44 protein-coding genes, 8 pseudogenes and 1 riboswitch are annotated in these 57,671 nt (G+C 59.9%); of the genes and pseudogenes, 21 read left to right on the top strand and 31 right to left on the bottom strand.

What is annotated here, in order from left to right:
- The first annotated feature begins 97 nt into the window (after nt 1-97).
- The gene (locus tag SB772_RS29500) at nt 98-244 is read left to right on the top strand and encodes a DUF3096 domain-containing protein (RefSeq protein WP_115101167.1); all 147 of its coding nucleotides are present in this window, start codon (nt 98-100) and stop codon (nt 242-244) included.
- Between the two features lie 56 nt (nt 245-300).
- Here SB772_RS29500 and SB772_RS29495 read toward each other — a convergent pair whose 3' ends face one another.
- From SB772_RS29495 to SB772_RS29455, 9 genes and pseudogenes are all read right to left on the bottom strand, one after another.
- Nucleotides 301-1,752: a YihY/virulence factor BrkB family protein gene (locus SB772_RS29495; protein ID WP_410836690.1), complete on the bottom strand. Its 1,452-nt coding sequence runs from the start codon at nt 1,750-1,752 to the stop codon at nt 301-303.
- 97 nt (nt 1,753-1,849) lie between these two features.
- On the bottom strand, nt 1,850-4,213 hold the full coding sequence (locus SB772_RS29490; protein WP_410836689.1) for an AsmA family protein: 2,364 nt from the start codon (nt 4,211-4,213) through the stop codon (nt 1,850-1,852).
- A 423-nt stretch (nt 4,214-4,636) separates the two neighbouring features.
- Nucleotides 4,637-4,771: an entericidin A/B family lipoprotein gene (locus SB772_RS29485; RefSeq protein WP_115101171.1), complete on the bottom strand. Its 135-nt coding sequence runs from the start codon at nt 4,769-4,771 to the stop codon at nt 4,637-4,639.
- 313 nt (nt 4,772-5,084) lie between these two features.
- Nucleotides 5,085-5,336 (bottom strand): hypothetical protein, encoded by a 252-nt coding sequence (locus tag SB772_RS29480; RefSeq protein ID WP_410836688.1) that lies wholly within the window; start codon nt 5,334-5,336, stop codon nt 5,085-5,087.
- A 31-nt stretch (nt 5,337-5,367) separates the two neighbouring features.
- Nucleotides 5,368-5,550, bottom strand: a complete 183-nt coding sequence (locus SB772_RS29475) for a hypothetical protein (RefSeq protein WP_410836687.1) — start codon at nt 5,548-5,550, stop codon at nt 5,368-5,370.
- Nucleotides 5,551-5,728: 178 nt separating this feature from the next.
- Nucleotides 5,729-5,908, bottom strand: a pseudogene (locus tag SB772_RS29470) (amino acid ABC transporter substrate-binding protein); the annotation flags it as partial.
- A 164-nt stretch (nt 5,909-6,072) separates the two neighbouring features.
- Nucleotides 6,073-7,767: pseudogene (betA, locus tag SB772_RS29465) on the bottom strand (choline dehydrogenase).
- A gap of 40 nt (nt 7,768-7,807) precedes the next feature.
- On the bottom strand, nt 7,808-9,334 hold the full coding sequence (locus SB772_RS29460; protein WP_410836686.1) for a purine-cytosine permease family protein: 1,527 nt from the start codon (nt 9,332-9,334) through the stop codon (nt 7,808-7,810).
- 128 nt (nt 9,335-9,462) lie between these two features.
- Nucleotides 9,463-10,971 carry an aldehyde dehydrogenase family protein gene (locus SB772_RS29455; RefSeq protein WP_410836685.1) on the bottom strand — a complete coding sequence of 503 codons (1,509 nt, stop codon included), beginning with the start codon at nt 10,969-10,971 and terminating at the stop codon, nt 9,463-9,465.
- Nucleotides 10,972-11,255: 284 nt separating this feature from the next.
- Between SB772_RS29455 and SB772_RS29450 the strand changes: the two genes are divergently transcribed.
- The gene (locus SB772_RS29450) at nt 11,256-12,194 is read left to right on the top strand and encodes a LysR family transcriptional regulator (RefSeq protein WP_410836684.1); all 939 of its coding nucleotides are present in this window, start codon (nt 11,256-11,258) and stop codon (nt 12,192-12,194) included.
- Here the strand turns inward: SB772_RS29450 and SB772_RS29445 are convergent.
- Entirely contained in the window at nt 12,191-13,333 is a 1,143-nt protein-coding gene (locus SB772_RS29445; RefSeq protein WP_410836683.1) for a branched-chain amino acid ABC transporter substrate-binding protein, read from the bottom strand. The genes SB772_RS29450 and SB772_RS29445 overlap by 4 nt on opposite strands.
- A gap of 228 nt (nt 13,334-13,561) precedes the next feature.
- On the opposite strand from SB772_RS29445, the gene SB772_RS29440 reads away from it, so the two are divergent.
- The gene (locus tag SB772_RS29440; RefSeq protein WP_410836682.1) at nt 13,562-14,485 is read left to right on the top strand and encodes a LysR family transcriptional regulator; all 924 of its coding nucleotides are present in this window, start codon (nt 13,562-13,564) and stop codon (nt 14,483-14,485) included.
- On the opposite strand, the gene speB is transcribed toward SB772_RS29440, so the two are convergent.
- Complete coding sequence (speB, locus tag SB772_RS29435; RefSeq protein WP_410836681.1) at nt 14,486-15,463, bottom strand: agmatinase; 978 nt, start codon at nt 15,461-15,463, stop codon at nt 14,486-14,488. It lies immediately after the preceding gene.
- Between the two features lie 292 nt (nt 15,464-15,755).
- A riboswitch (glycine riboswitch) is annotated at nt 15,756-15,846 on the top strand.
- A 146-nt stretch (nt 15,847-15,992) separates the two neighbouring features.
- Between speB and SB772_RS29430 the strand changes: the two genes are divergently transcribed.
- Nucleotides 15,993-17,270 carry a D-amino acid dehydrogenase gene (locus tag SB772_RS29430; protein WP_410836680.1) on the top strand — a complete coding sequence of 426 codons (1,278 nt, stop codon included), beginning with the start codon at nt 15,993-15,995 and terminating at the stop codon, nt 17,268-17,270.
- 405 nt (nt 17,271-17,675) lie between these two features.
- Nucleotides 17,676-18,016 (top strand): annotated as a pseudogene (locus SB772_RS29425) (BON domain-containing protein).
- A 416-nt stretch (nt 18,017-18,432) separates the two neighbouring features.
- Here the strand turns inward: SB772_RS29425 and SB772_RS29420 are convergent.
- The 8 genes from SB772_RS29420 to SB772_RS29385 form a co-directional block, all read right to left on the bottom strand.
- Nucleotides 18,433-19,380 (bottom strand): NADP-dependent oxidoreductase, encoded by a 948-nt coding sequence (locus SB772_RS29420; protein ID WP_410836798.1) that lies wholly within the window; start codon nt 19,378-19,380, stop codon nt 18,433-18,435.
- Nucleotides 19,381-19,545: 165 nt separating this feature from the next.
- On the bottom strand, nt 19,546-19,836 hold the full coding sequence (locus SB772_RS29415) for a hypothetical protein (RefSeq protein ID WP_410836797.1): 291 nt from the start codon (nt 19,834-19,836) through the stop codon (nt 19,546-19,548).
- 295 nt (nt 19,837-20,131) lie between these two features.
- Nucleotides 20,132-20,671 (bottom strand): tetratricopeptide repeat protein, encoded by a 540-nt coding sequence (locus SB772_RS29410; protein WP_410836679.1) that lies wholly within the window; start codon nt 20,669-20,671, stop codon nt 20,132-20,134.
- Nucleotides 20,672-21,374: 703 nt separating this feature from the next.
- Nucleotides 21,375-22,304, bottom strand: coding sequence for a DUF2950 domain-containing protein (locus tag SB772_RS29405; protein WP_410836678.1), 930 nt, complete (start codon nt 22,302-22,304; stop codon nt 21,375-21,377).
- Between the two features lie 13 nt (nt 22,305-22,317).
- Nucleotides 22,318-23,688, bottom strand: a complete 1,371-nt coding sequence (locus tag SB772_RS29400) for a DUF3300 domain-containing protein (RefSeq protein WP_410836677.1) — start codon at nt 23,686-23,688, stop codon at nt 22,318-22,320.
- Nucleotides 23,689-23,826: 138 nt separating this feature from the next.
- A complete protein-coding gene (locus SB772_RS29395) occupies nt 23,827-24,006 on the bottom strand; it encodes a hypothetical protein (protein ID WP_410836676.1) in 180 nt (59 codons plus the stop codon).
- Between the two features lie 298 nt (nt 24,007-24,304).
- Entirely contained in the window at nt 24,305-24,853 is a 549-nt protein-coding gene (locus tag SB772_RS29390) for an IS630 family transposase (RefSeq protein WP_410836675.1), read from the bottom strand.
- Nucleotides 24,850-25,311 (bottom strand): helix-turn-helix domain-containing protein, encoded by a 462-nt coding sequence (locus SB772_RS29385; protein ID WP_410836674.1) that lies wholly within the window; start codon nt 25,309-25,311, stop codon nt 24,850-24,852. Before SB772_RS29385 ends, SB772_RS29390 begins: the two co-directional genes overlap by 4 nt.
- Before the next feature lie 451 nt (nt 25,312-25,762).
- On the opposite strand from SB772_RS29385, the gene speC reads away from it, so the two are divergent.
- The 5 genes from speC (at nt 25,763) to arcC (ending at nt 33,942) form a co-directional block, all read left to right on the top strand.
- Complete coding sequence (speC, locus tag SB772_RS29380; RefSeq protein WP_410836673.1) at nt 25,763-28,126, top strand: ornithine decarboxylase; 2,364 nt, start codon at nt 25,763-25,765, stop codon at nt 28,124-28,126.
- A gap of 30 nt (nt 28,127-28,156) precedes the next feature.
- The gene (gene potE / locus SB772_RS29375) at nt 28,157-30,418 is read left to right on the top strand and encodes a putrescine-ornithine antiporter (protein ID WP_410836672.1); all 2,262 of its coding nucleotides are present in this window, start codon (nt 28,157-28,159) and stop codon (nt 30,416-30,418) included.
- Nucleotides 30,419-30,610: 192 nt separating this feature from the next.
- On the top strand, nt 30,611-31,867 hold the full coding sequence (arcA, locus tag SB772_RS29370; protein WP_410836796.1) for an arginine deiminase: 1,257 nt from the start codon (nt 30,611-30,613) through the stop codon (nt 31,865-31,867).
- 37 nt (nt 31,868-31,904) lie between these two features.
- On the top strand, nt 31,905-32,915 hold the full coding sequence (locus tag SB772_RS29365; RefSeq protein WP_410836671.1) for an ornithine carbamoyltransferase: 1,011 nt from the start codon (nt 31,905-31,907) through the stop codon (nt 32,913-32,915).
- Between the two features lie 97 nt (nt 32,916-33,012).
- Nucleotides 33,013-33,942 (top strand): carbamate kinase, encoded by a 930-nt coding sequence (gene arcC / locus SB772_RS29360; RefSeq protein WP_410836670.1) that lies wholly within the window; start codon nt 33,013-33,015, stop codon nt 33,940-33,942.
- Between the two features lie 85 nt (nt 33,943-34,027).
- On the opposite strand, the gene SB772_RS29355 is transcribed toward arcC, so the two are convergent.
- Both SB772_RS29355 and SB772_RS29350 read right to left on the bottom strand, forming a co-directional pair.
- Nucleotides 34,028-34,213, bottom strand: coding sequence for a hypothetical protein (locus tag SB772_RS29355; protein WP_410836669.1), 186 nt, complete (start codon nt 34,211-34,213; stop codon nt 34,028-34,030).
- A 240-nt stretch (nt 34,214-34,453) separates the two neighbouring features.
- Nucleotides 34,454-34,885, bottom strand: a pseudogene (locus tag SB772_RS29350) (recombinase family protein); the annotation flags it as partial.
- Between the two features lie 596 nt (nt 34,886-35,481).
- Between SB772_RS29350 and cax the strand changes: the two are divergent.
- Nucleotides 35,482-36,555, top strand: coding sequence for a calcium/proton exchanger (gene cax / locus SB772_RS29345; protein ID WP_410836668.1), 1,074 nt, complete (start codon nt 35,482-35,484; stop codon nt 36,553-36,555).
- Nucleotides 36,556-36,954: 399 nt separating this feature from the next.
- Entirely contained in the window at nt 36,955-37,224 is a 270-nt protein-coding gene (locus SB772_RS29340) for a hypothetical protein (protein ID WP_410836795.1), read from the top strand.
- A gap of 196 nt (nt 37,225-37,420) precedes the next feature.
- On the opposite strand, the gene SB772_RS29335 is transcribed toward SB772_RS29340, so the two are convergent.
- On the bottom strand, nt 37,421-38,248 hold the full coding sequence (locus SB772_RS29335) for a hypothetical protein (protein ID WP_410836667.1): 828 nt from the start codon (nt 38,246-38,248) through the stop codon (nt 37,421-37,423).
- A gap of 708 nt (nt 38,249-38,956) precedes the next feature.
- Here SB772_RS29335 and SB772_RS29330 point away from each other — a divergent pair.
- The 3 genes from SB772_RS29330 to SB772_RS29320 all read left to right on the top strand — a co-directional run bounded on the left by SB772_RS29330 (nt 38,957) and on the right by SB772_RS29320 (nt 44,353).
- Nucleotides 38,957-41,494, top strand: a complete 2,538-nt coding sequence (locus tag SB772_RS29330; RefSeq protein WP_410836666.1) for a mechanosensitive ion channel family protein — start codon at nt 38,957-38,959, stop codon at nt 41,492-41,494.
- Between the two features lie 21 nt (nt 41,495-41,515).
- The gene (locus SB772_RS29325; RefSeq protein ID WP_410836665.1) at nt 41,516-42,124 is read left to right on the top strand and encodes a hypothetical protein; all 609 of its coding nucleotides are present in this window, start codon (nt 41,516-41,518) and stop codon (nt 42,122-42,124) included.
- A gap of 1,197 nt (nt 42,125-43,321) precedes the next feature.
- Nucleotides 43,322-44,353 carry a substrate-binding protein gene (locus SB772_RS29320; protein WP_410836664.1) on the top strand — a complete coding sequence of 344 codons (1,032 nt, stop codon included), beginning with the start codon at nt 43,322-43,324 and terminating at the stop codon, nt 44,351-44,353.
- A 409-nt stretch (nt 44,354-44,762) separates the two neighbouring features.
- Here the strand turns inward: SB772_RS29320 and SB772_RS29315 are convergent, their stop codons facing one another.
- The 3 genes from SB772_RS29315 to SB772_RS29305 form a co-directional block, all read right to left on the bottom strand.
- Nucleotides 44,763-45,179: a nuclear transport factor 2 family protein gene (locus tag SB772_RS29315; RefSeq protein ID WP_410836663.1), complete on the bottom strand. Its 417-nt coding sequence runs from the start codon at nt 45,177-45,179 to the stop codon at nt 44,763-44,765.
- Between the two features lie 191 nt (nt 45,180-45,370).
- On the bottom strand, nt 45,371-45,970 hold the full coding sequence (locus tag SB772_RS29310; RefSeq protein WP_410836662.1) for an NADPH-dependent F420 reductase: 600 nt from the start codon (nt 45,968-45,970) through the stop codon (nt 45,371-45,373).
- 71 nt (nt 45,971-46,041) lie between these two features.
- Entirely contained in the window at nt 46,042-46,731 is a 690-nt protein-coding gene (locus SB772_RS29305; protein WP_410836661.1) for an SDR family NAD(P)-dependent oxidoreductase, read from the bottom strand.
- On the opposite strand from SB772_RS29305, the pseudogene SB772_RS29300 reads away from it, so the two are divergent.
- From SB772_RS29300 to SB772_RS29280, 5 genes and pseudogenes are all read left to right on the top strand, one after another.
- Nucleotides 46,721-46,882 (top strand): annotated as a pseudogene (locus tag SB772_RS29300) (IS30 family transposase); the annotation flags it as partial. The gene SB772_RS29305 and the pseudogene SB772_RS29300 overlap by 11 nt on opposite strands.
- Before the next feature lie 30 nt (nt 46,883-46,912).
- A pseudogene (locus SB772_RS29295) lies at nt 46,913-47,368 on the top strand (LysR substrate-binding domain-containing protein); the annotation flags it as partial.
- 680 nt (nt 47,369-48,048) lie between these two features.
- Entirely contained in the window at nt 48,049-48,651 is a 603-nt protein-coding gene (gene wrbA, locus SB772_RS29290; RefSeq protein ID WP_410836660.1) for an NAD(P)H:quinone oxidoreductase, read from the top strand.
- A 116-nt stretch (nt 48,652-48,767) separates the two neighbouring features.
- The gene (locus SB772_RS29285) at nt 48,768-49,181 is read left to right on the top strand and encodes a DoxX family protein (protein WP_410836659.1); all 414 of its coding nucleotides are present in this window, start codon (nt 48,768-48,770) and stop codon (nt 49,179-49,181) included.
- Between the two features lie 458 nt (nt 49,182-49,639).
- On the top strand, nt 49,640-50,845 hold the full coding sequence (locus SB772_RS29280) for a porin (RefSeq protein ID WP_410836658.1): 1,206 nt from the start codon (nt 49,640-49,642) through the stop codon (nt 50,843-50,845).
- Nucleotides 50,846-51,461: 616 nt separating this feature from the next.
- Here the strand turns inward: SB772_RS29280 and SB772_RS29275 are convergent.
- From SB772_RS29275 to SB772_RS29260, 4 genes and pseudogenes are all read right to left on the bottom strand, one after another.
- A pseudogene (locus SB772_RS29275) lies at nt 51,462-51,743 on the bottom strand (carbonic anhydrase); the annotation flags it as partial.
- Nucleotides 51,744-51,823: 80 nt separating this feature from the next.
- Nucleotides 51,824-52,051 (bottom strand): hypothetical protein, encoded by a 228-nt coding sequence (locus SB772_RS29270; RefSeq protein ID WP_410836657.1) that lies wholly within the window; start codon nt 52,049-52,051, stop codon nt 51,824-51,826.
- Nucleotides 52,052-52,098: 47 nt separating this feature from the next.
- Nucleotides 52,099-52,650 (bottom strand): annotated as a pseudogene (locus SB772_RS29265) (STAS domain-containing protein); the annotation flags it as partial.
- Entirely contained in the window at nt 52,554-53,414 is an 861-nt protein-coding gene (locus SB772_RS29260) for a methyl-accepting chemotaxis protein (RefSeq protein ID WP_410836656.1), read from the bottom strand. The gene SB772_RS29260 and the pseudogene SB772_RS29265, both read right to left, overlap by 97 nt.
- A gap of 168 nt (nt 53,415-53,582) precedes the next feature.
- On the opposite strand from SB772_RS29260, the gene SB772_RS29255 reads away from it, so the two are divergent.
- Nucleotides 53,583-53,894: a DUF4148 domain-containing protein gene (locus SB772_RS29255; RefSeq protein WP_410836655.1), complete on the top strand. Its 312-nt coding sequence runs from the start codon at nt 53,583-53,585 to the stop codon at nt 53,892-53,894.
- Nucleotides 53,895-54,438: 544 nt separating this feature from the next.
- Here the strand turns inward: SB772_RS29255 and SB772_RS29250 are convergent.
- Entirely contained in the window at nt 54,439-55,632 is a 1,194-nt protein-coding gene (locus SB772_RS29250; protein WP_410836654.1) for a GGDEF domain-containing protein, read from the bottom strand.
- Nucleotides 55,633-56,137: 505 nt separating this feature from the next.
- Complete coding sequence (locus SB772_RS29245; protein ID WP_410836653.1) at nt 56,138-57,106, bottom strand: quinone oxidoreductase family protein; 969 nt, start codon at nt 57,104-57,106, stop codon at nt 56,138-56,140.
- Nucleotides 57,107-57,671: the final 565 nt, after the last annotated feature.

The raw sequence follows: 57,671 nt of genomic DNA, 5'->3' as shown, positions 1-57,671 counted from the left end.
TGTTCGTGCGGATAGGTCCTGAATCTCGGGCTGCAGATTGGCGCGCAGTCGCAGCTGGTTTTGGACTATTGACCGTTTCAAATCTTACGGAGGGGGCATGCACATTCTCACGAGCGCGGGCCCGTTGGTTTCGCTGATCGCCGGCATCCTGATTCTCGTGGTGCCTCGCTTGTTGAACTACATCGTGGCGATCTACCTGATCATCATCGGGCTGCTCGGGCTGTTCGGGGGACATCTCCACTGACCCGAAACCGCCGAGAAAACGGCACGTTGCAGCGTTTTTCAACCCGGCGGCGACCCTCAGGAAGCGCGCCCTTCCGGGCGGCTCCGAACGCCAGCGCGCTCGCTCTCGAAGCGGGCCGAGGCCGCCGCTCGCGAGAATGGGGAAGCATCCGCGGGCAACCGGATTCCCAGGCATTCCTCGATGCGCGACACATATTCCTCCGCATCGCTTCGGGATAGCCAGGGCGCGTTCGCGTCGCTAAAGAAGCAGTCAGGCATACCGTCCAATGCGCCATAGGCAGGCCGTAACAGCATGGACACACTCGCTGTGGCCAACCCGGGCGCGTCGAATTCGATAAGTCTGAACGAGTCGTCCGCGCCAATCGGCTTGTCATAGCTGTTCAGCAGTAGGACCAGGCCGTCCGCTCGCCGATAAACGGTACGCGGCAGCACCTTTTGAAGGACCCGCACGGCGGCCTTCGAACGATGTTTGAGACACAACATCGCACCCCAGGTGACCAGACTCTTGACGTACTGGTCTTCGTATGAGTGGTGAAGCATGACTGATTCCCTCTGGCGGAGCCGGTCGTGCGGCAATTCCGCATCTGGCATACGGTCATGCTCGCGCACCGCGTGGCTGCGGACATGATGGGCCGGCTGGCTTTTCAGGCGACCGACCCCGGCGGCGATTTCGGCGCCAAGCAACAGCACCGCGGCCGAGAAGTACAGCCACATCATGAGCGCCGCGAGTGAGCCGGCTGCACCGAATGCGTTGGCTGTTCCGGCATGAGCAAGATAGAGGGCGAAAAGCTTGCGTCCACCGGAAAACAGCAACGCCGACACGACCGCGCCCGACCATGCGGTCCGCCAGCGCACGGGCGCGTCAGGCAACATTTTGATCAACGCTGCGAAGGCCGCGCTCAACACGGCCAGGCCAAAAACAAGCTGTGCGATCTCGCCGACGACAATCAGCGGCGAGTTGCCGAACAGCTTTGCGCCGATAAAGCTGATGATCGTATCCAATACGAGCGAAACCACCAGCAGGAAGGCGACCCCCATGACGAGGCCGAACGAGATGAGCCGCACCTTAAGCAGTAACGCAATACTGCTTACCGTGCCGAACCGCGCGGCGGCTGGAAACACCACGTTTAACGCGGAATTCAGCGAGGCAAAGGTTGCCGATGCACCGAACGCGAGGAGCGCAGCCGAAACGAGGGCGGCTGGACCCGCCGCACTGGGGTGTCGGGCATGCTCCACGATCGTCTGGACGGCCGCAGCGGCCTCGTTGCCCAGCAGCCCATTGATCTCGCCAAACAACTGGCCGCGCGCCGCGTCGGCGCCGAAAAACCACCCGGCGACAGCCAGCACGATCAGAAGGGTCGGCGCCAGCGAAAAGGCGCAGTAGAACGCAATGCTTGCGGCCATCATGGTGCAGCGGTCCGTGCTGAACCGTTGACCCACGCCAATGGCCAGTGAGAGGAACGAACGTATCGCGGTAACCGGAAGTCGCCGACCATGTATGAGCGCCATCTACGTCTCCGCCACGGAGGATCGCCCTGAACGTCAGGCATCGAACGGCGTTTATCGCCTGTTCGTGCGAAAAGCGCGTCGCGCATCACATACAGGCTCAACGTCCCCGGTACTGCGCCTCGCTGGCTGCCGCCGGACCCGCAGGCGCTGTCTTCCTTGCCGCCTGCGTGCGCGCGGTGCTGCCCGGACTATCCTCTGCCGGACCCGCCGCGTCGGACGCCAGGTAAGCCGGTGCCGCCTTCTCACGCTGCTTTTGCCCCGCCGGTGGTGCATCAGGCGCGGCGCGCATATCGGCGAGCAGTTGCGCACATGGCAGCGGCTTGTTGTTGCTCGGCGCGATCAGCGGAATCAGCGCCGCGAGCGGATTGATCAGCCCGAGCCCCACCACCGCCCCGCCGCGCACGGCCAGCGCGCCGGCATTCACGCCGACGTGCGGGTTCTTGAACGTCCCCTTCACATAAAGCGGCGAGCGCAGCGTCACTACCCTGAGGCCCTTGGTATGCGGATGAATGCCGAGATCCATCTGCTCTGTCTGCAAATCGATGTGACCGTCCGTATCGATCACGGCGTTTTCGGTGTCGAGAGCGAACACGCGCGATTCCAGCACGCCGTTCGTCACCACAAAGTCCGCCGCCGCGCAGTTGATCTTCACATCGCGCTTGCCGAAGAGCTTCTCGTAGACGACGTTCAACACGTTCAGCCCTGCCGCTTCCATGTAGAGACGGCTAATCGTGCCATCGGTGATCAGCGCCTTCACTTCCCCATTCGAGGTCGCCGCCAGCGCCGCGGGAGAATTGCCCGTTGCCGACAACGCCGCGTCGCCATTCACTTCGCCGAGCGCCGACTGCATCGTCTTCACGGTCGGGAAAAGTTGCTTGAGCTTCAGGTGCCGCGCCTGCGTCGCAAAGCGTCCCTTGAGCGGCGCCGTGCTGCCATCGAGGTGAATGTTCGATGCCAGCGTGCCGCCCGCCACGCCGAACTTTAACGGCTCGAACGTCAGCACGCCGTCCGTCATGATCACGTGGGTGTAGAGATTGGTGATCGGCAGAGCCGGGTCCTTGATGATGCGACGGCCGGTGAACTTCACGTCGGCATCGATGGCCTTCCAGCGATCCGTCTTGAATTGCTCGACCGGCACCGCCTTGTTCGACGGCTGCCGGGTTCGCTCGCCGCGCTTCGCCTTGCTCGCGTTGGTGTCGGCGCCGATGATCGGAGCGAGATCGGAAAATTGCAGCAGATTGGACACGAGTTCACCCGACAGCATCGGCCGCGGCTTCTTACCCACGTAAACCGTCGAGCCGTTCAGGTCGCTGCCGCCGACGCGGCCCGTGAAGTTCTCATATTTGAAGACGTTGCCGTTTTCCGTGAACTGCCCGACGAGCCGCCCTTCGGTCGCGTACGGCGGCGTTTCGGGCAATGGCACGCCAGCGATCGGATAGAGATGCGCCATGCTGACGCCCTGCAGCCACAGCTTCAGGTCGAGCGCGGCGAGGTGCGCCGGGGCGGTCACGGTACCGGCCAGCGCGATATGCGTATCGCCGATCTTCACATCAGCCTGCACGGGGAACGGTCGCGTCGTGTCCTGCAGCGCGAGCACGCCTCCCACCTTGCCGCTGCCCGACACAGCCGTCTTCTTGTAGGTGCCCTTGACCGTCCAGCCGAGACCATAAGGCGGCACCGAAGGCTTCGACTGCTGCTGACTGGTCGTGCCGGTATTCGCCGACGTGCTCGCCGGACTCGCCGGCCCGCTGCTCGCGGCCGTGGCAGAGGACGCCGCCGATGCTTCGACCTGCTTGTGGAGCCTGGTCGCGCCGCTCTCGCCGACCACCTGCGCCGACGATTTGTGCGATGCCTGCTCCTGCTGCTTCATGACGTCACCGATCGGCACGGGCTGACCGAGCGTGTCGACGACGACCTGCATATCGGCCTGGGTGATCTGGTCGGCGTACGCAACGTGCCCCGTCTCAAACGCGATGTCGTGCAGTTTGAGATTCCAGGTGGACGGCTCGGTCGGCTGGTTGAACCTGAACGTCCAGTTGTTGCGCTGATCGTTGAGGCGTTCGAGATCGATCGACGGGTTGACCAGATTGATCGTCGGAATCACGATGTCGCGTGCCAGCAGCGGGAGAACCTCAACCTGAAAATCGATCTCGTCGAGGGTGGCGAATTGCGGCTGTCTGGCCCAGTCCGGATTCGCGATCGTGATGTTCTGAGCGGAAAAGCGTGGCCACGGCACCCAGCGCCGCCAGCCGGTCTCGCTCGGCGGACGCTGCCAGCCGACCTTCAGGTCGCCGGTGATGTGAAACTGCCGGCCGATCGCCTGCGTGACCTTGTCGTCGATCCACGGCCGCGCGCGGTTCCAGTCGAAAGTCAGGAAAACGATGACGAGCGCCGCCATCGTTGTCGCCAGCACGGCAACAAACCATGCAGCAATTTTTCCGACTGGAAAGCGCAGCGCCATGACGGCTCCATCATTTTTCCTGTTGCGCTCTTCTAGCAGCACGTAGTATGCCTGGTGGCCGCAAGTGCCCGGCCAGCCGATTTCCTCAGAAGGATAACGGTTCCAACCGTCATGACAGTCACTCGAAGACTCGAGCTCGCAGACAAGGCTCTTCGTTGCTGACGGTATCGGATGTGGGAACCTTCAGGCGGCGGTAAATGCCTATTCGGCACCAACCATCGTTTTTATCTGTCAGTCACGGGTCGTACTTTCCGGCCAGCGAATGCACTTACCGTTCTCGTGACCCAAGCGGTCAGGGCTGCCCGTATCGCGATGCCAAATAGTCGTCTCGGTCCGATGACGACCGAACCGGCGACGAGCGGGAACAAATAGCTGTGCCGGCTTCGGCTCTACTTCGTTGAGGCACTCCCTCGGTCGGCTACCTTACTTCGACTCCTGTGCCTCATTCTTGATCGCCTGGCCACCCTTCGAAATGTCCTGGCCTGCGCCCGCCATCGTGTTGCAGCCGGCGAGAACGGCGGTACCGGCAATCAACATCCATGCAATCAATCGAATCATGACCTTCTCCTTGTTCAAATCAGGATCAGACCAGATTAATTTTAGGCGATTTTGCCGTCGATGCCTTTACCGCTATGGGGAATTGGATATGAATACATCCACGATCTTGTAAGCTTCCGTTTCGCCAGGGTTCGATGTGTTTCGGGCTGCGGTCGGCTGCTCGGTATCTCGCGATTCTGGGCAGGCTGTTTAGCCGACGCCGTCGTCAGATCATCGCCTCGATCACCGTCGGCGCGCGCCGTTTGAGTGCTCCTACAAATGCGGCCTTGAACGTGGATCGCGACTCCGCCGCATCAGTCGCCACTAAGCGACTTTATCCGTGCCCTGTCACGAACTTTTTAGTCGAGTGATAACCGTGTCTTGTTGCATCGGCAACGGCATGGCCGGCCGTCTTCGCGCCGTGGCCGACCTCGTGCGCGGCATCGCGCACGGCACGCCCGCTCTTCTTTCCTGCCGTCTTGACATCGTTCTTGAACTCGTGAGCACCTGTAGCCAGGCTCGCATGCGCCACCGGGCTGAGCACGGCCAGCACGAACAGAATGATCGAAATCCTCGTCTTCTTCATCAACGGAGCCGGTGCCGGTGCCGCAACGAGGTTATCTTCGCCAGCCGTGCCCGTAACCGCCGAAACCGATGCCGACATCGACAGACGGCGCTGCGTAGTACGCTGGCGCATAACCATATCCGTAGACCGGCGCTGGCGCATAGCCGTACGGCGGAGCGACAATGCAGCCTGACAGGCTAGCCGCAAGCGCAACGACACACAAAAGTCTGATCATGTTTTTTCTCCATGCTCAGATTGTAGATGGCGGACATATTCTGATTCGCAACGAAGTGTGTCCGAACGTAACCGGTCGGGCGCAGACATTTGATCAGTTTGCCAATCGGCGATTGCGAGTTCGTCTCGTTGCGATAGTTTGCACTCGCCATGCGAAGCGCTTCTATTGCGTCGGACTACTGATCGAATACGACGATCTGCTCATCGCTCACGCCTGACGCTCTGGGCGACTCTTGTTGCACCTGCCCGGCAATAATGCCTAGCCGGGCATCGTGGCGATTCGCAAGCAAGGCATAGCTATTGAGCGCTTTCGGATTTCCTGCCCGGACCAGAAAACCATCGTCAAAACCCGGCACGCTTTCCAGCGCATCTCTCCGAGCACGAGCAGAATGCCTTTGACGCAACCTGCAGGAAGCTCTATCGCTTCGTCTGTCCCGGCTGAATCGCATCAAACTACCCGCAGATTGCATCATCTCTACTCGATACTGAGAAAGCGCCCTGCGTTCTCAGCGCCGGCAATCAACTACTCGACAAAAAGATTTCGCATCGGCGCATACGTACGTTGCCGCGTCTCCCATCCTTCGGCGAGGCCCACCTCCGCGTCGGACGCGGGCAGCATGGGAACCGCGCGGAGCAGGTCCGACGCACGTTCGGCGAGCATGATCGTCGGTGCGTTCAGATTGCCATTGGGCTCGGTCGGGAATACGGATGAATCGATGACTCGCAAGCCCTCCATGCCACGAACCCGCAACTCGGAATCGACCACAGCCATGTCATCCTCCCCCATGCGGCACGAACCACACGGATGCATTGTGCTTTCCAGGTTCGCCCTGACAAAGGCGTCGATTTGCTCGTCTGTTTGCACGTGCGGCCCAGGCGCCAGTTCGGCATCGCGAAAGCGGTCCATTGCCGGCTGCCCGATGATTTCTCTCGTCAACCGGACGCAGCGTCGAAAGCCCTCGCGGTCCTCTTCGCGATCCAGATAGTTGAAGCGGAGTTCCGGGTACGTATAGGGATCTGCCGACATCGTCCTGACGTATCCCCTGCTCTTAGGCTTGTTCGGTCCGGTCAATACCATGAACCCGTGTCCCTTGAACGGCTTGTCGCCGTCATAGCGCATGGCGGCTGGCAAGAAATGAAATTGAATGTCAGGCCAGCGCAAACCCACCTCGGAGCGGATGAATCCACCGGCCTCAAAGTGGTTGCTGGCCCCCAGACCATCCTTGAACAAGAGCCACCGCAGCCCGATCATGAATTTGCTGAACGGGTCCATTTTCGCGTTGAGGGTGACGGGCTCCTTGCAGGCATACTGAATATAGATTTCCGCATGATCCTGCAGGTTCTCGCCCACGCCGGGCAAATGATGCCTGACCTCGATCCCAGCCCCGCGCAGTACCTCGGCCGGCCCGATTCAGGAGCGCTGCAACAGGTGAGGCGAACCGATCGGGCCGGACGCGATCAACACTTCAGCACGGCATCGCACGACATGCGTGCTTCCGCCCTGATCGTACTCGACCCCAACCGCGCGCTTGCCCTCGAGAATCACGCGGCGTGTCATCGCATTCGTCACTACAGTCAGATTGGGCCGCTTCATCGCGGGGCGCAGGTAAGCATTAGCGGTAGACCAGCGCACACCATCCTTGACCGTCATATGCATTGCGCCAAAGCCTTCCTGCATATGACCGTTGCAGTCTTCTGTCTTGATGTATCCGGCCTCTGCGCCTGCTTCGATCCAGGCGCCGTACAGCGGATTCGCCATGTTGTTGCCGTTGTTTGTGCACAGGGGTCCGGCCGCGCCCCGGTACTCGTCGCCTCCGAACTTGTAGGTCTCCGCGCGCCGGAAATACGGCAGACAGTTGCGATAGCCCCAGCCTCGCGCACCCAGCTCCTCCCATTCGTCGAAGTCGCAAGCGTGGCCGCGAATATAAACGAGGCCGTTGATCGACGACGACCCACCCAGCACCTTGCCGCGCGGGCAGTGCAACTGGCGGCCATTCAGATGCGCTTCTGGGGCGGTCTGATAGCGCCAGTTGTACTTGGATGTATTCATCGGCATCGAAAACGCACTCGGCATCTGGATGATGACGCTGCGATCGCTTCCGCCGTATTCCAGCACCAGAACGCGGACCGCCGGGTCCTCGGTAAGCCGGTTAGCCAATACACATCCGGCCGATCCAGCGCCCACTATGATGTAATCGAATTGCTCGGTAGCCGTGATATTTGCCTGCTTCGTAGACCTTGACGGGGTCGTCTGTGGATCAGTAGCGACCTTTGTCGCCGGTGGTGTATTGCGGTGAGGTCTTCTCGAAAGCGGCGATGACAGACTCTTCGTGCTTCAGATCGAGCGAGCGCGACAATGCGTAATACGCAAGGCCCCAGACGAACAGACCAACCAGCCATGCCAGATCGACGCTGCCCATCGCGCGGGAGAGCGGTCCGACATACACCTCGTTAGTGCCGTCGAGCACGCAGAAGAACGGAATCATCGAGACGAAGCCGATCACGTACGCAATCAGACCGCGCGCGCCCCACTTTCCGTACAGGCTGTTGTCGGGCAGGAAGAAGTGCGGAATGGCATAGCGACCCTTGCGGACGAAAAAGTAATCCGTCAGATTGACCGCGGTCCAGGGCACCAGAAAATACAGCATGACGACGAGGTAAATATTCAGGACGGAGAGACCATTACCCGAGGTATAGATGCTTAGTGCCACACCGAGTTGAAGGATCACCACGAAAAGAATCGCCAGAATGCGAGTCCTGGGAGTCGGCTGGACTTTCCGGAATGAATCAACCGCAGTGATAGTCGTCAATTTGGCGCTATAGATGTTCATCGCGATCACCGGCAGAAACGCCAGAATCGTGACAGCAACCACAACGCTTCCCATACCCGGTGCCAGGTCGCTACCCACCTGATTCAACGCGACCAGTACATCGGTCGCCTGCAGATGGTCTGCCAGCCAGCCGCCAATCGCGATCATCCATGCCCCCGACAGCGATGCACCGAGGAACACGGCCGTAATCAGTTTTCCGCTCGGCGTGTTTTTCGGCAGATAGCGCGAATAGTCGGATACATAGGGTGCGTAGGCGATGTTGTAGCTGGCGGCGGCTGCGAACTGCGCAATGAAAGCGATCCAGCCGAAGCCCAACGGCGGCGTCGGAGCGGCTCCCGGCACGACAGCCGGGAGCGGCACGTCATGCACCCAATGCATCAGAACAGCCAACGTGACGAGTCCGTAAAGCGGCAGCGACAGATACAGCGCCCATTTGAAACTCCGGTGCATCCAGTCGTGGCCGAGAATCGCCAGAACCGAAGCCGGCACCGAGACTGCCAATGCCACTTTGATCGGATCCCAGTTGAACAGTGCTTTGAGACCCTGCATCATCAACACGAGGTTGACGATGTTGAATCCCGCAAACACGAATAGCGTCGCTAACAAGACGACGATGACCCCACGATAGCCGAATTGCGCTCTCGACTGAATCATCTGCGGCAAGCCAAGATGAGGACCTTGCGATCCGTGAAAGGCCATGAACAAGGTGCCGAACATGATGCCCAGCGTGCCGGCTATCGTGGTCCACAGCGCGCTCAGGCCAATGCTGGGACCGACAAAGCCGATGGTCATGGTGAAGAACGTGAAGTTGCCTAAAAACCAGAACGGTCCCTGCCTGGATAGCCGGTCAGTTCTTTCGTTATCCGGAATAAAATCGATTGAATGACCTTCGATGACCCCGTGCTCGAACCCGACTACGGCGTCTTTAACTGTTTTGTCTGTTGCTTGCATCATGCACCCCTGACTGTAATGAGAGGTTGATGGAATAGAGATGGATCCGGCATGCGTGCTGGCCGCGACACCCGCTCGTCACGTGGCACTCGGCTCACGTTTTCCTGGGGCGTCGTCAGCGCATTTGCGCTTCAGTGCAGCGTGATCCAGACCGCCTTGCTCTCCATCAGATGATCAAGTTGTTCGGGGCCGAGGTCCTTGCCGAAGCCGGACGCCTTGAATCCGCCGAATGGCATTGACGGATCGATGGTGCTATGTGCGTTGACATAGACTGTCCCGGCGCGCAATTGCGGGATCAGCCTGTGCACGCGGTTCAGGTCATTGGAGTAGATCGCGGCGGCGAGACCGTACGGCGAGTCATTCGCCAGCGACAACGCGTCGCCGAGGTCGTCAAAGGGAGCGGTCACTAGCACCGGGCCGAAGATTTCTTCGCGGACTATTTTCATGTCGCTGCGGCAATGCGCGAAGATGGTCGGCTCGACGAAATAGCCAGGCCGATCCAGCACATGGCCACCATGCACAACTTCCGCGCCTTCGCGCCGTCCCGCCTCAATATAGGAAGCGACGCGATCCCTCTGAAGCGCGGACACGAGCGGGCTGATGAAGCAATCCCGATCGAGCCCGGGCGCGATCTTCAGCTTGCGCGTGTGTTCGATCAGCGCGCCAATGAACCTGTCGTGAATGCTGCGTTGAATATAAACCCGTGCGCCCGCATCGCAGACCTGTCCGGAATTGAAGAAGATGCCGCTTGCGACTGCCTGGGCCGCCGCGTCGATGTCGGCGTCCTCCAGCACCAGCACTGGAGACTTCCCGCCCAGTTCAAGTGTGAGACGTTTGAAGCCGCCCACTGCCGTGTGTCCGACAGTGCGGCCCACCTCGGTGGAGCCGGTGAACGTGATCTTGTCGATACCTGGATGGGCGGCCATGGCCGCGCCAATTTCGCGCCCGCGCCCGGTTATCACGTTGACGACGCCATCCGGGATCCCGGCCTCCTGCACCAACTCGGCGAAGCGAAGCGTCGACAGCGAGGTAAGTTCTGCGGGCTTGATTACCGTCGTGCAACCGACGGCGAGCGCGGCCGCCACCTTCCACGCCATGGTTTGCAGCGGGAAGTTCCACGGAACGATGACGCCGATCACTCCAATGGGTTCCTTGCGTGTATAGGCCACGTAGTCACCCGGCAGGGAGGGTTCAACCGTGCGGCCGTGGAGCTTTGACGCCCAACCGGCAAAATAGCGGAAGGTGTCGATCGTGCCTTGAACGTCGACGTCACGCGCATTGGCGACGGACTTGCCCACGTCGATCGATTCGATCTCGGCCAATTCCGTTGCGTTCGCCTCGATCAGATCCGCGAGCCGATGAAGTAGGCGCTCGCGCTCAAGCGGCTTGAGCTTTCGCCAGGGCCCACCGTCAAACTGTTTGCGGGCAGCGTCTACCGCGCGATCCAGATCCGTGGTCGTGCCCAGGGGAATGTGTGTGATCACGCCCGTGGTGGACGGCTCGATCACCGCGCAGGATTCCCGGTCGCCTTGCGGCACCCAGGCACCGCCAATAAACATGCTCTGCGGCTTGGTGAGAAAGCGTTGTGTCTCTTCCCGGACGCCAAACTTCTCCAGGTACTTTTGTACGACGGGTTCCATAATTGTCTCCTGACTTATATATAGATTGAGTGCAACCCGGCCTCTCATGGGCCAGTTTCATGCACGTGTGTGCACCCGTTCCTGCAACGCCTGGCGAAGACCTCGCGGGATCGCCGGGAGGGTCAACCGTTCACAAACGACCGGGGGTCTATCGATATAAACGTGGCTTGTGGCAACGCGGCGTTTAGAGAGACTATGGACGACATGTCCGGAGGTAAAAATCACGTGAATCAGATGTTCATATCGGGAATGTCGAAGCAAACTGTGCGACGGGGGCGACAACGGTGATCCAGTTGCAGGACGTGGACCTCAAACTACTAAGGGTGTTCATGACGGTGGTACGGTGCGGCGGTTTTTCCGCCGCCCAGGCGAGCCTGAACGTCAGCCAATCGACGATCAGCGAGCAGATGACGACGCTCGAAACGCGCTTGGGGCTCAAGCTTTGTGAGCGCGGGCGGAGCGGATTTCGCCTCACCGAACACGGTGTGGCGACTTACGAGGCGGCGCAGCGGTTGCAGGTGGCGGTGGAAAGCTTCTGTGTGGATACCGACGCGCTCAAAAAGCACATCTCAGGAAAGCTGTACCTCGGCATCATCGACAACACGGTAACCGACTCGGCTTCGCCGCTGCCGCAGGCACTTCAGACGTTCGTGTCGAGGGGGCACGACGTGCATCTGGATGTCTATGTCGGCACGCCTGCCGAACTGGAGGAGCGTGTGCTGGATGGCCGGCTGCACATCGCTGTTGGGCATTTCCCGCTGCATGTGCCGGGGCTGACCTACACGGATCTCTATTGCGAACCGGACGGCCTATATTGCGGAAAAAGTCACCCGCTCGCCGGCAGCTCGCCAGCCGATATCGCGCTCGAGCCGGCCATCGCGTCCAGCCGTGTTGTAGCGCGAGGCTATCTGCAGCAGCACGACCTGCAAATGCTCAAGGTCAGTAAAGCCGCAGCAACTGTCGACAATATCGAGGCACAGGCGATCCTTATCCTATCGGGCGCGTACATCGGATTTCTGCCGATTCACTATGCTGCCCGATGGGTCGCGCGCGGCGAGATGCATCGGATATGCCCGGACCAGTTCGGCTCGCAGTGGCCGTTTTGCGCGATCATACGGCGGACCGCGGTACCGCCAACCATCCTGCAGGTTTTCATGATCGACCTGATGGAAAGCTACCGCAGGGTCGCCCAAACGGCGCGCATGGACGGCGTGAGCCCCTAAGGTTGTACCGACGCGAGGGGCGTCGGCTCGCCGTTTCGATAGGTATAGATGGTGATGGGTGAATCCGTGAGATCGCGATTCTTGTCGAACCGGTAGTGGCCGGACACACCCCGAGAATCGATTTTCGCCAGCACAGCGCGGTATTGGGCCGGTTCGATCGAATTGGCCTTGGTCATCGCTTGTGCGACGATGTTCACGCCATCGTACAAGGCAGCGCTGTAGGTCAGCGGATCGGTATGAAAGCGTTGCTTGTAATCCGCCTTGAACTGGCGCCCCTCCGGTGTTTGATCGAGAACGGGGCCGCCTTGCGGGCAATACACGCGCGTGTCGACCGCGTCGCCGCCAAGTTTAGCCAGTTCGGCATTGCACATGGCGTCGCCGCCCAGCAGGTAGCCATTCATCGCGAGGCGCTTCATCTGCTTGCGCAGCGCGCCAGCCTGGGCGTAGTAACCGCCGTAGAAAATCCCTTCCGCCTGGGTGCCCTTGACACGCGTGAGGATCGAGTCGAAGTTGGTCGCTTTGTCGGTCGTATATTCCCGATCCACAATCTCGATACCGTTGGCTTTGGCTGCGTTAATAAATTCGTCGGCGAGACCCTGACCGTACGCTGTCCGATCGTCGATCACGGCAATACGCTTGACCTTCAACTCCTTTGCCGCAAATTCGCCCATGCGGCTGCCAAGCTGTGTGTCGCTGGCAGAGATGCGAAACACGAACGGATAGCCGTGTTGCGTGATCGACGGGTTCGACGCGACGGTCGCCATCACGATTCCCGCGACATTCACCAGGTTTGAAATCGGAATCGCGACGCCCGAATTGAAAGGCCCAAAAATGACCTTCACATTGTCGTCGAGCAGGCTTTGCGCAACCGTCATCCCGGTACGCGGATCGGCGGCATCGTCTTGCGAAACCAGTTCGAAGCGGGTCTTCTGACCGCCGATCACGAGCCCTTCCGCATTCAGACGCTCGATCGCCATCCTGACGCCGTTTTCGTCGTCCTTGCCAATGGCGGCCTGCGGGCCGGTCAAGGGTCCGGTCAAACCGATCTTCACCACCTGCCCGCCCGCCGTTGCGTGAATCGACACCATGCTCAAAGCGGCTGCTGTCAACCAGCTTGCACCTGCGACCAATTTTTTCATCGTGCTCTCCTCAAATCGTGACGTATCAAATCGCCCTGCCGCCGGAGGTGGCGAACGCGTTGCGCTTTGGCCTGGAAAATATCCCATTGGCGCTCCGCTGCCCGTGCGCATTCACGGAACCTTGGGCAGTGGAGTTGACAGCAATTCTGTGTAGCCAAATTCCCCAATAAAATGCACCATTGATGAAATACATTTCGGTAATTTCCGAAGTAACAGAGGGACAGCGCGATGCAAGTTCAGGACACGGATCTTAAGCTGTTGCGGATCTTCGAAACTATCGTGCGTTGCGGCGGCTTCGCCGCAGCGCAACCGATTCTCAACATCGGCGCGTCGAGCATCAGCGAATACATGTCGCAGCTGGAGACACGCCTCGGACTGCGACTGTGTGAGCGCGGACGCGCGGGTTTCCGGCTAACAGACGAAGGGGCGGAGCTGCACGCCGCCGCGCAACGTCTGCTCGGTGCGGTCGATACGTTTCAAATGGAAGCCGGCGCGTTGCGCAATCAGCTTTCTGGTGTGTTGCGCTTCGGCATGATCGAAGCAACCTTGACCGACAAATACTCGCCGCTGCCGGCAGCGATTCGGGAATTCGGCCAGATGGCGCCCGACGTCCGCCTGCATGTGCAGATCGACACACCAGGCAGCATGGAGCAGCACGTGCTGGACGGGCGCCTCCATCTGGCCGTGGGGCCATTTCCCGCGCAGATTCCCGGTCTCGACTACTTGCCTCTCTATCGGGAGGAGCAGGGGCTCTACTGCGCATCGACCCACTCGTTATACGAGCGGGCGAGTGGCCGTGTCCCAGTGTCGGTACTCAGCAAACAGCGCCTTGCTGCGCGCGCTTACCTCGGCAGCCAGGAACTCAAGCTGCTGCACATGGCGCAGGCCGCAGCCTCGGTCGACAACGTCGAAGGCCGCGCGATGCTCATCCTGTCGGGCAACTACATTGGCTTTCTGCCGCCTCACTATGCGCAGCCTTGGGTAGACGACGGTCTATTGACCCGCATTGATCCCGAGCACTACGTGACGCATCTGGATTTTCAGATCATCACGCGCAAAGGAGGCGAATCGGCGCGGGTCGTGCAGGCCTTTTGCAACCAGCTGCGGGCTGCGGCCAAGGAGGTAAGCCGCACCGCGCGAAACGGCAAATAGTTAACGGGAAAGGTTTCGTTTTACTTTGCGTTGATGCATCACGCGGCCAATCGTGTTCAGCAGCAGTTGCGCAGCCAGGATCGAGGTCGAACCCGAATGGTCGTAGTCGGGCGCGACTTCCACGAGGTCGATGCCGATCACGTCACCCTGTTCAGCAAGGCCCGCGAACAGTTCGAGTCCCTCGTAGTACAGCAGACCACCGTGGCTCGGTGTACCCGTGCCTGGCGCGATCGAGGGATCGAAACCGTCGATATCGATCGTCAGGTAATAGCGCACGCCCTTCGGGATGCGGTCCAGCACACCCTGAATGCCGAGGCGCCGGAGATCGCGCACCGAAATAATGTCGGAGCCCATCTCGCGCGCCTGGGCGTAGCCCTCGCGCGCCGTCGACGACACGTTGCGAATGCCGATCTGCGTCATGCCCGACACCACGCTTTTCTCTGCCGCGCGCCGTAGCGGGTTGCCATGGCCGTGCCGCACGCCATGACGCTCGTCAACGAAATCGAGGTGTGCGTCGATGTGAACGATATGAAACGGCTGCTGGCCTTCGAACGCGTTGATGCACGGAATGTTGATCGAATGATCGCCGCCCATCACCACCGGCAACGCGCCCGCCGCCAGGATCTTGCGCACGCCGTACTCGATGTTTGCGTGGCTCTTTTCCGTGTTGGTGTGCACCATGTCCGCGTCGCCGATATCGACGATACGAACTTCGTCGCTAGGCAGATAAACAACATCGTCTTCGAAGTCGTATGCGCCGCCGTGACCGAACGAGAACAGGGTCGACGCATCGCGAATCGAACGCGGGCCGAACCTTGCGCCCGCCCGCCACTGCGTCCCGCAGTCGAAGGGGGCGCCCATCACCGCGACGTCCGCATCGATCTTGTCCCAGTCAAGACACAGCGGAGACTTTGCGAACGTGCAGATTCCAACAAAGGGCAAATTAAGCCGACCGGTTTCGTAGCTGTTTTCAGACATGATTGCCTTCGTCCTGTTATTGGTTCAGATATGCGGCGCACCGGCCGCCCTCTTCGCCGCTGCGGCGTCGTCCGTTGTGACGGGCCAGCGGTGCATCTGGAACGGAGTCTAGGCAAACAAATTCAACGGAAAAATGCCAAAAATCAGAAATACACTTCGAGATAGTCCGAAGCGATCTTCGGAGGTAGGCAGAGCGCGATTGGGCCGGTCACGTACAAGAGCAGGAAGTTGACTCGCCCATTTGAAAATACTTGCTGTCGTTTCTTTGAACGAGTACCCTCGCGCTGTTCTATAACGAAGCACGGGAGAGATCGTCCACCCGCGACGACGCCGACGGAGCAACCGCCCCGGAAACTCTCAGGCAAAAGGACCGTGCAGCGAGAACATCTGGAGAGCGGCGCGTGCGCGCCCACCGAAGGGGAGCTATTACCGTAACCGGTTCTAGCGAAACTCTCAGGTACATGGACAGATGGGGCATTGGTGCCGGTAAACATCGGCCGGCGATGCTCAACGAACACTGGACCATGTCATGTCCCAAATTGCCATCATTGGCGCCGGAATTACGGGCGTCACCACTGCTTACGCCCTCGCTCGGCGAGGTTACCGCGTCACCGTTCTCGAACGTCATCGCTATGCGGCAATGGAAACGTCATTTGCCAACGGCGGACAACTGTCGGCCAGCAACGCTGAGGTCTGGAACAGCCGCTCTACAGTGCTGAAAGGCCTGCGTTGGATGTTTAGGAGCGACGCACCGCTCCTCATGAATCCGCGGCCGAGTTGGCACAAGTACAGCTGGATCGGCGAGTTCCTGCGCCAGATTCCGAACTATCGCAGCAACACCATAGAAACAGTGCGGCTAGCCATCGCTGCGCGCCAGCATATGTTCTCGATCGCTGAGCGGGAACAAATTGATTTCGACCTTGAACGACGTGGCATCCTGCATTTCTATGCCACCCGTAAGGAGTTCGAAGCGGCGACGAAGGTCAATGCATTGTTACGTGAGGGCGGCCTTGATCGGCGCCCGGTGACGCCTGACGAAATCCACGCCCTTGAGCCGGCGCTTCATGGGCAGTTCCACGGGGGCTTCTTCACCGAGTCCGATTCGACCGGCGACATTCATAAGTTCACGCGTGGTCTTGCGCAAGCCTGCGTGCGTTTGGGTGTCGAGTTCCGCTACGACACGAGCGTGCAGTCCATCTCCGAGGCTGCGGACGGTGACCTGAGGATTGCATTCGCGCGCGAAGGTCAGCCTGATACGGATATCTTCGACCGAGCAGTAATTTGTGCAGGCGTCGGAAGCCGTGCTCTAGCGGCGTATGTAGGAGACCACGTGAACGTCTATCCGGTGAAGGGCTATTCGATCACGGTTTGCCTGGACGATACAGGAAGCCAGCAAGCCGCACCTTGGGTCAGCCTACTAGACGACAACGCCAAGATTGTAACCAGCCGTCTCGGCGTTGATCGCTTCCGTGTTGCCGGAACGGCTGAGCTGAACGGCATAAACCGTGACATCCGCTCGGATCGGATCCAGCCCCTCGTCGATTGGACGCGCAATCATTTCCCGGACATGTCGACGGCGCGCGTCATTCCGTGGGCCGGCCTGCGCCCCATGCTTCCGGGCATGTTGCCCAAGGTTGGCCCCGGGCGTCGACGCAACATTTTCTACAATACCGGACACGGGCATTTAGGGTGGACGCTCTCGGCAGCGACTGCGGAAGCTGTTGCGGAACTCGTAGCCGGTAGTATGCCAAACTTAACGAGCGTGAAGCCCGCGACAAAGCGAAAAGACCTGCCGGTCAACGTCTGATAAGCGCTTGGACCAGCCGTTCGAGTGACGGCTCTCTGCAATGCGCAAGCGTCAACAACTGGCCGAATCTTGCCTTACTGGAATATCGGCCCAGAATCTCGACCTTTAACCATGGATATGCACACTTCGACCGCGAGGAGAGAAGTGTGCATCGTACCTTGTTGAGCGTAATCTGAGCATCGCACAAGCACTGGCTCTTGCGCCGCACTCGTGACGGGATGGCAAGTGCTCGGCAACATGACCTGCGCAACGCTGTCGCACCGATGCGGTCAAATTGTCAAAGCTCCGGTAGCTGTGGCATTGGAGGCTTCATGAAGGCGCGATATGCGATGATGTTCGCGGCGGACCGCGATCCATCATGGCGCGGTCCCTGCTTAATGCACGAATCTGGATGTCATAACCGACATGCGAAACGCGCCATACATCAAAAGCCGGTTGCTGATCGTCGCGGCATTCGCGTTGCCCGCGTTCGTGTTCACGGCTGTAAGTCGACGGCGACGCCGTCCGTGACCGCGCCGGGGGAGATCGCCACTGACGACGCTGCGCTTGCCGCCCGGGTGAAGCAGGCGCTCGTCGCGGACCCGGGGCTGAGATCGTTGCCGATGAGCGTCGCGACGTATCGAGGCGTCGTGCAGTTGTCAGGATACGTGGATTCGGAGGGACAGATTCAGAAAGCGCTTGCCGTGACGCACGGCGTGCCGGGGGTCCAATCCGTGAGCAACGATCTGCACCTCAGGCCGCAATGACGCGCGTTCGCCGGAAGTGCCGACCTGGACCCCGAGTTGCCGTGAGGCGTCGCTCTGCGGTTACCGGCGGAAATACGTGGCATTGACTGAGCAAGTCCAGCTTGTTCCGCTTCCGGAGCAGGTGCAGCTTGACGTCCCTACGAAGATCCATCCCTTGGAGAGCCAATTAACCCTGTCCTGCTCCGCAGCAGCGGTTGCAGAACGGCAAGCGTCCTGCTGGTCGCTGCCATTCCTCGAGTAGGATCCCGTGGAAGTGGTGGCCATCGCAGGCACACTAAAAATAACGATGAAGGCTATCGCGAATACTGATTTCATCCTACGTTTCCTTTGCGTGAGCGCCCCTCTCGCCACACGATTCCAGATCATGCGACAAGTCCGGCTATTTGTGGATGATTGCCGACATGCAGTTACGCAGTTCAGTGGTATTGATTTGTCGCGCCAAAACTGTCTGACATTGTGACGACGATCTTACCTTTGGCATGACCCGATTCGAGCTTGGCCGCCGCATCGGCGATGCGCTCAAATGGGTACACGCTGTCGACAATCACCTTGACCGCACCGGTGTCAACGAGGCGGGCGAGTTCGGACAAGTCCTCGCCGCTCGGGTGCATGAAGAGATAGCGGTAACGCGCTCCGTGCTGGCGGGCGCGATGCCTCAGGGAAAAGCTTGCAACCCAAAACAGCGTCCGCAACCCGAGCCCACGCCCCAAGTCCTTCGATGCCGTTTGCGGCTCGGGTATACCGGCGACCGTGACGACGGTGGCGCCCGGCCGCACAATGGCGAATGCCTGCTCAAGGGTGTCGCCGCCGAGCAGGTCGAATGCGCCGTCGAATCCCGAGAGAACCGATGCGGGTTGCTCTTGCGTGTAGTCGATGACCATGTCGGCGCCAAGCTTTCGCACCAGCGCCTCCCCACGGGGCGACGCGGTCGTCGCAACTTGGGCACCGAGGTGTTTGGCGATCTGTATCGCGAAGCTGCCCACGCCACCAGCGCCCCCGGAGATGAATATGCGCTGCCCTCTCGCGACATGCAGTTCATCGCGCAACGCCTGCAGCGCGGTGAGCCCGGCAAGGGGAATGGCGGCAGCGGTTACAAAGTTGAGGCTCGCGGGTATCGCGGCCGCATGCTCTTCCTCGACGAGCGCGAACTGGGCGAACGCGCCCATTCTGTTCTTGGCAACGCGTGCGAACACCCGGTCGCCGACGCGAAAGCGACGCACCTGGTCGCCACACACGATCACCTCACCCGCCAGTTCGTTGCCGAGCACGGCTGGTAGCCGATAACGCTGAACAAGTCGCAGGTCGCCCCTGCGCGTCTTGAAGTCCACAGGGTTCAGGCCTGCGGCGTGAACGCTAACGAGCAGTTGCCGCGAACTGGGCTTGGGTAGGGTACTTCTTCCAGGCTCGCGAGTTCCGGGCCGCCGTACGCCTTCAATACGAAAGCCTGCATCCGTTGGGGCATGGTGGTCGACGGCGTCATTGGCGCGTGCCGCCCGCTGAACTCACGCGCTGCCAGTCGCAAGGCAAAGTTACTTCAGGTGAATGAGGACTGTTCCCTCCGATATCTCAGGTGCGCCCACGCCCGTGCTTCCGGCGTTTTTCGCGATCCAGTCCTTCGCCTTCTGCACGCTTTCGTCGGTGCCTGTCTTGTCCTGGCAAACAGTCACCGAGAATCCGCCATCGCCGCTGCGTGCGAGGGTGTAGCCGACAAAGCCTTTGACCGAACGCATCAGCTCTTCGACGTCAGCCGTGTGCTTCTCCAGCAGATCGAACAACTCCTTTGCACCCTTTCCGGAAAATCTCCTTATAACAGTTTGCATGATTGCATCCTCCTGTTTGACCAGCGAGACGAGCATGCCGCACGAACAATGTGTGCAGCGTGTAACTGCTCCTCCCGACGGCGTGTAGCGCATTGAAGTAATTGAGAAGGCCGCGCACATGACTTCCGCGACCCATACCAAGTGTAGTAACTGTACCGCCGTAGTAAACCTGAGAAGCGGTGCAAAATTCTGGTCCCTTCAGCCAACGGCTGCAGTTGGCCGATTTCTGCCAGATCCCCGGCTAGTGTTGATGCACTTAATTCGTGCACGGGAATCCTTGGCACAGTAACGACGTTCAAGAGCCCTGGATACGGCGGTACGCGTTGTAGTGTCGGAGGGCGCCTTGCTTGTCCCCTCGGAGTTCTTTGAGTCGTGCAAGGTTGTAGTGCGCATCCGCGTAGTCTGGCTCAATCGCGAGGCACTTTCCGTAACCGTTCAGCGCATCCTCGGCGTGATCTAGCTCCTCCAGCGCAACGGCGCGGTTGAAGTGAAGCTGGCAGTCGTCCGGGAAGTATTCCAAAGCCCGGTCAAACACTGCCAGCGCTTCTTCGCAGCGTCCCTCTTCACACAGGAGAACGCCCAGGTTGGTGTAAGCGCCGTAGTGCGCCACAGGCAGCAACTCCACGACTTTCCGATAAGCATGCTCGGCCCCCTGTCGGTCCGTGGCAGTCAGTTGCTCACCTAGCTCAAACCATTCCTCGGCCTTGATGTGAGCGTCCTTTGCGCTGCGAGGGAAGCTGTCCAGAAACGCAACGTCACCTTTCAGGGGAGCGACCTCAAAATCGAGCAGCAGCTGGCCCGACTCAGCTTCCCATTGGTCGGCACCTAACCGCACAGCAATTGTGTTGCCAACGGCGGTAATTCGGTAGACCTCAGTACCGTCACGCCTCCGTCAATGAGACTCAACGTCACCTGCCAGCCATTGCTAACCCGCGAAAGACAGAAGTCAGTTAGCAGGCAGCCAGCGCGGAGGTTACCCGCGATTTCCTTGGTGACGTAAGCGATAGGCATCGGTTGACTGATCCATTTAACGTTGCGAAGTGTGAGAGCCCTGGGATGGATGGCTGGCGGCGCAGCGCGTTCGAACGCGCAGGGTCCGTTACCGGACCCTGATCTTAACGGCCTCCGCGACAAGAAATTTAGTGCACGCTTAATCTGCGTCAGGAAGCATTTTTCGGAGTTCGCGCGCTGTCCCGGCCAGCGCTTTCACACCACGTTGCAAAGACTTATGCCCACAGCCGATCGGCGACGATGTCGCGCCAAGGACTGCTTGCAAAGAACGACACTACTTCGAGTCGGAGACCCACCAGCCGATCCGTCCTGCCCGCCCTCGCCTTTGCAACAGCTGGTTACCCCCGATAAGCAGAGGATTCTTGGTGAAGCGGGAACGGCACAGTGAGATATCCGGGTAGACGGCGAACGGGCCGTTTACGCTTCGCCAAAAATTCTTTGAGCTAAGCCGCTCCGACCAGCAGATTCACTTGCCGCGAGCGCCACGACAGCACTCGGCCGTTACCGCTCGCGCCACAGTAAGCGTGTTACTCGCGATCACGGGCCGGCACCTTGCTCCAGCCTGGACCCGGGTCAAACGACTTCGTGGCCTGCGCTTTGGCTGCACTCCCGGGTCCGAGGTCCCGCTCATAGACCTGCCCGGCATGGCTCACCATGAAGCTCTTGATCCCGGTGTCTCCGTATTTCACCGGCCATGCGATGACGGCAAACCCGCCGAAGAGCTTGCCGCGCACGACGTAATCGTAGGCGCCACCTGGGGCGTGTGGCCCCTGTGACTCGAGCAGCTTGTAGTGGTACCCGTAGTAGCCGGCATTCTGCGCATTGCGCGAACTGGCATTCACGAACGCCTCGCCGAGCGGACTCGGGTTGTCATCCGGTCCGGCAGGCCAGTACAGACCGTCGTGTTTGCCCGGCGAGCTCACCATCTTCGAGGCGTAGGCAAGCACACCCTCGCCGTCGTGATTGGTCTGCGCATACTCGCGTTGCGCATCGTAGATCACGAGCATTATCTGAATAACGGCCAGTTCATCGCGGCCGATGCGCCGCAAGCGCATTACTTCCGCGCCCGCGTGCGTGTCGAAGTGCCATCCCTGGTCGGTCTTGACGAGTGGAATCGGGAACGTCCAGCCGTTGTCGCCCACGACAATGTGGGCATGCCGGGCGTCCGTCGGCTCGATCGTATGGGACTTGGCCCACGCCGCGACAAACGTATCCCGCACCTCCGCGCCGACGGGTGGAATCAGTTCACGAAAGTCATTGCCGAAGATCGTGCGCAACGCGTCCTCGCGATCTTTCAGGACGGCGTCGCCGAAGGCGCCCATCGCCGCCTCCGGAGAGCTGAAGTTCTTTTGCGCATAAACGGAAGTCGTCATTGCGACCGACAGGACGGTTGCGGCGGTGAGGCTCGCGAGTGTGGGCGTCACCCACTTCCTGAAAACACGTGATTGGATATCCATGGTTCCCATCTCCTCAACGCCTGCCGCCGCCGCGTCCACCGCCGCTACGCATGCCACCGCCGGAAGGCCGGTTAAAGCCTGAGCCCTGCATGCTCGATCTTCCGCGATCGTAGCTGCGCTGCGTCGCGCCGCCGCCCGCGCCTACGCCCGAGAAGGAGCTGTCGCGCCCGCCGCCACTGTAACCACCGCGGTTGCCGCTACTGACACGGTTCAGGTCGCTGGTGGTGCCGCGATTCGATGCACTCCCCCGGTTCGCCGCGGCGGAGCGGTCTGCCGTCGCCGCCCGATTGCCGCCGGCTGATCCCCGGTCAGCGGTAGTGGCGCGATTGCCTGCGCCTGCCCGGTCGGTTGCCCCGAACCCGGTATCGGTACCGCGCCCGCGATACTGCGAACGCCTGTCGGCACCCGGCGCCTGGCCGGCAAATTTATCGCGGGTGGCATTGTCCCGATAGGCGACGCCCTGGCGATGGCCTGCATCATGCTGCCAGCGACCTCCCTGTCCCTGGACTTTGCTGCGATCGAAGTTGCGATTGATGTTCGCGGCCTTGTCCACGTTGATGTTGACGTCGCCGCCCCCCCAGTTGCAGTCGCTGAAGATCGCACCGGCAGCTGCGAGACCGATGCCCCAGGCAAATCCCGTCGCGAGGGCCGCGCCGGGGTAGTAACCGGGATAGTAAGCGGGGTACGGAGGCCAATAGGTTGGCGGATAGGCCGGATAGCCCCATCCACCATAGACAACCGTCGGGTTGTAGGCTGGCACATAGATCACCTCGGGGTTTGCGGGCTCGATGCGCACGATGGTGGTCTGGCCGCCTGCCGGCGCGGGCTCGACTATGACCTTCTGCTGCTCGTTCGATTTCAGGTTGCCCGATTCCTGCGCGCGTGCCCGCAACCGCTGCACAGCAGCGAAGACCTCTTTTTGCTGCGCAAGAAAAGCGTCCCCTAGCTTCTGCGTCCAGTCGAGCTTGTCACTCATCGGCTCGAGTATCTGCGGGAACGCCACCAGCGATTTCACACTGGTGTCCCAAGGCTGATTCTCCACCGCCTTCACGGCGGCATCGCCCTTCACGTTAGGATTCGCTTTTACCCAGCGCGCCGCGTGCACGATCTCCAGCGGATAGGTCGACGCCATCAATACCTGCGACAGCACGGTGTCCGGGTAGAGCGCGATCGGCGCGACCAGGGCCTCGATCTCCTCTGACTCGAATGGCGCAGGGTTCTGTGCAGGGCTCTGCGGAGGAGCCTGTGCAGGGATCTGTGCAGGCGTCTGTGCGGGGCCCTGCACAGAACTCTCGGGGCCACGATCCGCACAAGCTTGATTGATCACTGGCAAAATCAGCCACAGAAAAACTGCTTTCGCCCATCGTTTGTTCCAGTGAGTCATGGCCCCTCCTTGCGGCAGGTTGTTGACGCGGAAAACGATGCGTTTGTGACAGTCACGTAACCGGACGGCGCGATCTCATGTTGCTTCTCGATAGGTTCGGCCGACTCTTCGGCTATCCTAGCGTAGTTCATGTTACTTTCAAAACAACCGTCCTGATTCGATGCCGGTCACATAGCGCATGCCCGGAACCGCGCCGACGATCCGGTCCTTCCCGCCGGCATACTCGGTGGTCGAGCCGAGACTGCCACCGAAAAAGTCAGGTAACGAGTTCGACAAATCCATCGGACTGGCGATGGTACTCTGGATCGCTAAACCCATCACAGACGCAGGCCAACGATCAGCGTATGCGTGAGCGGAATCCACTTGAAGCCACGTGCGGCATACACGCCGTAATTCTGGGTCCCGCCGAGACCCGTCCGCGCGAACTGCGTCTCGAATTCGGCGAAGCTGCCTGAGCCCGGGTAGAAAATGTTGTCGCGGGAATCGTAGTCGAGAATGAGGCTCCCGGCGCCAATACGCTGTCCTTCTGGAACTTGGCCACGTCACCCGGAACGTTGCCACCTAGCGAAGCTGGATGAAGAGTCGAAGAAGACATAGCGCACGCCCCCATAAGTGTTCACGAGAAATTGACTTGAAATCTGGTGCCGTATCCGCCGAGCAGCTCAGCGAGTTCAGCGTCGATGGTTTCCTTGGTCCACGTGACGAAGCGTCGCCAGTGGTATTTGAAGTGCTTCCAGACGATCTCGATCAGATTCAGCTCGGGACTGTACGGCGGCAGATAGAACAGGAGTGCCTTGTGTTCGAGAAACCAGCGGTCCAGTGTGTCCTGATCAATGCTGTGATGGATGCTCGCGTTGTCGAGCACGATCACAGTCGGACGGCCATCGCCCTTCCGGATCAGCGAGTCGAGAAATTCGACGACATCAGGGCCTTTCACCGTTCTGGCGCTGGCGGCGTAGATGAAGCTGTTCTTACCGGAATCAAGCGCGCCCACGACGCTGCGCTTGCAATGGCTGTTGGGCTCGATCCTGTGGGGCAATCCCCGTGGTGACCAGCTTCGCTGAACGGGCGGCGCTGCACGGAAGCCTGCCTCGTCGAAATAGAACAGGCGGCACTGACCGTCGCGCGCGGCACATTGCAGCTTGCCGAGCGTATCCGCTTTCAACTGGAACTCCTCTTCGTTGCGCTTTTTTTGAGCGCGTAGCGATTGCGTTTGAACGAGAAGCCTTCGCGCTTGAGTGCCTCACCGAGCGTTTCGATCCGGCATGGCAGCGGTTCTCCGTGAATGGCCTGCACGCGTTGTCCAATCTGCGCAAGGGTCAACGACTCGGTTCGCGCCACTTCAAGGGCCGTGGTGATCATTGCGTCAGACAATGCAGGCGGACGGCCTCCGTTATGGCCACCCATCAGACCGCACACGCCGCTGTCGCGCCATGCGTGCGACCAGTTGTAGACGCTCTGTCCGCTCACACCAAGCTGCTCGGCAATGACCTTGGGCTTGATCCTGCGCCCGAGCATCAGCAGGCCCGCCGCTCGCGTGCGCGTGTCACGATGCCTGTGATTGATCGACAACTGTTGCAACGTCATTTCCTCGGCCTCGCTCAGTTCTACGACACACTTCATCCGCTACCCCGGCGTCAAGAAGGCGCCAGGTTAGCGAAATTCAAACAGATTTACCAGGAACACTTACCAGCGGCTATTCCCGATACGCACGAGAAATTGCTGGAGCAACCGTTGTCACACGTTTGCAATATGGAATTATGGTCGCTGATTTTGCGATTTAGCTGCCTGCCGGCGCGTTGATTCCGTCGCACGCCAGTAGCGTTTCGCAGGCCCTGCCTTCGGCAGACATGTCGCTAGTACTAGGACCAAAGTCCGATATCTCCAGTATAAGTTACTGCATATATTTAGATTTGCGTACAGCGAGCCGCGATCACACCTCCAGCCCTGGTAACCATCACGCTTCTCAATGGGGACACACCACCGCCACGCTGCTGTGAGTGCCTCAAATTCTGTCCGGCAATTGAATTGGGTGCGACAAAACCCCAGGAAACGGGTGCGAAGGAGACCGATCGTGATTCCATACTCGCTGAAGGCGCCGACGATCCCCATTCCATTTAATAAGCTCCTAAAGATCGTGGCAATTGTCGATCCGGACAACGCGCAGACCAAAGAGCTGCTCGCCGAAATCTCTGCGGAAAACTTCCGCGTCGAACTTGCCCGCGACCTTAAGCGGAATGTAGACGAGGACGCGGACGTTGGCGCCTATATCATGCTGATCGATGGCGACCGTCGCGAGACCGCCCGCGAGTTCGCACAATCGGTGCGAGCGCTAGGCTTTCGTACACCGCTATGGGCGCTGGCCGACTCGCACCGCCTGTCGGACCTCGCTGTCGTTGGCGGGCTCGGCGAAGTCGACGGCTATATCTATCTCGGACAGCAGACGCCCACGTTTTATGCGAAACAGGTGACGGCAAGCCTGACCAAATACGGCATGAGCCTGCTGCCCCCGTTCTTTGGCGGGCTCGTCGCCTACGACGCCGAAGCCAATATTGCATTCGACTGCCCCGGGCACCAGGGTGGCCAGTTCTACCGGAAGTCGCCCGCTGGGCAGCTGTTCTTCAAGCACTTCGGCGAAGCCATCTTCCGCAATGACCTGTGCAACGCCGACGTGGGACTGGGCGACCTGCTCATTCACGAAGGCGCTGCCGCCGATGCGGAACGCCACGCCGCAGCCGTATTTGGCGCAGACCAGACCTACTTCGTCCTCAATGGAACCAGCACGTCCAACAAGATCGTGACAGGCGGTGTGCTCAAGCGTGGCGATCTTGTGCTGTTCGACCGGAACAATCACAAGTCTCTGCATCAGGGCGCACTGGTTCAGGCTGGGGCGATTCCGATTTTCCTTCCGACGGCGCGCAACGCATTCGGCATGATTGGCGCTGTCGACTGGCAGGCATGGGACGAAGACTATCTGCGCGAGCAGATCCGGAACAGTCCCCTCGTGAAGAATCCCGAACGCAGTCAGGCGGAACGTCCGTTCCGGCTTGCGTGCATCCAGCTGGCAACCTACGACGGCACGGTCTACAACGTGCGCAAGGTGCTCGAAAAAATCGGTCACCTGTGCGACTACGTGCTCTGGGACGAGGCGTGGATCGGCTACAACGCATTCCATCCGCTGTTCGAAGATCACAGTCCGATGCGGCTGAGCGGTCTGACGGCCGAGATGCCGGGTTTGTTCTCGACACAGTCAGTCCACAAGCAGGGCGCCGGTTTTTCCCAGGCCTCGCAGATCCACAAACGCGATGATCATATCCGGGGCCAGCAGCGTTACATCGAACACAAGCGCTTCAACGAGTCCTTCCTGATTCACATCAGCACCTCGCCGTTCTATCCCCTCTTCGCGTCGCTCGACGTGAATGCGAAGGTCCATGAGGGCAAGGCCGGCGAAATGCTGTGGGACGGCTGCATCGACCTGGCGATCGAGGCGCGCAAGAAATTCCGCGAGTTCGTGCGCCACTATGAGACGGTTGGCGCGAGCGCTCAGGAACAATGGTTCTTTGACCCGTTCGTGCCCGACGTCGTGGATATCCGGAATTCGAACTTCATGCCCGACGCGTCGAACGTCGCATGGGAGGATATTCCGACTGACGTCATCAAGCACGAGCAGCAGTGCTGGGAGTTCCGCCCCGCGGCGACCTGGCACGGCTATACGGGCTACGCCGACGGCTATGCGATGGTGGATCCAAACAAGCTGAATCTGCTGACACCCGGCATCGACCGTAAGACAGGCGAGTATCTGGATTTCGGCGTGCCCGCGACGGTCGTCGCGAACTACTTGCGCGAGGAAGGAATCGTCCCCGAGAAGTGCGATCTGAACAGCATCCTCTTCCTGATGACACCAGCAGAGGACGCAAGCAAGCTGAACACGCTGATCGCGCGGTTCGTCAAATTCAAGAACCTGTGGGATCGCGACGCGCCACTGGCCGAGGTGCTGCCGACCCTTTACGCGGCACACAGCGAGCGCTACGAAGGCTATACGCTGCGTCAGATCTGCAATGAAATGCATGGCTTCTATCGCGAGGCAAACGTCAAGAACCTGCAGCGGCTGTGCTTCCGCGCCTCGAGCTTCCCGGAACTCGCGATGTCGCCGGAAGACGCGTACGAAGCGCTCGTCGCGAACCGGGTCGATTATGTGCCGCTCGATAGTGCTCACAACCGCATCTCCGCGACACTCGCGCTGATCTACCCGCCAGGAATCGGCGTCGTACTCCCTGGCGAACGTTGGGACGATCGTGCAAAGCCCATGCTGGATTACTTCATGGCGTTCCAGGAATCGTTCAACCGCTTCCCAGGCTTCAACTATGAAGTGCAAGGCGTCTTCCAGGAGCGGGAAGAGAGTCGCATCCGGTTCTATACGTATGTGGTCCAGGAATAGGCGATAGACATCACCAAGGAGGTGAGCGCCATGAATGACCAACCCAAGAAGATGAACGTCGTGCAACTGACCTTCATCGTGACCGTCAATATGATGGGCTCCGGGATCATCATGTTGCCTACGAATATGGCGAAGGTCGGGGCGATCTCGCTGCTGTCGTGGGTTGTCACGGCCGTGGGGTCGATGGCTATCGCCTACGGCTTCGCCCAGGCGGGCATCCTGAACCAGCGGGCTGGCGGCATGGCCGCGTACGCAGAGGATGCCTACGGAAAAGCCGGGTATTTCCAGGTTTTTTTCCTCTATTTCCTGTCCGTCGCGATCGCGAACGTCGCGGTCGCCAGTTCCGCGCTTGGCTATCTCGCGGCCTTTTGGCCGCCCCTGACGTCGTCCCCGATTGCCAGCTGCGTCGGCGTGATTGCGCTCCTGTGGATCACCACGGTTGCGAACTTCGGCGGCCCCAAGCTGACGGGAAGCATCGGCTCCGTCACGGTATGGGGCGTGATCCTGCCTGTCGGGTTCATATCCATCGCAGGCTGGTTCTGGTTCCGCCCCAGCCTCTTCGCAGCCGCCTGGAACCCGCAGGGGATGAGCCTGCTGCAGGGTATGGGCTCGAGTATCTCCCTGACGCTGTGGGCATTCCTCGGCATGGAATCGGCGGTACAAAACTCTTCGGCCGTCGAGAATCCGAAACGCGATGTGCCCCTCGCGTGCCTGCTCGGCACCCTGGGTGCCGCAGTGATCTACGTACTGTCGACCACCGCGATCCAGGGCATCGTGCCCAATGCGGATCTCGCGAAGTCGACGGGGCCATTCGGCCTTGCGTTCGCGCACATGCTTACCCCGGCGATCGGTTCGCTCGTGATGGCGCTTGCCGCGATGGCGTGCGTCGGTTCGCTGCTCGGCTGGCAGTTCACGCTGGCGCAGACCGCGAAGGATGCCGCCGACAGCAGCATGTTCCCGCCGGTTTTTGGTAAGGCCAACCGGATGGGCGCACCGATTCCTGGCATGATCATCATGGGCATCGTCCAGTCATTGATGGCGCTGTCGACGATATCGCCGAATCTCGCCGAACAGTTCGCCGCCCTGGTCAACCTGGCGGTGGTCACCAATGTCCTGCCCTACATCATTTCGCTCTCGGCGCTGTTCGTGATGATGCGGGAGGCAGGTACCGAGCCTGCGGCGTACCGGCGCAATGCTGTCGTGACGGTCATCGCGATGGCGTACTCCGTCTACGCCCTCTATGCTTCGGGCAAGGACGCCGTGCTGGGCGGCATGCTGGTGCTGGCCATCGGCTACATTATCTATGGGCTCATAGCAGCCCGCCGGTCATCGCGCGCTGCAAAGGCAGGCAAGCCCGTGATCGCGGCCGCCAGCATTATCGCTTTCATAGTCCTGTGCGCGCCTTCGCCACGCTCCGTGCACGCGGCTGAGGCAGGTGCTGCCGCGCCGGCGGCTACGACGGGAGCGCTGGCCCGGATCAAGCAGGCAGGAAAGGTGAACATAGGCTTTGTCGCCGGTGCCCGGCCTTACGTGTTTCTGGATAACAGCGGTGGTGCCGACGGATACTTCGCGGCGCTGTGCAATAAACTTGCCGACAAGGTAAAGGCTGATCTGTCGTTACCCGCACTGACCGTTAACTGGACGATGGTAAAGCCAGAGGATCGCTACCGCGCGGTACAGGACCACCGTGTCGACTTCCTATGCGGTGACGCGGACACGTTGACGGGACGCGAGTACATCAACTACTCCATTCCCGTCTATCCCGGTGGCATTGCGGCGCTTACGCGCACTGACGCGTCGACGGGCCTGAAGGAAGTGCTGGATGGCGTAACGAAATCGAACCGGCCGATCTGGCGCGCATCGCCCGCGCAGGTCCTGAACTCGCAGACGTTTTCCACGGTGAGCAACTCGCCCACGCAGCGCTGGCTGGCGGAGCGTATGGGCTATTTCGAGCTGACCGCGAATGTGATTACCGCATCGAGCTATGAAGATGGCGTGCGACAGGTGCTCGATCGCAAGGCGAATGTCTTTTTTGCGGAGCGAGCGATTCTGTTGGACCAGGTTAGCCGTAACCCCGCAGGGAAAGATCTTCAGGTCCTGCCGAGGCGCTTCTCGTACGCGCCGATTTCGATTGGTGTCGCACGCGGAGACGAAGACCTGCGCCTGCTCATTGATCGTACGCTGAGCCGGATCTTCACGTCAGGCGACTACCGGGCAATCTATACGAAGTGGTTTGGCCCACCCGACGAAGACGCACAGAATTTCTACCGGCTGGTGGTTTTGCCGGACTAAGGGTCGATCGACGGCAAGGTACTATTTAAGGGCCAGTCGGCCCCTCCAACCTCAGTGCCGGAACAGCTTGATGCGTAAGCATTCCTCATTTCTGGGGTGAAGATCATCTTCGCGGCAGTGATCTTCGTGCATGGATTGCCGCTCTCACGCCTCTTCGAAGGCATTCTCACCTCTGGATCGAGGAGAATAAAGATGGGCACGGAGACAGGAAACTTTGGCGTGCATTCTGAGGCGGGCAGGCTGCGCAAGGTCATGGTGTGCTCGCCAGGTCTTGCTCATCAGCGCCTGACGCCGAGCAACTGTGACGAGCTTCTGTTCGACGATGTGGTCTGGGTCAGCCAGGCGAAGCGCGACCATTTCGACTTCGTGAACAAAATGCGGGAGCGTGGCGTCGACGTTGTCGAAATGCACAATCTGCTCGACGAGACAGTGAAGAGCCCGGAGGCCCTCAAATGGATTCTCGACCGGAAGATCCGTACGGACACCGTCGGCGTATCGCTCGCTGGTGAGGTGCGAAGCTGGATCGAGGGACTGGATTCGCGCAAAATCGCGGAGTTCCTGATCGGTGGCGTGGCTGCCGACGACATTCCGGATAGCGAGCAGAGCAACATCCTCAAGATGTACCGTGAATACCTCGGCTATTCGAGTTTCGTGCTGCCACCGCTTCCCAACACGCTCTTCACGCGCGACACGACCTGCTGGATTTACGGCGGCGTTTCGCTGAATCCAATGTATTGGTCCGCGCGCCGACAGGAAACCCTGTTGACCACGGCCATCTACAGATACCACCCCGACTTCGCGGGTAAGCAGTTTGAGATCTGGTATGGCGATCCGGATGTGGATCATGGTGCCGCCACGCTGGAAGGCGGAGACGTGATGCCGATTGGCAAGGGCACCGTGCTGATCGGCATGGGTGAACGCACGAGCCGTCAGGCCATCGGCGAACTTGCACAGAACCTGTTCGCCCGGGGCGGGGCCGAGCGGATCATCGTGGCGGGCCTGCCGAAATCGCGTGCCGCGATGCATCTCGACACGGTATTCAGTTTCTGCGACCGCGATCTCGTGACGGTCTTTCCAGAGGTCGTCAAGGAGATCGTGCCTTTCTCGATTCGCCCGGACGACAGCAACCCGTCGAAGCTGAGCGTGCGTCGCGAAGACAAGCCCTTTATCGACGTCGTGGGCGACGCACTGGGATTGCCGAAGCTGCGCATGGTTGAGACGGGTGGAAACGCGTTCGCCGCTGAGCGCGAGCAATGGGACGACGGCAACAACGTGGTCTGCATCGAGCCCGGGGTCGTCATCGGATATGACCGCAACACCTACACCAACACACTGCTGCGCAAGGCGGGGGTTGAAGTCATCACGATCACCGCCAGCGAGCTCGGACGTGGACGCGGCGGCGGCCATTGCATGACCTGCCCCATCATCCGCGACGCCATCGACTACTAAAGCACGTTACAACCTTTCTTTGCAACGGAGAATCACCATGGCTTTCAACCTGCGCAATCGAAGTCTTCTGAGCCTGATGCATCACACCACCCGTGAGTTGCGTTATCTGCTGGATCTCTCGCGTGATCTGAAGCGTGCGAAGTACACTGGTACGGAACAACAGCACCTCAAAGGCGTCGATATTGCACTGATTTTCGAGAAAAGTTCCACGCGTACCCGTTGCGCGTTCGAGGTCGCCGCCCACGACCAGGGCGCCAATGTGACGTATATCGACCCGCATTCCTCGCAGATCGGTCACAAGGAGAGCATGAAGGATACAGCGCGCGTGCTCGGCCGCATGTACGACGCGATCGAATATCGCGGATTTAGCCAGGAGGTTGTGGAGGAACTGGCCCGCTACGCCGGTGTACCTGTCTTCAACGGCCTGACGGATGAATACCACCCGACCCAGATGCTCGCGGACGTGCTGACCATGCGTGAGAACACAGACAAGCCGCTGACGAACATCAGCTATGCGTATCTTGGCGACGCGCGCAACAACATGGGCAACTCGCTGCTGCTGATCGGCGCGAAACTTGGCATGGACGTGCGCATCGGGGCTCCGAAAGCTCTGTGGCCGCACGGCGATCATGTTGCGGCATGCCAGAAGTTCGCGGAGGAAAGCGGTGCGCGCCTGACGCTTACAGAAGATGCCAAAGCCGCGGTCGACGGTACCGATTTTGTACACACGGACGTTTGGGTGTCGATGGGTGAACCGTTTGAGGCGTGGGGCGAGCGCATCAATGCGCTTCTTCCCTATCAGGTCAACATGGAGCTGATGAAGGCCACGAAGAATCCGCAGGCGAAGTTTATGCACTGCCTGCCGGCCTTCCATAACAGCGAAACAGAAGTTGGCAGGCAGATTGCCGAAAAATATCCGGCACTCGCCAACGGTATCGAAGTCACAGAAGAAGTGTTCGAATCGCCGTTGAACATCGCATTCGAACAAGCCGAAAACCGTATGCATACTATCAAGGCGATTCTCGTCTCGACGCTCGCGGACCTGTGAGCAACCGTGAGCCACGCTCACCAACTCCGCCCTGGGGCTAGCCGGAGACACGGCAGCCCCAGCGCTGGATCCTGCATGCCCGAACCAGGGGGAAGATATGCGAATCGTGATTGCGCTAGGCGGTAACGCCCTATTGCGGCGCGGTGAACCCATGACGGCCGAAAACCAGCGAGACAACGTCCGGATCGCAGCAGAGCAGATTGCGCAGATCGCACCGGACAACGAACTCGTCATCGCACACGGTAATGGCCCGCAAGTCGGCCTGCTCGCCCTGCAGGGCGCGGCCTACAAGGAGGTGCCGGGCTATCCACTCGACGTGCTTGGCGCACAGACGGAGGGAATGATCGGCTATCTGATCGAGCAGGAGCTTGGCAACCTGCTGCCGTATGAAGTCCCGTTTGCGACGATCCTGACTCAGGTCGAAGTCGACGCGCAGGATCCAGCCTTCCAGCACCCCAGCAAGCCGATCGGTCCTGTCTATTCGAAGGATGAAGCGGAGCGCCTGGCGGCCGAGAAAGGTTGGAGCATTGCCCCCGACGGCGACAAGTTCCGCCGCGTCGTTGCAAGTCCGCGGCCGAAACACATTTTCGAGATCCGCCCGGTCAAATGGCTTCTCGAACGCAAGACCATCGTCATCTGCGCGGGCGGCGGCGGCATACCGACGATGTACGACAAGAACCGCAAGCTGTGCGGCGTCGAGGCGGTCATAGACAAGGACCTGTGCTCTGCGCTGCTCGCCCACGAACTCGAGGCCGAACTGCTGATCATTGCCACCGACGTGAATGCCGCGTATATCGACTGGGGGAAGCCGGAAAGCAAGGCGATTGCTCAAGCACATCCGGATGAACTTGACAGACTAGGGTTCGCGGCAGGTTCGATGGGGCCGAAAGTCATGGCCGCCAGTGAATTCGCCCGCACCACGGGCAAGGATGCCGTCATCGGCGCACTCTCTGACATCGTCGCCATTACCAAGGGAAGCGCCGGCACACGCGTGAGCACGGCCGTGCCCGGCATCCGCTACTATTAACAACGATTAACGGCTCCGAATCAGGGCGCAGGCGAAGACACCTCCGGCTGCGCCGATCTATCATTTCGGTCAGCCCCAACCTGCCCTACTTCGCACCGCCGGGCGTTACAGAAATTGCGACCGATTCTGTATACACCACCTCTACATGGTCACCCTTGCGGATATTGTTCAGCTGTTCGGGGTTTTCCACGATCAGGTCCACGTCGCTGCCTTGAGGTCCTTTCACTATGATGGTTTTTGACTTCGTGTTCACCGACACGACGTCTGCCATCACGGTCACTCGCGGCCGATCGTGCCGCCGGGCTTTTCCCGGGAGCCGCACGCTCCTGGATCAGGCGTTGCGTTCCCGAACGAGGACCGCTCGTTTTGGCAAGACTCACTGAGATCGCTTTCGTATAGGGGGCGTCTCAGAATTCGGAAAAAATCGTACGCTAAGCTGCTTGCAGGGGGCGTAGCTGTGATCTTCGGCGATAAATGGCGGGGAAACTCCAGCGCTATTTGACGCATAACGTCAGACCGGCTCTGCCTTTCGCCTTACTCGCATGATGGATTGCCGCGTTGTGGCGTAATCGCGCGCGAGCTGAGAGACGGATTCGCCCGCTGCCAAACGCTGCATGACTTCGGCCTGCTGCATAGCCGTCAACGCCGGAGGGCGTCCCATCACCGTTCCTTCTGCACGGGCGCGCACGATCCCGGCGTGAGTACGTTCGATCAGCAAGTCACGCTCGAACTCTGCAACCGCGATGAGAACGCCCATGGTCATCTTCCCGGCGGCACTTGTTAGGTCCACGCCTCCAAGAGCGAGACAATGGACGCGAACGTCATCAATCGCGAGGCGCTCTACCGTCGAGCGTACGTCCATCGCATTACGGCCGAGGCGATCAAGCTTCGTGACAATGAGCACATCGCCAGGTTCAAGTCGATCCAGCAGACGCGCGAAGCCTTCAACCGGGGGGGCCCGTCAGAATCCGGACGTTTTCGTACGCGCGGTCCAGGTGGCGTTCCGAATGTCGCTGATCGACCCAATTCCGCCCTTCAGTTTGTTTTTTTGAATGTTACCACCACGCTCAAAAGCGGCCGCCAGGAGGCTGATCCTGTAGTCAATCGAGAAAAGAAGCAGACGGATCGTCTGAGCGGCTCCGCGCAAGCGAAGGCCCCTGCGGGCTACGAAATATTCATCGGCCGCCGCACGGGCACGTCGTCCAATACCTGACGCAATCGAAGCCGTTCGTTTCATACGACCAAGGTCGGATTACTTTCCTGAAAAAATCGTGCAACCATCTCTTGCGCAAGCGGTCAGCTTGGCCGCGCTGAAAGAATTTCAGAGTGGGATGAGAGGTAAGGCTTTCGCGCTATTTCCTTGCGAAAGCTCCGCTCGTTCGCACAAATCGGGTGGCTTCTACAACGTAAGCTCATGAACCGGGCAATCGGGCACGTTCGGCACGGAGCACGACGTTCGGCGAGAGGCCGAACGCGTACCGAATGTTTCGAGACGCTGAGGCACGTTGACAGCGCACACAGGAGAGGCCGGAGGGACCCATGTGGATTAATGTGCTTCTTATCTTTGTTCCGATAGCGATTGCGCTGGAATTCCTCGCCGCCCATCAGTATGTTCTCGTTTTCATCACCTCCTCCCTGGCCATCCTACCCCTTGCCGGGTGGATGGGCCAAGCCACCGAGCAACTGGCGGATCGCATGGGCGAAGGCGTCGGGGGACTTCTCAATGCGACCTTTGGCAACGCCGCCGAGCTGATCATTGCGTTCGTCGCATTGCATGCCGGGCTCCATCAGGTCGTGGAAGCATCCATCATCGGTTCCGTGGTCGGGAACATCCTGCTGGTGCTCGGCGCCGCGATGCTGGCCGGAGGGGTACGCTATCCCGAGCAGCATTTCAATCCACTCGGCGCGCGCTCGCACGCGACGATGCTCATGCTCGCGGCCGTCGCGCTTGTTCTTCCCGCCGCCTTCCAGGCTGCAGCGGGCACGACATCGGTGATGCTTCACCGGCTCAGCGTCTCATTTTGCGTCGTGCTCCTTCTCCTCTACGTGCTGTACCTGGTGTTCTCGCTCATCACCCATCCCGGGCAGTTCCGGAGTTCCGACACGGCCGAGGACGGCCTGCCCGAAAAGGCCGAGGAGAAGGCGTCCCACTCGGTCAGCCGCGCGGTGGCGGTACTGGCCGCAGCCACGGTCGGGACCGCGTGGATGAGCGAAATCATGGTGGGCTCGATCGAACCCATGGTGCACGAGTTCGGCTTCAGCGACGTCTTCGTCGGCGCCTTCGTGGTCGCGATTCTGGGCAACGCAGCCGAGCATGCGACGGCGATCACCGCGGCATTGAACAATCGCCTGGACCTGTCGTTTTCCATTGCAGCCGGATCGAGCGTGCAGGTCGCACTTTTCGTGGCGCCCGTCCTCATCATCGCGAGCCATTTTCTCGGCCCGGCCCCGATGGATCTGGCCTTTCGTCCTGGCCTTATCCTGATCGTCGTCCTGTCCGTGCTGGTCACGGCGCAGATATCAGGCGATGGTCGCTCCGATTGGTTCAAGGGCGCGCAACTGCTGGTCGTGTATTTCGCCTTGGCTCTCACCTTTTTCTTCTTGCCGAGCTAAGGCGCGTACGGGTCATCTTGATGAGCGCAGGCGACGCGACGGACAAGACGTAATGAGCCGGGTCCCGGCGCGCCGCCTCGACTGCCTGCATCACAGGGGAATCGACGGTCAGAAAACCGCCCGGGAGCGGTCATCCAGCGGCCCAAGTCTAATGTCTGAAGATGGCTGGGGAGCATCGTGGCGATGCCGGTCCCGCGCCGTCGGGCGAGACATGACCGGTCGTGGCTTCGGCATGGGAATCCGCTCCCGGCGGCGCTGATTCGTGCCATCATGGACCGCGGCTAATGGATGCTCGCTTATCGGAGAAGGCTTGTTTGGGTCTGGCTCTCTACGAGCATGCGAAGGCGGCTTGGCGCGACAGCTGACCGCCGTTTCAACCAAGCACGGAGGAGCGTGAAAATGGTCGAATCAAGAAACGGACTTTGGAGGCGGACGGGCGCAATGCTGGCCGCCGCCGGACTCCTGGCGCTATCGGGCGCTGCCCTGGCCACCAACCAGTCGCAACAGCGCCAACAAGGCAGGAACGCAAACCAGGCTGCCAAACAGGAAGCGCGCTCGGGCAAGGTCGACTGCCGGGCCGCAAACCAGAAGAGCAACTCCCAGTGCCGGCAGGACAAGCGCGATACGAAGCAGGAAGGCCGCCAGGAAAAACGGGACATCAAGTACTGACGAAGAGTGCCGGTCGAATGCCGTGCCCGCCAGCAGCGAAGCATGCATCGGCCGCCCGGCGACCCTTATAGTGGGCGTGCCCGTTTCGCCCGGTGCAACGCCGCGTTGCGCTGTCTCTCTTTTCAGGCAGACCGTGTTGCAAAATCGAGTCGGCTGCCACCAGCGTCTTGCGATTTGAACGGCCGCCAAAACGCGATCAGAACTTGAAGGTCACATTCACGCTTGGGCCGCTAAAGCGCAGGGTTTGTACAAGTTGATTACCCTTGCCGTAAAATGCGAGGTACCGATAGAGCAGGCCGAAGTCGACCCGCTTTGCCGCGTAGGCCAGCCCTGTCAGCGCCTGCCATGTGAACTTTGAGGTGCCCGTCCCCACGTCGAGATAGAAAGGGATGTACCAGGCGCCGTCCCGAGTGATAGTTGCACGTCCGCGCACGCCCGCAAAACCATTGAAGATATTCTGCACCTGCGCAACATGAAAGTCCGAACTGGCCTCGGGTATCGAGCCAACTGTCGCACCGATTGCGGCGTCGAGTGTTCCTTTCACACCAAGATAGCGCATCCCCGCGATCGCATCGACGTGTCCCCATTCCTGCCGCAAGACAGTGCGACTGCCGCCCAGTTGGACCAGCGTTCCCGCGAAACTCGTCTGAACGTCCTGTTGTGTTTCACGCGTGCCGAGGACACCACTCGTCGCATTGACAGAGCTCTCATGCCGGCCGAAGTTAAGGTAAATAGTGTCGGCGAAAACACTCCACTCACCCTTGCGCGCCTCCCCCTGCAGCATCAAAGCGAATCTGAGGTTCTGCAGATAGTTGTACGGCCCGCTAGACGCGTCGGCGCCGCCGCCGGGCACCGTGAACCGCAACGTCCCGTTCACGGTGGGCAACCACAGGTAAGGCCCCACTGCGATCTGCCACTGCGCGCCGGCGTCGCTCGGAAGAGAGGCGGTCGCGGAAGCCCAGCCACTTATTGCAGCCGTCGTTAACGCGGCGATACATTTTGACCGTCGAGCCATGGTGCTCATCTCCTGTCTCTTCGCGGGATAGCGCCCGTTGGTTGGTATGACGCGGCATGGCATTCTGCGTGATGTGGGTTGCACGCCGTCGAGCTCCCAGCACCGGTGCTTTTTTGCGAAACCGCCTGCAGTACGGCGCGGAGTAGTTGCAGCTAGTAAAGAGATTCCGCGCAACAGAGACTGTGAAGGCATTTTGGATCAGAAGCAAGAAGCACGGGACGCTCGTCAATCCTATCGCAGGCCAGCGCATCCCGCCGCCCCTAACTGCCGCCCGCAATACATGGCCGGTTGCGAGCGAAACCTAAGACCGGAGTCGACCCGTTACGGACATACAGTTCGCGATTCCGTGGTGACTGTTCGCCAGCGGTGAGCGGACATTCACCATGCTCAGTGGGTATCGCACGAAAGTGCACTATGGTCAGCATCTTGGCCTACTCGATCAGGCGGTAGAAGCGTGAGCAATGCGGAGAATAGCAACGTTTCGCCCGGGATATATCGGCGCAGGAGATCGACGGGAAGCCGTCGTGTCCGGTGATGCGCGGAGACCTTCGCTGTGTCCTTCGTTCGAGAGGGGCGAGGGGGCATGGGTTTGTGGTGATGTATGCTTTAGGCCGTAGTGGCGGCACGAAGCACAGTTCGGGCGCGGCAGGGCTTTTCGCGAAAGCGTTTGCCGGGCGACCCGGCTCTCACAGGGGTGACCTTTCGGAAGGGACCTCCATGACCGCATCTTTGCAGTGTGAATCCAGCCGTGCCATGGTCTTCGCCAGACTGCCGGCTCGCGCTGTTTTACATGCAGGCGCGTGGCGCGCCATTAGGTGCGCCTGCTTATGGCTGTCCGTGACCAGCTTCCTCGTTCTGTCGACGGCAGCCATCAATCCGGCGGCAGCTGTGGCACTGCCTGCCGGGCTGGAAAACCTCATCAACAATGTGACGGGTGGTTCCGCGCCGCCAGCCTCGGCGGCGCAGGCTGCATCGGCACCATCGCCTGCCAGTCAGGCCGAACTGGCGCGCTCGCTCGACAGCCTGATCGGCACGCTCGAGAGCGTTCCTCAACGCAAGGCGCTGGTCGCCCATCTGAAGGCGCTTCGTGAAGGTACCCAAAGTGCCGCACCCGCTGCGCCAGCATCGTCCGGACAAGGTAACAGCGATCTGCTCGGCGTGATTGCGTCAGGCATTGCGTCTGTCGAGACGGATCTGAGCGAGGGCCGCACACCCTTGCATTACTGGGCGGCCCGCGCGAGCGCGGCGGCCAACGAACTGTGGACCATTCTCAGAGGCGGAAGCGGGGACTCGTTCGGCCAGGTTCTGCTTGGCATGATCGCGACGCTTGCAGGCTGGGGCGCGTGCGCTGGCTTGCTGATCTATCTGCGGCGGCGCATCAGTGCGCGTTATGGCTGGAAGGTCGCGCTCGAACCGAGTCCAACCTCGTTCGAACTGTTGAGATTTGCATTTTGGCGGACGGGGCCATGGATCGTCGGATTCGTGGCGGTGGCGCTGTTCATGCGGGGAATGCCTGACGCGCTCGGCAGCACGCTGGGGCTTGTGATTGTCTACGCCATAGTCGCGGGCTCGATCTTCTCGGCGATCTGCCTGATCGTGTTCTCGGCGTTCAACACGGCACACCGGCGTGTCGCAGTTCATCAACTGCTCGCGCAAAGCCGCTGGCCGCTTTTCGCGATTGGCGCATGTGGTGCGCTCGGTGACGCGACGGCCAATCCGCACGTCACAGGCCTGCTCGGCGTGAATCTCGCCGGGCTCGTGTCGGCATCCGCAAACGTGGCGGCGGCCGTCCTGATCGGTTATTTCGCACTCGCTTACCAGCGCCCCGTAACGCATCTGATACGCAATCGCCCGTATGCGCGAAGGCGTGACCACAAACTCGCCACGGAAGCGCTCGATATCCTCGCATCGTTGTGGCACATTCCGATCCTTTTAATCGCGATCGCGTCGGTCGTCGCGATCATTGACGCGCGTGGTTCGGAAGAGAACGTATTACAGCCGTCGCTTCTCAGTGCGCTGTTACTCGTGCTCACGCTGTTCGTGTCGGCGCTGCTGATGCACGTGACGCGTCGAAGGGACACCCGCGCACACCGCCGCGCGCCGCACCTGATGAGACTCTTGCGCTTCGCGAGCACGCTGCTCGTCCTTCTGATGTGGCTCGCGTTCATTCAATTCGAAGTGGACCTGTGGAGCGGTCCGATCGCGCGGATGATCAAGCACAGTGCGATGACACCCAGTTTCAAGCACGCGCTGGTTACAGTCATCGCGACGGTCTTCGGCGCCTGGTTCATATGGATACTTTGCGACACCGCAATTCTCAACGCGCTGGGCCCGAGCAGTTCGCGGAACAAGGCACTCGACCCCGGCGTGCGCGCACGCACGATGTTGCCGCTCGTTCGCAACGCAGTTTTCACGACGATTGCGACCCTCGCCGCCATCACTGCCGCCGCCACTCTGGGCGTGAATCTGACGCCTCTCCTTGCGGGTGCTGGCGTGATCGGTCTTGCAGTCGGCTTCGGGGCGAAGGCGCTCGTCACCGATCTGATCACTGGGCTCTTCATCATTGTCGAGGAGACGATCTCTGTTGGTGACTGGATTGAGATTGACGGCAGCCACGCGGGCACCGTCATGGACCTGACGATCCGGACGGTCCGGTTGCGGGACGGACAAGGCGCGGTTCACACCATTCCCTTTTCGCAGATCAAGATTGTGAAGAACCTGTCGCGCGACTTCGCCAACGCGCTATTTGAGGTACGGGTGCCGTTCTCCGTTGAGCTCGATGAGGTCACACGCATGATTGTGGAAGTGGGCGCCGAGCTGCAGGTAGACTTTCGCCTGCGCGACGAGATACTTGCGCCGATCGAAGTGTGGGGGCTCGACCGCTTTGAGGCCAACTGGATGGTTGTGAAAGGGCAGATCAAGACGCGTCCGCTTCAGCAGTGGAGCGTGGCGCGCGCTTTTAACGCGCGGCTCAAGCGCAAGATGGACGAGGCGGGCATTGAGATTCCGGTGCCGCATATGCGGCTTCACACCCCGCCGAACGGACCAAACGCATGGTCGCAGCCTGACGATGGCGCCCAGGACGAGAGCGGACAAGCGATCGATGCAAACAGTGAGGCCGCACGCCGGCTGGCTAGCACCGCGCCGTTGGAACTGCGGGTGCTCAAGGAGTCACCCGGGACGCAGCCACCGGCGGCCCAGAAAGGTTCCAAATCGTCGACCAATTCCCCCGGGAGCGATACCGAACGTCCCTGAGACGCGCGGGACCTCATCCGGGTGTATCAGTCCGGCTGGGCACAGGTTGAAGCGGTAGACACCCAGGCCTCCTGCCGTTCGCTCAGGCTTGCGGAAGTCAGCAAAGAAGTCCTGGCGGCTGCACTTCACATCGAGGAGCAGGGAAGCGCTGGCGCGAAACCCGATGACATCCGCCTGCTCGCGCGACCCATACGCGCGCAACTCCGCGGCGACCACAGGAAGCTCCAGCCGCTTGACGTGGCGCGCACCCAGTTCGACAAGCGGGCGGTGGGCTTCGAGCGGCCATTGCACGATCTACGGTGCCGGGAGCCGGGGTCTGGGCATATGGCGATCCGGACTAGAAGCGATTTCATGGTTCGCTCCTTCGGCCGTGCCGAGGTTCATGCGCTGCACGATTGCCACGCAGATATCGAATGCACGCGTGTCGTCGGTCATCTTCGGCGCGCCGTCGGCCGACAGGCGCTGAGCGATGTCGTGAATCTCCTCAAGTTCCTCGTCGGTCGCCCACTTCAGGAATTGCCCGAGCTCGCGGTCCACTGCGGCCTCGTCGTAACCTCCGGCCGCCCTGCCGAGGTATTGGGAAAATTAAATAGAGGAAGAAGCAACAGCTGGATCGACCACGTGGTGTGAAGTACGCCGATAGTTACACTGCACATCCATGCAGTATCTGGAGGGCGCGATCGTGGGGTTGTTCCAAGAGCCGAATCCGGGCCGTGAGTATCGATGGTGTGAGCACCTGGTGGGCCAACAGCCGACGGTGCGAACGCGGTGTGCGTTCCTGACTATCCACTGCTCCAGGCCAAAGCGTCGCCTGAGGCTGGGTGTACTTTTTTGGATTGTGCCACAGCCACCGATGACGCAGAAAACGAGAGGTCCAACGTGTGTTTTTGGCGGTGAGTCCTACGAAAGTGCTACAGACGCCGCGCAGCCCTACGCCCGTGGCTGGGTTGAAGCGATTCGGGATCCACTTGTGTGGCCGCATTGCTACATGAAGCGGTCATAGACGGCATGCTGGCGAATGACGGTTGATGGCCGAATCCGGAAGTACGCGGTCAGCCCGAACAGCGCGGGCCTCGGGCGAAAGCTGAACTTCCGTAGCCGACCCGCTAGGCAGCGGCTCCAACAATGCTATTACTTGCGGTGGACCGCGGTGAGTGTATTTCGCGGCGCGTGATCAGCGATTTCGGGGAAACGTGATCCAATCGGCCCTGTCGCGTAAATCGTGTGTGAGGGCATAATGGGCCCACCGAACCTGAGCATCGTGCCCGCAGCCCGGCGAAGCGCAGTCGAATAAGACTACAGCGCGTCTATGGCCGATTGGCAATCGACGAACGTATGCGCGCGCCCCTCTGCGTATCGTACTGCCTCGTCAGTGGACAAAAATTCAACCGATTCGGCAAAACGTGCAATCACGTTTGCGTGGATGAAGGGCTCCCGCCTATACACGTACCACGCGACTGAGTAACGCCGCTCGGCACCGTTGAACGACACGGATTGATTCTCGGTTACCTCGACGTAAACGCCGTGCCCCCGATACGGTTCGCAAGAATGGCCATACATATTTCCTCCCCAGCATCTGCGCACTGGACAAGTTAGGGTACGCAACAAGCATTCCAGGACGTTCGTTCTTTACAGAATGCGGCTAGAACCCGGTCTTGCAGCCGTAGTGGCGTTTTGGAGCCTGATGCGCCTCTGACAGAATTGACCTATGCTGGTTGGGTGCGGGAGGGAGAGCACCTATGGTTAAAGAACGCCGTCACAGCTGACATCCCAAGGAACTGAAGCTCAGGCTGGTATGGGTGAGCATGTTTCCCAAAGACGGGAGATATGTCAGGCCACGCCAACACATGGGCGAGTACACCATTCGAAAGCTTGGGGCGGCAGATAGATCTGTACCTTGAGGACAGTGCAACTACAGATAGCGTAGCGGAAGCCAAAGCTGCCAAGCTCGTCCAGCAAGATCAAGTCGATGTGATCTTCGGTGGCATTTATAGCTCCACGAGGCAGGCTATCAAGCGGTCCGCTGTAGTGAATGGCAAGAAGCTTTATATTTACCCAGAGCAATACGAGGGACAGGAATGTGACCCGCTCATCTTCTGTACCGGCCCGGCGCCGGCGCAGCAGGTTGAACCTCTCATACCGTGGTTGATGCAAGAAACGGGTGCGAAGAAATTCTACATGCCGTCAGCTGACTATATTTGGCCACACACGATGAATAAGAAGGTTCGCCAGGTTGTCACGGCTAACGGTGGCGCGATAGTCGGAGAGGAGTACTTTCCCCTTGATCACACTGATTACAGCAAGACTATTGACAAGATCACGTCCAGCGGTACGCAGGTGGTATTCAATACGACCGTGCCCCCTGGGCTCACACCATTCCTCGAGCAGCTTTACGATTCTGGCTTTACGAAGCGAGGTGGATGCATAGTCTGCACGTATTTCGACGAGAACTTCCTGAACCTGGTGCCAGCCGCACACGTGGAGGGTCTGTACAGTTGCCTCGATTACTACCAAAACGTCAGCGATTCCTTCAGTAGGACATTGATCGATCAGTACGACAAGCTCTACCCAGGCAATGCCAGGTTCACTGCTGGAAGTGCGTGTTCAGGCACGTACCGAGGCCTGAGGCTCTGGGAGGCTGCTGTGAATGAGGCAGGCTCGCTAAGGCAGGAAGATGTCCTTAAGGCACTAGACCACGCAAAGATCGCTAAGGGCCCGGGTGGTCCAGCTGAAATGGTTCCCGGCCAGCATCACGTTCGAATGAACATGTACATTGCCCAGGCAGTAAACGGCAATTTCAGGATCGTCAAGAGCCTTGGGGTCATTGATCCGAAGGAGTGCATGCCAGGCATAGATTGAGCAGCTCAAGAGGACTACTGAGAATTGATCCGGTGATTGGATGATGGCGAGGCGTCCATTTTTGGAAATGATTCACGCGGCGACTGCAGGATCAGACCGGGCAAAACGCCCACACCACCGGTATAGGGCGCGATGAGCTTTAGCGCGACGGGAACGTCCGCTGCCAGAGTGGCCCGGCCATTCACGCCAGCTTTCCGGGGGCTGCGGTTCGGCCGAGGCCGACAGTCGCCAGTCAGGAACGTGCGGCCATTCCAGGTCGCTTTGCCGACATTCGCGACTCGGCACCGGCGAGCATCAGCTTTCCTTATTGACCAGTCAGTCTTCCCGGCCAACAAAAGACATCAACCTTCGGTCTTATCGCGACATTCAGGCGGCGAATTCGACGTTGTGTGGTATCGATCTCGATGGTTCAGGGCTCGGGGCTCGCGTCCGTCCCGGAGGCCCGCGCCAGTGCTTGCGTGTCGATATATTCCCGGATATTCGTCAGTTTGCCATTTCGAACGGTAATGGCGAATACCCAGTCGTCCTTGAACGTCCTGTTGGTGGCTTTGATTTTCCCCATAGCGACGCCGACGACCAGAACCCGGTCTCCCTGCGCCACGAATTCGGGAGGCTTCGGATACGTCATTTCCACCTCGTCGGAAGCCTTCTGAAGCACTTTCGCCAATCCCGCGTGCCCGCGGTGCGTGCCGGCCAGCGGCCAGTCTTCGCCCGGAATGATCCACTCAATATCTTCGGCAACCAACGCCAGCAGACCTTGCTTATCGCCGCTGCCTATCGCTGTGAAGAAATCCTTCACGATCTGAATATTCTCTTCGATGCTCATTGAATCTCTCCATTTTTTCCTTTTATCGGATCGTGTCCGATCTAATCGGCTACCTTGTGGATTTGCCGGCGAGGACGTGGCGCCAGATGAGCGGAGCGTGGCTCACCGCTCGTCGCGCTCGCTTCAATCAAACTGTGGTTGGACCTTTATCCACGAGGCGGGATCGCATCGAAATTTGCGACCACGACTCATCAGTCGAACTTGATCAGGTCCTTAAAGATCAGTTGCCCCCAGCTATTTCCACGCGCCTGCACAAGCAGTCCACCTTCCGAAAGCGCACCAAGTTTGATCGGCGAGAAACCGAGATTTTCCGCAAGCGCACCGATCTCCGTTGCGGCGCCGTCATCGTCGCTCGCCAGGAACACGACTCTCCTGCCACCGTGTACGGCCGGATCCTGGTCCAGGACGGCAGCGCCCAAATGATTGAAGCCCTTAACCAGTCTTCCACCAGTGAAGGCCTGCGCGACGGCCCTGGAAGAAGGTTGTCCACCCAGTTCCTCAGGGGGCACGCCGTAGGCATTGGTGACATCGACGATGGTCTTGCCCTTCCAGGTAGGCAGCGCCTTCGCGACATCCCGGTACGACTCGAAACGGACAGCCAAAAAGACGATGTCCGCCTTGACCGCTTCCGCCAGTTTTTTGGGAATGATCTCGGGTCCGATCGCGGCCGCAGCGGATGCAAAGCTTTCCGGGTCGCGAGTGGTTGCAACGGATACTTCGATGCCGCTTCGGGCAAACGCCCTGGCAAGCGCCTGGCCGATCTTGCCGAAGCCAATAATTGCGTAGCTCATATATTTTCCTTCGGTGTGCGACGCCCTACGGGCTCCGAATATCGAATGGAGTGACCGGCGAGCGTAGCGTGTCAGAGTTGCGCAAGGCCGCCGTCAACGGCAACCTCGCTGGCGGTCATGAAACTGCTGTCCGGCGACGCGAGAAAGGCGGCCGCCGCTGCGATCTCTGCCGGATCGGCCATGCGCTGGAGCGGAGTCATCGAGGCGAAGACCTTCTGGCCTTCCTCGCCTAGCGCTTCCTTCGCGAGTTCGGTCGCCGTCGCCCCGGGTGACAGCACGTTGACCCGGATGCCGGTGCCCTTCAGGTCCTCCGCCCAGGTCCGTGCGAGGTTGCGCACTGCCGCCTTGCTCGCGCTGTAGGCGCTCATTGCCGGGGCGCCCGTGGTGCCGGCGCTCGATCCGGTCAGGATTATCGAACCGCCCTTGCCCATCAGCGGCAGCGCCTTCTGTACCGTGAAGATCGTACCCTTTACGTTGGTGTCGAATGTTTCGTCGATGTGCTCGGCGGTGATCTTGCCTAGCGCAAGCTGGCCTCCCGCCCCGGCATTGGCGAAAACGATGTCGAGGGCTCCGCGCTCGGCCTTCACCGCCGCGTAGACTCGGTCGAGGTCGGCCAGATCGGAGACCGAGCCCTTCACCGCGCGGGCATTGGGTCCGAGGTCGGCAACAGCGGCCTCGAGTGCTTCCTGCCGCCGGCCGAAGATGAAGACGAAGGCGCCCTCCTCGATGAAGCGCTTTGCTGCGGCGCGGCCGAAGGGCACTGACCTCTCGATCTACAGTCAGGACGAACTCGATGCCATCGCCGACAGCCTCAACAGCCGACCTCGCGCTACCCATGCATTTCATTCGCCATTCGAGGTCTTCGAACGTATGCTCGCAACCGCTTCGATAACCTCAGCTTCCATTCATTAGCCCCTGTTGCGCTTCACTCTTGAAACCGCCCAGCATTTATGTGAAGCGCAAATGGTGACCGTCTGTGCGCCATCGCATCCGCTGGCCGCAATCGCGGGGCCGATCCCGCGGGAGGAATTTGGCCGGCACATCCAGCTCGTCGTAACCGACAATCAGCCCGATGCGGAAAAGACACAACAGGGGGTCGCCGGTGAACGCCAGTGGCTGGTGAATGACCTCGGCGCGAAGCACGATTTGCTCAGAGGCAGCTTATGCTGGGGGCACATGCCGCATCACGTGGTTGCGGAAGACCTCGCGAACGGAACACTTGTCGAACTCCAACGGCGCGCATGGCACATGCGCGCCCTCACGTTTATGATCTCGCAGCGGCGCGGGTACTCGTTTTCCGAATGCGAGACGCGGCTGGTTGCGCTCCTTGGCAATCGTCATCGCTTTTCAAAGGGTGCCAGCAAGCGCTCCGTCTCACGCGCAGGCAAAAAAGCGTGAAGGGCCGCTACGCGTGAGCAACAGCCAGCAAGGCCTGCTGCTCCTCGACGGATGTCCGCAAGGTAGATAAACGGCTGGTGCGTTCTGAAATCTTCAACGGCTGCAACGGGTCGCGAAGACTCATTCACTCTTGTCGGACGCCGACGTTCACCACCACCGGACCGCCAACGACTGCAAAGGGACGAGCAGCCGCCGCGCGGCGCCTGAAGGGTGACCGTGGCTAAGGCCGAACCGCGCGCGTAGCTCGTCTGTCCATTTCCGGCCATCTCCCGCCGTTCGCCGGTCGCCCAGAGAGACACTCAAACGGCGGCTTCACACGGATAACTGCCCTTCGCTTACCCACGGTGTAGGTCGCGTCGTCGGCCGAGGACCATGCCGCTCGCGCGGTAAGCTTATCGAAAGGCGTAGACCTTGGATAAAACGCAACGATTCCTTCGGTAAGGGAATGTCCACTACCAACTATTCACAAAAAGCGATGTGCTCCGCCAGCTGAATGAGACCAAGGTCCAATATCGGCATCCGCACGGGTCCCCTATTCTGTCTCTTTGGCACGGGCGTTTGATTGCCCGTTTCTGGTCTCGGTCTGCGGAAATCAGGAACGAGGTCATTGTTCGGAAGCGGTAATCGCGACGATTTCTCTCGCTGATGATCATTTAATGACTGTGTACCCGGAGGAAGAGATGGCAAAGGTACTGGTTTTGTATTACTCGATGTACGGACACATCGAAACGATGGCCAACGCGGTGGCGGAGGGCGCCCGGGCCGTGCCTGGCACCGAGGTAACGCTCAAGCGGGTGCCTGAAACGATCCCCGACGAGCAGGCGAAAGCAACCGGCGTCAAGCTGAACCAGTCAGCGGAAGTCGCCACACCGGACGAACTCGCGGGGTATGACGCGATCATCTTCGGAACGCCCACGCGATTCGGCAACATGGCAGGCCAGATGCGGACCTTTCTTGACCAGACGGGTGGTCTATGGATGAAAGGCGCCCTCGTCGGCAAGATCGGCAGTGTGTTCGCGTCGACGGGCACACAGCACGGCGGCCAGGAAACCACGATCACCTCGTTTCATTCCACGCTCCTGCACCAAGGGATGGTGATCGTCGGCGTGCCGTATGCGTGCAGCGGGCTGACCAACATGAACGAAATCACGGGCGGCACGCCTTATGGCGCAACCACGCTCGCGGGCGCAGACGGCAGCCGACAACCCTCTCCTAACGAGCTCGATATTGCCCGGTATCAAGGCAAGCACGTCGCCGAACTGGCGGCGCGGCTCTTCCATTGAACACTGCGCAATCAAGACGAAGATGCCGGGGCGCGTCAGCGCGGCTAGAGGAGCGCGTCTGACCGCCGCAGGCATCTCACATAACTAACACGATCGAATATGCGGTGAAAATGACCATGCGATACTTCTCTCTCGAACAGCGCAAAGACGAAGTCTTTCTGGTAGCCCGCCTGCTGCTGATGGTTCTGTTTGTCTATTTTGGCTGGCAAAAGCTGACCGGCTTCTCCGGCACAGCCGCCTATATGACATCGGCGGGGGTGCCTGCGCCGACACTCGCCGCAATCATCGCGGTCGTCATGGAATTCGTCGCGGGCATCGCGATCGTCGTAGGCTTTTATACCCGTCCGATCGCGCTGCTGCTTGCGCTCTATACCCTCGGCACTGCATTGATCGGCCATCACTACTGGACCATGACGGGCATGGAGCAGTATGCGAACATGATTAACTTCTACAAGAACATCAGCATTATCGGCGGCCTGCTTCTTCTATGCGCAACGGGTCCCGGGAAATACTCGCTCGACAGGAAATAGTGATGTAGCGCAAGTGCGCAGACGAAGCGCGACTTATCAAGACCGAAGAACGATTCGTCGATCGACGACTTCATACTTTCCCGTCAGCGGAGACAGCGCGCGACCCGGCAAACGCGAAGCCGCAATCACTTTGGGCCTCCCACTGCTAACGACTGCACGCATTCGTCCACGCTCAACTCGGTATTGGTGAGGCCTTCTCGCGGAAAAGCGGACGGAATCCAAAAGTCGCAAGGTAGACACAACCGTGTCAGCTACGCCGACAAAGAATGACGCGCGCAGAATTGCGCTTACGGTTCGCGCCAGCGACAGAAGTTCTTCGCGGGCGGGTTCGGTGGAGCACCAGAAGTCCATCACCATCCCGACCGTGTTGCCGACCTGCATCTCGTTGACGACAGGTCCCCTCGACAGTTTGCCAAACGTGGAAAGGTCAGCGTTCGGGTATTCAAACGGAGAGTGGTATGAAAAAGCTCATACTGCCAGTCCTGCCCCTGATACTGTGGGGTATCGGTACAGCGCATGCCCAGAGCAGCGTGACCCTGTTTGGCGTGCTCGATGAAGCATTGCAGTTCGTGCACAATGCCAATCCGCACAACGACAACCTGTGGAAGCTGGCAGGCAGCAATCTGCACGCCAACCGCTGGGGACTCCAGGGTAAGGAAGACCTGGGTGGCGGGTTGACGGCCATTTTCAAGGTGGTTGCCAGCTTCAATATCAACACCGGCGCGAGTTCTTCGTACCAGACTGGATCCAAGCTGTTCGGCAGCGAGGCGTGGGTCGGAGCAAGCGATACCCGCCTTGGCACGCTGACGTTCGGGCGCCAGTATGATCCCGTCGTCGACCTCGTCCAGCCGCTGACGGCCGACGATATCTTTGGCGGCACGTTTGCCACGCCCGGCGACGTTGATAACAACGACAACAGTTCACGCACCAACAACGCGGTCAAGTATGCATCGCCGGTGCTGGACGGCTTCCAGTTCGAAGCGATGTACGCGTTTGGGGGCGTGGCCGGTTCGACGGGCTCGGGACAGACCTGGTCAGCTGCGGCAACCTGGGGAACGGGACCGTTCAGCGTCGCGGCCGGGTACATCCGCATGGACAATGCATCGACGCTTGCCGGCCGGGGATTCGTTCCAGCCACTCCGGGCGCGGCCGGTACACCGCCGGGATGGGGCACAGGCGTGACGTCGGACGCCACGTTCATATCGATCATCAACATTGCGTATGCATCCGCCAAATCGGTCGGTATCGGTTCGGTTGCTGCGCAGTATGTGACGGGGCTTTTCACATTCAACGCACGCTATAGCAATGCCACGTACAAGCCCGACGGTTTTTCGGCTTTCGCTTCGACGGAGCGCTTCAACGTGGCGGCCGGTTACGTTGGCTATCAGGTAACACCCGTCACATTGCTTGGCGCCGGATACACCTATACACACGGAGCGGGCGACACATCGGCGACGTACAACCAGGTCTCGCTGGGCGCGGAGTACAGTCTGTCGAAGCGCACGGGTGTCTATCTGATCGGCGCTTACCAGCATGCGAATGGCACCCAGCGCATCGACGCGACACATACGGTCACGGCAAACGCATCAGTCGCCAGCTATGGGTACTCATCGGGATCGAGCTCGCAGGAAGTGATCAGCCTGGGCATCCACCACAAGTTCTAGCCAGCTGCCATTGAGTCTGAAACGACCTCCACGGCGAGATCGCGGCTTCGTCAATCTCGCGACGAGCAAGGACTGATATTGCCAGGGGCAGCATGCGTCGCAAATCCGCTAGAACATGCCGCGTCGGCTTTGGATCGCCAGGTGGATCAGTAAGCGCTTGCGTCCGGAAGGTGAAGGTTCTGGCGTCGACGCAGCCTCGAACGTCGATGTGTTCTTTGCAGTGTTCATTTCGATGCTTCCTGTTTACCTAGCTAGGGGTGCACGCTCAACAGGCGGTTCGCAAGCAGACGCAATGAACGTCTTAGATGCACTCGGAAGCTGTCATTCGGACCTCAAGAATGCGAACGACCGGAGAGGGTCGGCTACGGTCTTCTGCGCGATGGGCAGCTTGGGAGTTCATGCGTGCGGCGGCATCGGGCGGAGGTCGGCCATCTACGGACGTTGGTTCGCGGCTTCGCGGGAGCGTTCAAATGTCGGCTACGCGCCAGACAGCGGTCCTTCGTGTACAGAACATGTCAGTCATGTCTGCGGATCAGCCTTCTAAGGGAGGCCATTCTCACGACGGCTAGCCCATAGATCCGAAAAGACATTTATGCAGCAGAGCTTTCACGCACCCTCACCGCACCCGTGCGGCAAGGCGTGCAATCATCCGATCAGCCATCGCGCGGTCGATGACTTCGCATGAGCGGTTCGTGCGCTCATAGGCAAACATGTCGCCAGTCGTGATGTCGAAGCACCCGCCGCTCAATACCACTGCCCCGGCCGTGACCTGCTGGCGGACGATCGGGTATGTCATCGGGTGCTCAAGCTGCACACGTACGTTGAGTTGCGACAATTGATCGTGCGGTTTCAGCCTGTCATTGAGCGGACCTTCTTGTTCGAGACGAAACGCTGCGTCCGCGACGAAATCACCGACTTGCGGCACGAATTCGATGACGGCGTTAGCGCGCCGTGCCTCGGCCACCAGCCTTTCCAGGTTCACGCCAGGTCTGCGGAAACGATGTCACCGACGAACGACCGCGCCCCAATCATGGACAGCCCGAGGAAGCCGGTTTTCGGATCGAGCATCCCTTCTATCATCATCCATCTGCCCATCACTTCAGTCAGCGGTTTGACCATGGCATAGACCGCAACTGCAATGAGCGGCACCGTCCACAGCGACGATCTCAGGTAGCTCGTCAAGCTATACCAGCGATTCCAGTCCATGTTCGCCGTCTCCCTACGATCGCGCGCTAGCGGACGAGCGATCACGCTCAGTGCTGGTCGACGTAGTCGTCGACTGCACTGCCCACGGTAGGATGAAATCGCTCATCGCCGACGATGTCCAACATTTTGAAACGTCTGAGCTTGTCGCGCACCGGGTATTTCATTTCGGCGAAGTGCAATGCGATATCGCGCTCGCCCAGTATTCGAATCAGTTCCCGTAACATGTCCGCTGAGGTCACGTCGATACTGGTTACGGGTTCAGCGGCCACTACGATCCTGCGCACGGGCGTCGATGACTCATCGACGGCTTTCAGCAGGCATTCCTGGAAAAGCTCGGCATTTGCAAAGAACAACGGCGCATCCCAGCGAAACAGCAGCAGCCCCGGAATCCGCGTGGCATGTGGATAGCGCTTGATGTCATGGTAGCCGCGCAGATCTTCCACACGCCCGAGAATGGCGTAATGGGGACGCCAACCGTCCCAGAGAAACTCGATGACCGCGATCACGATTGCAATGCAGATGCCGGGAATCGCACCGAAAACGGCGACGCCCGCGAAGCAGACAACGGAGAGCCAGAACTCCCATTGCTGGATTCGATATCCTCCATCGCCTGGCTGGCGCGATCGACCTGCCGCGCGCCCGTTTCGACGCGGCCCAGCGAATCCGTAATCAGCTCCTTGATTTCCCGCAACGCGGTGGCGCTGCGCTGGGCCAGCGAGCGCACCTCACTGGCGACCACCGCAAAACCGCGCCCCTGCTCGCCGGCGCGCGCTGCTTCGACGGCCGCGTTCAGGGACAGGATATTGGTCTGAAATGCGATCCCTTCAATCACGCTGGTGATTTCCGCAATCTTGGTGGATGCGTCGGACAGACCCCGGATCGTCTGGACGACTTCCTGCGTCGCCTGATTGCCCTGCTCGGTCAGCAGCGCCGTACTCGTCACCACCTGGTTGGCCTGCTTCGCGTTGTCGGCGTTCTGGCGGACCGTCGACGTCAGTTCCTCCATGGACGAGGCAGTTTGCTCCAGCGAGGCGGCCTGCTCTTCGGTCCGTTGCGACAGGTCCAGGTTGCCGGCCGAGATTTCCTGCGCGGCGATGTCGATCGACCGGGAGCCGTCCCGTACGACACTGATCGTCTGCACCAGTTTGCGTTGCATCGCCTGCAGGCCGGCCATCAGCTGTCCCATCTCGTCGCGCGTGCGAACCGCCTCGGAAGAGGCCAGCTGGTTGGAATACAGCTCCTGCACATCGGCGTTGCTCATCGAGACGCCGACGACGCCCATGACGCCGCCCAGGATCAGCAGCACGCCGAGAAAACCCATCGCCAGTGCCAGGCGCCCACGGATACTTAGATTCTTGAACATGGAAGCATTAAAAGGGGAGGCAAGAAGTAGGAAGCGGACCAGCGCAAGCGCACGATTGATAAAAAATAATCCGGTGACTGGACTTAAGGCAAAATAAACGCGGAAGTCAGCGCGACCGGCGGCATCGCACCGCTTGCGTTGCGCCAGTCGGACACCTGGAGATGCGCTATGGAAAACCTCCCGAGAAACTGCTCGACGCTTGCTGCGTTGGCGCTCCTGCTGACTGGATGTGCCGCTGCCGGCGTGCCACAAAGTGGGCCACATCTGAGCCCAACAGAGTGCCGTGACCTTGCCGCGCTTAGAAGCAACGCGCCTCCGACAAGGGCGCAACAACAAAGCGAGCTCTCGGCCCTGAGGAAAGCGGGCTACAACCCGTCACCATGGAACGACGACCCAAAGTTCCCAGAGAATCTACACGCCGCGCAGCGCCTGGTCGACCATTGGTTCGAAACGGATTGCCAGCAGTTTCAACCCGGGTGAGAAGCCCCGTAGCCACTACGGACCTCTTCAGACTTAGCGCGCAGCAACCGTGCGTGCATTGCAGCGCAGCGGTGTGCCGCCAACGACCCGGAGCCACCTTCGCTTCGCTCATCATCGGGATGATCCGGTCTAACAGGGACCGCTGCGTTGTATCAATGCGGTTTATGACGCTGCACCGGATTCAGGCAGCGCGGATGCTCACGTGCACAGAGCATGGCGAAGGTTCTGGCCGGTGAAATCCCCGACGGTCAGAACTCGTGTTGGATGGGCCGGGCGCTTTATCAGGACGCCTGGCTTCTTTTCAGCCGCCGTCGTCCTCGCAGCCGTCCGCATTGCCACGCCTTCTGATTGGGCATCGACAAGCAGCACTTGCGAATTGAATGGCCGGCCTGAGTGCAACCGACGCCTGTGTCTGAGCGAATGACGCTTCTTAGCCGAACCCGGTTCGATGCAGCCGCTGCTGAATGTTGCGGCATAGGATAGGTTGCGTCGGGCGGAGACCGACCCGTCTGAGTTGCTGGGGAACGAACTGCAGACGTCCGTTTCAGGACTGATTTGAGGCGGTCGCTTCTGTGGGTTCGTCCCGTCGGTCCTGCGATGACCCTGCTAGCATCACGCAGTTTCTTCCGTTGGCTTTTGCGGCATAGAGCGCTGCGTCGGCTCTCGCCATCACTGAGACAAGGGTATCGCAGGCACCGAACTCGTCGACGCCAGCGCTGAGTGTGCATACAACATCACTGGCCGGAGCGTGCGAAACAGACGCTGCGACGATTGCGCGTAACCGGTTTGTTAGGCGCGCGGCGTCCTCTTTCCCAGTCAGTGGAAGCAGCAGCGCGAACTCCTCACCGCCAATGCGACCAAGGACATCGGTTTGCCGTGTTTCGCCCGATATTGTCGAAGCGACATGTGCAAGGACCCGGTCACCAACTGCGTGTCCGTATCTGTCATTGATGCCCTTAAAGTTATCAATGTCCAAAATAGCGATAGACAGCTTCGACTTTGCCGTCTTTGCCTGGCCAAACAACGCCTCGGCCCGTGCGATGAAAGCCCGCCTTCCGAGCACGCCCGTCAAATCGTCGATGGTAGCCAGTCGCTCCATCCGCTCCGCTAGCCGGTCATGAGCCAGCATAACCATACCAATTGACAGGCATGGCAACGTCAGTATCACCATGCCGAGAAACGCAACGTTTATCGGCGTCGCCTCCAGAAAAGTAGTTTCATGCGCCAGACCGAGTCCGTATGCGATACAACGGACTGCGTGGACAACTGCCCCCAGGACTGCGGCAACAGACACGAAGTGGTAGCTATATTTGGGTCGGCCCGCCGGTCGGTACCGCTGCACCACCCAACCGATAACAAACCGTACATAGGCTAGAAATCCCGATATCACCGCAACTCGGGCATCAACGTGAGGCGATACGTAGGTCCAATAGACGAGTCCAGGCAGTATTGCACCGAGAGCGCCATATTCCCACATAGACGATGGCCGCAGATGAAAGAATCGTCGGAAGCCCTGAAGCGCCAGGAGCGATGCCACAACCAGCAATGCGCTCGCGCCCGTTTCGACAGTATCAGACCTTCGCAAAAGGATGAGAGTAGCCGTGACAGCCACCAGACCACTTGCCACACACCAATGGCGTATCCCAGGGATTTGTGCCTGAAGCAGCGAGCCAAGAACGGCGACGCTCATTAGGCAAGACAGAATCGCGATGCCGATAAGAGCGGTCGGGGTAGACATGGCGGCTTGACAAAAAAGACTGCGATTCGTGAGGGCACTGGCGTGAGACGAGGTCACGCAGCCACATCGGCGATTTTCGCTCAAAACGCATATCGTACCGGAAAAAATTTCGTCGCCAGTACAATCCGGATGTCATATTTCCGCAACTTTCGTCTTTGTGATCGGCAGCAAGTCATCGGTAAGCGGACGCCCAGCCGCTATGCGTGAGCGTCGCTTCATGGCCGATTGTCCGCATTCAGCCTCCTGCACCGTAAGCCGCCGCTCAAAAAAACATTCCGCCGGCCATTGACGGCTTTGTGGCGTCGTGGCTCGGCGGGTGCAACCGGCCAACTACAGCCGTTCGCCTTCGTGCTTAGACGGCCATTCAAACGGCCGCTCCGCTCAAACAACGGTCCTTCGCGTTGGGACCGGGGCGAACGGCTTATCGGCCGAAGCGTACGCTCGTCTGCATATGCTCGTGCACTCGTGCGAACGTCGGCTTTCTGGTCTCCAGCTTCTCGCGAGCTCACGGGCGCAACAATACGCGACCGAAGGCGCGCCGGCTCAGCACATATTGATGCGCTTGTTCGGCTTGCTCCAGTGGAAACACCTGATCGATGACGACTCTCAGTTCACCACGAGCGGCAGTCGCGAGAATTTGCTGCACCTGAGCGTGGACGCGTTCGTGCTCTCGGTCAAGGGAGCTGGGGAAGTACACGCCGTGCAAGCTGTTGTTGCCTCGCCAAAGCGTGACGGGGTCGAGCTTTTCATTGTCGCGGCCCGAGACGCCCACAGTGATGGCACGCCCGCCATAGGCCAGTGACTGAATGCTGCGAGTGAGGTTCTTCCCTGCGATGCTGTCCAGAACGACGTCGGCTCCTCGTCCATTGGTATCGACCATCACCTTCTCGACAAAATCGTCGTTTTTATAATTGATGCCCAGGTCCAGGCCGAAAGGCTTGAGTTGTTCCAGGCGGGAATCGTCGGAAGCTGTGGCCAGAACTCGGGCTCCGGCACGCTTGGCGAGCTGGATCGCCGCCAGTCCCAACGCACCCGCCCCCGCGTGAATCAGCACAGTTTCAGCCTGCTTGAGCTTACCGGCGGTAAACAGGCACTCATACGCCGTACCCCACGCAACCGGGATGGCGGCGGCCGTATCCAGATTAAGGTTTTCCGGGATAATCCATGTGTCCGCTGCAGGAGCCGCTGCATATTGCGCATGAGAGCCCCAACTGAGAATGGCGACGACCCGATCACCGACACGCCGGTTACGCACATCGCGACCTGCTTCGGTGATAGTGCCCGCACATTGGTACCCGACGACGTGGGGCACGCGGGCGAGTGGGCGAATCTCGCGGTTGACGAGATCACCACCCTCGATCGAGATTGCTTCGACGCGTATCAGGACTTCATCAGGCCCGCAGACCGGTTCGGCAACATCTTCATAACGGAAAACCTCGGGTCCGCCATTCTGATAGTAGACAGCAGCTTTCATCTCTTGCTCTCCTCGAAAGAGACAATGGGATCTACTGCGCAGGCACCGGCACGATCGATGCGACACGCCAGCCTTCGGAGGTTCGGACAGCAACTTCATAGACGAGGAACGGGGCGGTCCTGGCCGACGCTTCCGAAGCGCCGAGCGTAATCTGCGTAGGGGCGTACACTTCGGCAACGTCTGGGGTCAGAGGAACAATCTTGATGCTCTCGACGTTAGCTGATGCCAGTACGCGCTCGAACGCCACGATGTCATGCGCCGTGGCGGCAGCGGCCTGCCTGAGAAAGACTTCTTTGACCTCTTGCCTGTCTGCGTCGGTGAACTAATGGGTTGCTGCAACCTCGCCCGGACCTGTTGGGTAATGGCGACCATTTGGCGTTGCGAACGGCCACTATAGAGAATTTTGAATGGCTGTTGTGGGTCGCGTGCTGCCGATCGCAGCCTTGTGAGGTTCAGGCCGCGTATGCTCATTGCATGAGGCTGCACCCGGCCAGTAGCTGTCGTTGGCTGCGTCGGTGATGTCGCCATTCGAGCGACGGCAGATATTCAACCCGCTTGTCATTGA

It is taken from the genome of Paraburkholderia sp. SIMBA_030, from assembly GCF_046535245.1.
Taxonomy (GTDB): Bacteria; Pseudomonadota; Gammaproteobacteria; order Burkholderiales; family Burkholderiaceae; genus Paraburkholderia.
Note: the sequence above shows the minus strand (reverse complement) of the source record. Positions and strands in the feature narration are given on the sequence as shown.

What these genes read in the sequence shown, in the direction of transcription:
- SB772_RS29500 (WP_115101167.1), top strand. Translation starts at nt 98, where the DNA reads ATGCACATTCTCACGAGCGCGGGCCCGTTGGTTTCGCTGATCGCCGGC.
- SB772_RS29495 (WP_410836690.1), bottom strand. Translation starts at nt 1,752, where the DNA reads ATGGCGCTCATACATGGTCGGCGACTTCCGGTTACCGCGATACGTTCG.
- SB772_RS29490 (WP_410836689.1), bottom strand. Translation starts at nt 4,213, where the DNA reads ATGGCGCTGCGCTTTCCAGTCGGAAAAATTGCTGCATGGTTTGTTGCC.
- SB772_RS29485 (WP_115101171.1), bottom strand. Translation starts at nt 4,771, where the DNA reads ATGATTCGATTGATTGCATGGATGTTGATTGCCGGTACCGCCGTTCTC.
- SB772_RS29480 (WP_410836688.1), bottom strand. Translation starts at nt 5,336, where the DNA reads ATGAAGAAGACGAGGATTTCGATCATTCTGTTCGTGCTGGCCGTGCTC.
- SB772_RS29475 (WP_410836687.1), bottom strand. Translation starts at nt 5,550, where the DNA reads ATGATCAGACTTTTGTGTGTCGTTGCGCTTGCGGCTAGCCTGTCAGGC.
- SB772_RS29460 (WP_410836686.1), bottom strand. Translation starts at nt 9,334, where the DNA reads ATGATGCAAGCAACAGACAAAACAGTTAAAGACGCCGTAGTCGGGTTC.
- SB772_RS29455 (WP_410836685.1), bottom strand. Translation starts at nt 10,971, where the DNA reads ATGGAACCCGTCGTACAAAAGTACCTGGAGAAGTTTGGCGTCCGGGAA.
- SB772_RS29445 (WP_410836683.1), bottom strand. Translation starts at nt 13,333, where the DNA reads ATGAAAAAATTGGTCGCAGGTGCAAGCTGGTTGACAGCAGCCGCTTTG.
- SB772_RS29440 (WP_410836682.1), top strand. Translation starts at nt 13,562, where the DNA reads ATGCAAGTTCAGGACACGGATCTTAAGCTGTTGCGGATCTTCGAAACT.
- speB (WP_410836681.1), bottom strand. Translation starts at nt 15,463, where the DNA reads ATGTCTGAAAACAGCTACGAAACCGGTCGGCTTAATTTGCCCTTTGTT.
- SB772_RS29430 (WP_410836680.1), top strand. Translation starts at nt 15,993, where the DNA reads ATGTCCCAAATTGCCATCATTGGCGCCGGAATTACGGGCGTCACCACT.
- SB772_RS29415 (WP_410836797.1), bottom strand. Translation starts at nt 19,836, where the DNA reads ATGCAAACTGTTATAAGGAGATTTTCCGGAAAGGGTGCAAAGGAGTTG.
- SB772_RS29405 (WP_410836678.1), bottom strand. Translation starts at nt 22,304, where the DNA reads ATGGATATCCAATCACGTGTTTTCAGGAAGTGGGTGACGCCCACACTC.
- SB772_RS29400 (WP_410836677.1), bottom strand. Translation starts at nt 23,688, where the DNA reads ATGACTCACTGGAACAAACGATGGGCGAAAGCAGTTTTTCTGTGGCTG.
- SB772_RS29395 (WP_410836676.1), bottom strand. Translation starts at nt 24,006, where the DNA reads ATGGGTTTAGCGATCCAGAGTACCATCGCCAGTCCGATGGATTTGTCG.
- SB772_RS29385 (WP_410836674.1), bottom strand. Translation starts at nt 25,311, where the DNA reads ATGAAGTGTGTCGTAGAACTGAGCGAGGCCGAGGAAATGACGTTGCAA.
- potE (WP_410836672.1), top strand. Translation starts at nt 28,157, where the DNA reads ATGAATGACCAACCCAAGAAGATGAACGTCGTGCAACTGACCTTCATC.
- arcA (WP_410836796.1), top strand. Translation starts at nt 30,611, where the DNA reads ATGGGCACGGAGACAGGAAACTTTGGCGTGCATTCTGAGGCGGGCAGG.
- SB772_RS29365 (WP_410836671.1), top strand. Translation starts at nt 31,905, where the DNA reads ATGGCTTTCAACCTGCGCAATCGAAGTCTTCTGAGCCTGATGCATCAC.
- arcC (WP_410836670.1), top strand. Translation starts at nt 33,013, where the DNA reads ATGCGAATCGTGATTGCGCTAGGCGGTAACGCCCTATTGCGGCGCGGT.
- SB772_RS29355 (WP_410836669.1), bottom strand. Translation starts at nt 34,213, where the DNA reads ATGGCAGACGTCGTGTCGGTGAACACGAAGTCAAAAACCATCATAGTG.
- cax (WP_410836668.1), top strand. Translation starts at nt 35,482, where the DNA reads ATGTGGATTAATGTGCTTCTTATCTTTGTTCCGATAGCGATTGCGCTG.
- SB772_RS29340 (WP_410836795.1), top strand. Translation starts at nt 36,955, where the DNA reads ATGGTCGAATCAAGAAACGGACTTTGGAGGCGGACGGGCGCAATGCTG.
- SB772_RS29335 (WP_410836667.1), bottom strand. Translation starts at nt 38,248, where the DNA reads ATGAGCACCATGGCTCGACGGTCAAAATGTATCGCCGCGTTAACGACG.
- SB772_RS29330 (WP_410836666.1), top strand. Translation starts at nt 38,957, where the DNA reads ATGACCGCATCTTTGCAGTGTGAATCCAGCCGTGCCATGGTCTTCGCC.
- SB772_RS29320 (WP_410836664.1), top strand. Translation starts at nt 43,322, where the DNA reads ATGTCAGGCCACGCCAACACATGGGCGAGTACACCATTCGAAAGCTTG.
- SB772_RS29315 (WP_410836663.1), bottom strand. Translation starts at nt 45,179, where the DNA reads ATGAGCATCGAAGAGAATATTCAGATCGTGAAGGATTTCTTCACAGCG.
- SB772_RS29310 (WP_410836662.1), bottom strand. Translation starts at nt 45,970, where the DNA reads ATGAGCTACGCAATTATTGGCTTCGGCAAGATCGGCCAGGCGCTTGCC.
- wrbA (WP_410836660.1), top strand. Translation starts at nt 48,049, where the DNA reads ATGGCAAAGGTACTGGTTTTGTATTACTCGATGTACGGACACATCGAA.
- SB772_RS29285 (WP_410836659.1), top strand. Translation starts at nt 48,768, where the DNA reads ATGCGATACTTCTCTCTCGAACAGCGCAAAGACGAAGTCTTTCTGGTA.
- SB772_RS29280 (WP_410836658.1), top strand. Translation starts at nt 49,640, where the DNA reads ATGAAAAAGCTCATACTGCCAGTCCTGCCCCTGATACTGTGGGGTATC.
- SB772_RS29270 (WP_410836657.1), bottom strand. Translation starts at nt 52,051, where the DNA reads ATGGACTGGAATCGCTGGTATAGCTTGACGAGCTACCTGAGATCGTCG.
- SB772_RS29260 (WP_410836656.1), bottom strand. Translation starts at nt 53,414, where the DNA reads ATGTTCAAGAATCTAAGTATCCGTGGGCGCCTGGCACTGGCGATGGGT.
- SB772_RS29255 (WP_410836655.1), top strand. Translation starts at nt 53,583, where the DNA reads ATGGAAAACCTCCCGAGAAACTGCTCGACGCTTGCTGCGTTGGCGCTC.
- SB772_RS29250 (WP_410836654.1), bottom strand. Translation starts at nt 55,632, where the DNA reads ATGTCTACCCCGACCGCTCTTATCGGCATCGCGATTCTGTCTTGCCTA.
- SB772_RS29245 (WP_410836653.1), bottom strand. Translation starts at nt 57,106, where the DNA reads ATGAAAGCTGCTGTCTACTATCAGAATGGCGGACCCGAGGTTTTCCGT.